The 57,671-nt window shown below is 55.8% G+C and carries 36 protein-coding genes (2 of these 36 running past the window's edge); 15 read left to right on the top strand and 21 right to left on the bottom strand.

Going from position 1 to position 57,671, the window contains the following annotated elements:
• The 10 genes from DKW72_RS10135 to rpmH form a co-directional block, all read right to left on the bottom strand.
• A protein-coding gene (locus DKW72_RS10135) for a hypothetical protein (RefSeq protein ID WP_157960456.1) crosses the window boundary here: on the bottom strand, nt 1-85 show its 5' portion. Its footprint begins 254 nt before the window's first position; only the first 85 of its 339 coding nucleotides appear in the window; its start codon is at nt 83-85; its stop codon lies off the left edge, out of view.
• A gap of 198 nt (nt 86-283) precedes the next feature.
• Nucleotides 284-1,207, bottom strand: a complete 924-nt coding sequence (locus DKW72_RS10130; protein ID WP_111642238.1) for a ParB/RepB/Spo0J family partition protein — start codon at nt 1,205-1,207, stop codon at nt 284-286.
• Nucleotides 1,208-1,254: 47 nt separating this feature from the next.
• Nucleotides 1,255-2,055, bottom strand: coding sequence for a ParA family protein (locus DKW72_RS10125; RefSeq protein ID WP_111642237.1), 801 nt, complete (start codon nt 2,053-2,055; stop codon nt 1,255-1,257).
• Between the two features lie 59 nt (nt 2,056-2,114).
• Nucleotides 2,115-2,768: a 16S rRNA (guanine(527)-N(7))-methyltransferase RsmG gene (gene rsmG, locus DKW72_RS10120; RefSeq protein WP_408631106.1), complete on the bottom strand. Its 654-nt coding sequence runs from the start codon at nt 2,766-2,768 to the stop codon at nt 2,115-2,117.
• Nucleotides 2,765-4,660: a tRNA uridine-5-carboxymethylaminomethyl(34) synthesis enzyme MnmG gene (mnmG, locus tag DKW72_RS10115; RefSeq protein ID WP_111642236.1), complete on the bottom strand. Its 1,896-nt coding sequence runs from the start codon at nt 4,658-4,660 to the stop codon at nt 2,765-2,767. The genes rsmG and mnmG overlap by 4 nt, the downstream gene beginning before the upstream one ends.
• 578 nt (nt 4,661-5,238) lie before the next feature.
• Nucleotides 5,239-6,603, bottom strand: a complete 1,365-nt coding sequence (gene mnmE, locus DKW72_RS10110; protein ID WP_111642235.1) for a tRNA uridine-5-carboxymethylaminomethyl(34) synthesis GTPase MnmE — start codon at nt 6,601-6,603, stop codon at nt 5,239-5,241.
• Between the two features lie 5 nt (nt 6,604-6,608).
• Nucleotides 6,609-8,300 carry a membrane protein insertase YidC gene (yidC, locus tag DKW72_RS10105; protein ID WP_111642234.1) on the bottom strand — a complete coding sequence of 564 codons (1,692 nt, stop codon included), beginning with the start codon at nt 8,298-8,300 and terminating at the stop codon, nt 6,609-6,611.
• Between the two features lies 1 nt (nt 8,301).
• Entirely contained in the window at nt 8,302-8,580 is a 279-nt protein-coding gene (gene yidD / locus DKW72_RS10100) for a membrane protein insertion efficiency factor YidD (protein WP_111642233.1), read from the bottom strand.
• 4 nt (nt 8,581-8,584) lie between these two features.
• On the bottom strand, nt 8,585-8,974 hold the full coding sequence (gene rnpA / locus DKW72_RS10095) for a ribonuclease P protein component (protein WP_111642232.1): 390 nt from the start codon (nt 8,972-8,974) through the stop codon (nt 8,585-8,587).
• Between the two features lie 34 nt (nt 8,975-9,008).
• Nucleotides 9,009-9,143, bottom strand: coding sequence for a 50S ribosomal protein L34 (rpmH, locus tag DKW72_RS10090; protein WP_111642231.1), 135 nt, complete (start codon nt 9,141-9,143; stop codon nt 9,009-9,011).
• A 406-nt stretch (nt 9,144-9,549) separates the two neighbouring features.
• On the opposite strand from rpmH, the gene dnaA reads away from it, so the two are divergent.
• The 4 genes from dnaA (at nt 9,550) to gyrB (ending at nt 15,829) form a co-directional block, all read left to right on the top strand.
• On the top strand, nt 9,550-11,037 hold the full coding sequence (dnaA, locus tag DKW72_RS10085) for a chromosomal replication initiator protein DnaA (protein ID WP_111642230.1): 1,488 nt from the start codon (nt 9,550-9,552) through the stop codon (nt 11,035-11,037).
• 93 nt (nt 11,038-11,130) lie between these two features.
• A complete protein-coding gene (gene dnaN, locus DKW72_RS10080; RefSeq protein WP_111642229.1) occupies nt 11,131-12,234 on the top strand; it encodes a DNA polymerase III subunit beta in 1,104 nt (367 codons plus the stop codon).
• A gap of 25 nt (nt 12,235-12,259) precedes the next feature.
• Nucleotides 12,260-13,384 (top strand): DNA replication/repair protein RecF, encoded by a 1,125-nt coding sequence (gene recF / locus DKW72_RS10075; RefSeq protein ID WP_111642228.1) that lies wholly within the window; start codon nt 12,260-12,262, stop codon nt 13,382-13,384.
• A 21-nt stretch (nt 13,385-13,405) separates the two neighbouring features.
• The gene (gene gyrB, locus DKW72_RS10070; RefSeq protein ID WP_111642227.1) at nt 13,406-15,829 is read left to right on the top strand and encodes a DNA topoisomerase (ATP-hydrolyzing) subunit B; all 2,424 of its coding nucleotides are present in this window, start codon (nt 13,406-13,408) and stop codon (nt 15,827-15,829) included.
• A 139-nt stretch (nt 15,830-15,968) separates the two neighbouring features.
• Here the strand turns inward: gyrB and DKW72_RS10065 are convergent, their stop codons facing one another.
• Nucleotides 15,969-16,988, bottom strand: a complete 1,020-nt coding sequence (locus DKW72_RS10065; RefSeq protein ID WP_111642226.1) for a GGDEF domain-containing protein — start codon at nt 16,986-16,988, stop codon at nt 15,969-15,971.
• 480 nt (nt 16,989-17,468) lie between these two features.
• Between DKW72_RS10065 and DKW72_RS10060 the strand changes: the two genes are divergently transcribed.
• The 6 genes from DKW72_RS10060 (at nt 17,469) to DKW72_RS10035 (ending at nt 26,542) form a co-directional block, all read left to right on the top strand.
• The gene (locus DKW72_RS10060; protein ID WP_111642225.1) at nt 17,469-18,776 is read left to right on the top strand and encodes an ATP-grasp domain-containing protein; all 1,308 of its coding nucleotides are present in this window, start codon (nt 17,469-17,471) and stop codon (nt 18,774-18,776) included.
• 319 nt (nt 18,777-19,095) lie between these two features.
• Nucleotides 19,096-21,231, top strand: a complete 2,136-nt coding sequence (locus DKW72_RS10055) for a TonB-dependent siderophore receptor (RefSeq protein ID WP_111642224.1) — start codon at nt 19,096-19,098, stop codon at nt 21,229-21,231.
• Between the two features lie 46 nt (nt 21,232-21,277).
• Entirely contained in the window at nt 21,278-22,723 is a 1,446-nt protein-coding gene (locus DKW72_RS10050) for an ankyrin repeat domain-containing protein (RefSeq protein WP_198411304.1), read from the top strand.
• A 211-nt stretch (nt 22,724-22,934) separates the two neighbouring features.
• Nucleotides 22,935-23,603, top strand: a complete 669-nt coding sequence (locus DKW72_RS10045; RefSeq protein ID WP_111642222.1) for a response regulator transcription factor — start codon at nt 22,935-22,937, stop codon at nt 23,601-23,603.
• Between the two features lie 3 nt (nt 23,604-23,606).
• Nucleotides 23,607-25,007 carry a sensor histidine kinase gene (locus DKW72_RS10040; RefSeq protein WP_111642221.1) on the top strand — a complete coding sequence of 467 codons (1,401 nt, stop codon included), beginning with the start codon at nt 23,607-23,609 and terminating at the stop codon, nt 25,005-25,007.
• A gap of 188 nt (nt 25,008-25,195) precedes the next feature.
• The gene (locus tag DKW72_RS10035; RefSeq protein WP_332835790.1) at nt 25,196-26,542 is read left to right on the top strand and encodes a CitMHS family transporter; all 1,347 of its coding nucleotides are present in this window, start codon (nt 25,196-25,198) and stop codon (nt 26,540-26,542) included.
• A 103-nt stretch (nt 26,543-26,645) separates the two neighbouring features.
• On the opposite strand, the gene DKW72_RS10030 is transcribed toward DKW72_RS10035, so the two are convergent.
• From DKW72_RS10030 to pelA, 5 genes are all read right to left on the bottom strand, one after another.
• Nucleotides 26,646-28,181 (bottom strand): glyceraldehyde-3-phosphate dehydrogenase, encoded by a 1,536-nt coding sequence (locus DKW72_RS10030; RefSeq protein ID WP_111642219.1) that lies wholly within the window; start codon nt 28,179-28,181, stop codon nt 26,646-26,648.
• A gap of 67 nt (nt 28,182-28,248) precedes the next feature.
• Nucleotides 28,249-29,937: a phosphoenolpyruvate carboxykinase (ATP) gene (pckA, locus tag DKW72_RS10025; RefSeq protein ID WP_111642218.1), complete on the bottom strand. Its 1,689-nt coding sequence runs from the start codon at nt 29,935-29,937 to the stop codon at nt 28,249-28,251.
• Between the two features lie 758 nt (nt 29,938-30,695).
• Nucleotides 30,696-33,227 (bottom strand): TonB-dependent receptor, encoded by a 2,532-nt coding sequence (locus tag DKW72_RS10015; RefSeq protein ID WP_111642216.1) that lies wholly within the window; start codon nt 33,225-33,227, stop codon nt 30,696-30,698.
• A 440-nt stretch (nt 33,228-33,667) separates the two neighbouring features.
• A complete protein-coding gene (locus DKW72_RS10010; protein ID WP_198411303.1) occupies nt 33,668-34,843 on the bottom strand; it encodes an ABC transporter substrate-binding protein in 1,176 nt (391 codons plus the stop codon).
• Nucleotides 34,827-36,017 carry a pectate lyase gene (gene pelA / locus DKW72_RS10005; RefSeq protein WP_111642215.1) on the bottom strand — a complete coding sequence of 397 codons (1,191 nt, stop codon included), beginning with the start codon at nt 36,015-36,017 and terminating at the stop codon, nt 34,827-34,829. Before pelA ends, DKW72_RS10010 begins: the two co-directional genes overlap by 17 nt.
• Nucleotides 36,018-36,610: 593 nt before the next feature.
• Here pelA and DKW72_RS10000 point away from each other — a divergent pair.
• The 4 genes from DKW72_RS10000 to DKW72_RS09985 all read left to right on the top strand — a co-directional run bounded on the left by DKW72_RS10000 (nt 36,611) and on the right by DKW72_RS09985 (nt 51,706).
• Nucleotides 36,611-40,030, top strand: coding sequence for a TonB-dependent receptor (locus DKW72_RS10000; RefSeq protein WP_111642214.1), 3,420 nt, complete (start codon nt 36,611-36,613; stop codon nt 40,028-40,030).
• A 120-nt stretch (nt 40,031-40,150) separates the two neighbouring features.
• Complete coding sequence (locus tag DKW72_RS09995) at nt 40,151-42,391, top strand: hypothetical protein (RefSeq protein WP_111642213.1); 2,241 nt, start codon at nt 40,151-40,153, stop codon at nt 42,389-42,391.
• 167 nt (nt 42,392-42,558) lie between these two features.
• A complete protein-coding gene (locus tag DKW72_RS09990) occupies nt 42,559-43,779 on the top strand; it encodes a pectate lyase family protein (RefSeq protein WP_111642212.1) in 1,221 nt (406 codons plus the stop codon).
• Nucleotides 43,780-44,173: 394 nt separating this feature from the next.
• On the top strand, nt 44,174-51,706 hold the full coding sequence (locus DKW72_RS09985) for a pectate lyase family protein (protein ID WP_111642211.1): 7,533 nt from the start codon (nt 44,174-44,176) through the stop codon (nt 51,704-51,706).
• 172 nt (nt 51,707-51,878) lie between these two features.
• On the opposite strand, the gene DKW72_RS09980 is transcribed toward DKW72_RS09985, so the two are convergent.
• The 5 genes from DKW72_RS09980 to glyQ all read right to left on the bottom strand — a co-directional run bounded on the left by DKW72_RS09980 (nt 51,879) and on the right by glyQ (nt 57,069).
• Complete coding sequence (locus tag DKW72_RS09980; protein WP_111642210.1) at nt 51,879-52,514, bottom strand: Npun_F0296 family exosortase-dependent surface protein; 636 nt, start codon at nt 52,512-52,514, stop codon at nt 51,879-51,881.
• A gap of 238 nt (nt 52,515-52,752) precedes the next feature.
• The gene (locus tag DKW72_RS09975) at nt 52,753-53,484 is read right to left on the bottom strand and encodes a lysophospholipid acyltransferase family protein (RefSeq protein ID WP_232522370.1); all 732 of its coding nucleotides are present in this window, start codon (nt 53,482-53,484) and stop codon (nt 52,753-52,755) included.
• Nucleotides 53,485-53,502: 18 nt separating this feature from the next.
• On the bottom strand, nt 53,503-54,039 hold the full coding sequence (locus DKW72_RS09970; RefSeq protein WP_111642209.1) for a D-glycero-alpha-D-manno-heptose-1,7-bisphosphate 7-phosphatase: 537 nt from the start codon (nt 54,037-54,039) through the stop codon (nt 53,503-53,505).
• A 7-nt stretch (nt 54,040-54,046) separates the two neighbouring features.
• Entirely contained in the window at nt 54,047-56,119 is a 2,073-nt protein-coding gene (gene glyS / locus DKW72_RS09965) for a glycine--tRNA ligase subunit beta (RefSeq protein ID WP_111642208.1), read from the bottom strand.
• A 2-nt stretch (nt 56,120-56,121) separates the two neighbouring features.
• The gene (gene glyQ / locus DKW72_RS09960) at nt 56,122-57,069 is read right to left on the bottom strand and encodes a glycine--tRNA ligase subunit alpha (RefSeq protein ID WP_111642354.1); all 948 of its coding nucleotides are present in this window, start codon (nt 57,067-57,069) and stop codon (nt 56,122-56,124) included.
• 247 nt (nt 57,070-57,316) lie between these two features.
• On the opposite strand from glyQ, the gene DKW72_RS09955 reads away from it, so the two are divergent.
• On the top strand, nt 57,317-57,671 hold the beginning of the coding sequence (locus DKW72_RS09955) for a lysophospholipid acyltransferase family protein (protein WP_111642207.1). Its footprint extends 527 nt past the window's final position; 355 of the gene's 882 nt are visible here — the first part of the coding sequence; its start codon is at nt 57,317-57,319; the stop codon falls past the right edge of the window.

Below are 57,671 nucleotides of genomic sequence, written 5' to 3'. Positions count from 1 at the left end.
CGGACAGCCAAAGCGCGTACAGGTGCTCCGGCGCAAAAAACAACATTATCAAGCCGGCGACCAAAAGCGCCAGGCTCTGAATCATCAGCAACCGCCACAAAGGCGGCTTGGGTGGGGTGCGTCTGCGCGCGGGCTGTCGAAAACCGATCACCTTGCTACGCCGCCCCCCGATCTCAATGAAACGCCTTGAGTAAAGGCCGCAGCATTATAGGGATATTGACGTCCCGCATCAACCGTGGACAGCGCGAGAGTGCCCGCTAATGCCGCGATCTTATAGCCTTTTCTACTTGATATGGGCCAAAATGCCGTCCAGTTCGTCCAGGTCGTTATAAGTGATCACTAACTTACCCTTACCTTTGGCACTGTGCTGAATAGCGACGGCGGCCCCCAATGTATCGGAGAGTTCATCCTGAAGACGACGAATATCAGCAGACGGTTGCTGTGGCGCGGCTATTTTGTCCTTGTGCTTGTTGTCCTGAAAGCTGCGCACCAGGGTTTCAGTCTGGCGCACCGACAGGCCCTTGGCGACTACCTGCCGACCAATTTCACGCTGATCACCCGCTTCCAGGGTCAGTAGGGCCCGGGCGTGTCCCATTTCCAGGTCGCCGTGCTCGAGCAGGGTTTTGACTTCTTCGGTCAGGGCGATCAGACGCAGCAGGTTGGTCACGGTGGTGCGCGACTTGCCAACCGCCTGGGCCACTTCACTGTGGGTCAGTTCAAACTCGTCCTGGAGACGCTTGAGCGCCATGGCTTCTTCAATCGGATTGAGGTCTTCGCGCTGAATGTTTTCAATCAGCGCCATGGCGATGGCGGCTTCATCGGGCACATCGCGAATAACGGCGGGGATGCTATCGAGGCCAGCCAGCTGGGTGGCCCGCCAGCGGCGCTCCCCGGCGATAATCTCATAGCGGTCGGCGCTGATCGGACGCACCACGATGGGTTGCATCACGCCTTGCGCCTTGATCGATTCGGCCAGCTCTTCCAACGCCTCCTGGTGCATGTCGCGCCGAGGCTGGTACTTTCCGCGCTGAATCAGCTCAATCGGAATTTCGGCCAATTTGCCGTCGGCCCGGCCCAAGGGAGCGTCCGCCGCGGGCGTATCCGCTGAACCCGCACCGGTATCCTGAGCGTCAGCGGGGGGTATTTGAACCCCGGCGCCCAGCAGAGCATCCAATCCCCGACCTAAACCTTTGCGTTTTCCCGCCATTGTCTGTGTAACCTGTTCCTGAATCGCTGTGGATGATGTCGGGCCCGTCAGCCTTCAGCCGACGCCGCCGGTTGCGGCGCGCCGACATCGTTGCGCCGAATGATTTCCCCGGCCAGAGCCAGGTAGGAGATCGCGCCCTTGGAGGTTCGATCGTAGACGATGACCGGCTGACCGTAACTGGGGGCTTCGGCCAGGCGCACATTGCGCGGTATGCAGGTACGGTAGAGGCGGTCGCCAAAGTGCTGACTGAGCTGAGCCGAAACATCGTTGGTCAGGCTATTGCGCGGATCGTACATGGTACGCAACAAGCCCTCGACCCGCAGACGCGGGTTGAGCCGCTCCTGAATCTGGGTGATGGTGTTGATCAGGGCCGAGAGCCCCTCAAGGGCATAGTATTCGCACTGCATGGGAATGATCACTCCGTCGCAGGCCGATAGGGCATTGACCGTGAGCATGCTCAGCGAGGGGGGGCAATCGATCAGAATGTAATCGTAATCGGCGGCGATTTCATCAAGGATGTTTTTCAGCAGCCGCTCTTTGTCGGGCAGCTGCAACATTTCGACCTCTGCCGCGGTCAAGTCACCGTTGGCAGGAAGAACCGCGTATTTACCACTTTCTGAAGTTTGTAAGCACTCACGCACTTGAGCCCGGTGGGTAAGGGCGTCATACACGGTCAGGTCCAATTCACTTTTATCCACACCGCTACCCATGGTGGCGTTGCCCTGGGGATCGAGATCCACCAGTAGCACGCGCTTGCGCGTGGCCACCAGCGACGCGGCCAGATTGACGCAGGTCGTGGTTTTGCCCACGCCCCCCTTCTGGTTGGCAACGGCGTAGATACGGGTCAAGTGATTATCCTTTTGTGCGGTACGTGTGAAACCTGGCCGACTATTGTGTGTCAGTTGGGTTATTGGGGCAAGCCCAATATCAACAGATGGCGCTCGCCTTCGGTCTCCGGCACCGCCAGCTCGACAGCGTTTTCCAGACGTGCCCGATCCCCTAATGCCCGCAGCTCTTCTGCCGGATAGACACCTTTCATCGCCATAAACCGGCCCCCCGGTGAAAGCAAGTGCTCACAAACCGACACCATGTCCGCCAGACTGGCAAAAGCGCGGCTGGTCACCAGATCGAAAGTCTCGGACGGAGCCCAGGCTTCCGCCCGGCGATTTTCCACCTGAACGTTGGCCAAGCCCAGGGTGCTTTTAACGTGAAACAAAAACCGGGTTTTCTTGCCGGCGCTGTCGAGTAACGTGAATTCCCGCTCCGGAAAAACAATCGCCAGCGGAATGCCGGGCAGGCCGCCACCGGTGCCCACGTCGATGATGCGCCGGGCATCCAGGGCAGCCAGGTGCGGGACCACACTCAGACTGTCGAGCAGATGACGTCCGATCATGGCGGCGGGGTCGCGCACCGCCGAGAGATTGTAGGCCTTGTTCCACTGGTGAAACAGCGCAAGGTAGTCCATCAACTGGTCGATCTGACGGTCTGTGAGCGACAAGGCCATGGCCTCGACGCCCCGGGTCAATGGCTGACGCAGGGCGTTGCGGTTAAAACCACTCACGACGCCTTGGCCCGGTTCTTCCGCAACAGGCCGCGTTTTTTCAGGTAAATCATCAACAGCGATACCGCTGCCGGGGTCACGCCCTGCACGCGGGCGGCCCGGCCCAGGGTATCCGGACGGGCGTCGTTGAGTTTCTGTTTGACTTCGTTGGACAGCCCTTCGACCTGAGCAAAGTCGAAGTCCACCGGCAGATCGGTGTTCTCGTACTCCCGCAGCCGGGTGATTTCATCCTGTTGGCGGTGAATATAACCGGCGTACTTGGCATCGATTTCCACTTGCTCAGCGGCGGCCTCATTGGGCTCCGGCTCGCCTTTGAGACTGGCGACGTCGGCATAGCCCAGTTCGGGGCGTTTGAGCAGATCAAACAGGCTGTATTCCCGGTTGAGCTTGGCACCGGTTTTGGCTTCGACCTGGGCCGCTTCCGGCGAGCCCGATTGCACCCAGGTGTTTTTCAGGCGCTGCTGTTCCCGGGCGATGGCTTCGCGTTTGTCGCTGAACAGGCGCCACTGCTCGTCATTCACCAGACCCAGGGTCCGGCCCTTCTCGGTCAGGCGCAGGTCGGCATTGTCTTCACGCAACAGCAACCGGTATTCGGCCCGGCTGGTGAACATGCGGTAGGGCTCCTGGGTCCCCAGGGTAATCAGGTCGTCCACCAGGACCCCGATGTAGGCCTCGTCCCGGCGCGGACACCAGGCATCGCGCTCGCTTGCGCGCAGGGCAGCGTTGACGCCGGCCAGCAGCCCCTGGGCTCCGGCCTCTTCGTAGCCGGTGGTGCCGTTGATCTGGCCGGCAAAGAACAATCCGCCGATCACCTTGGTTTCCAGGCTGTATTTCAGGTCCTGAGGATTGAAATAATCATACTCGATGGCGTAGCCCGGCCGGGTGATATGGGCATTTTCAAAGCCCTTGATGGAGCGCACCAGGTCCAGTTGCACATCGAAGGGCAGGCTGGTGGAGATGCCGTTGGGGTAGAGCTCGTGGGTGTTCAGGCCCTCCGGCTCGATAAAGATCTGATGCGAGGGCTTGTCCGCAAAGCGGTGAATTTTGTCTTCGATGGACGGGCAGTACCGGGGACCCACGCCTTCGATGACACCGGAGTACATGGGCGAGCGATCCAGACCGCCGCGAATCACCTCGTGGGTGCGCTCGTTGGTGTGAGTGATCCAGCAACTGACTTGGCGCGGGTGCAGCTCGCGACTGCCCAGTACGGACATCACCGGCGTCGGGGTGTCGCCCCACTGGGGATCAAGGCCCTCAAAATCGACACTGCGAGCATCGATGCGGGGCGGTGTCCCGGTTTTCAGGCGCCCGACCCGCAGGGGCAACTCGCGCAAACGGTGGGCGAGCGCGATTGACGGCGGATCGCCAGCGCGGCCACCGGCGTGGTTTTGCAGACCAATATGGATCTGGCCGCCGAGAAAAGTGCCCGTGGTCAGTACCACCGAGGGGGCATGAAACTTGACGCCCATCTGGGTTACGACACCGCGCACTTGATCGTTTTCCACGATCAGGTCGTCTGCGGCCTGCTGAAAGATCCACAGGTTGGGTTGATTTTCGAGGCTATCGCGCACGGCCGCCTTGTACAGCGCCCGATCCGCCTGCGCCCGGGTCGCCCGCACTGCGGGGCCTTTGCGGGAGTTGAGCACCCGGAATTGGATACCGCCTTTGTCGGTGGCGAGCGCCATGGCGCCCCCCAGGGCATCAATCTCCTTGACCAGGTGGCTTTTACCAATGCCTCCAATCGCCGGGTTGCAGGACATCTGGCCCAGCGTTTCGATGTTGTGGGTGAGCAGCAGGGTGCGGCTGCCCATGCGAGCGGCCGCCAGAGAGGCTTCGGTACCGGCGTGGCCGCCACCAATGACGATAACGTCAAAGTGCTCGGGAAAATTCATCGATGTGGGCCTCGAAACCCGGTGATCAGCAAAAATGGGGCGCCATTATAGGGCTTTACAGTGATTTGTACAAAAGTTGTTCAGTCTGTGTGCGTTTACAGAATAACGAATAATTAAGTTTAAATAATATATAGAGTTATATATTAGGTATGTATTAATGATGTTATTACTAATGGTGTGGGTTAAAACAGTGGATAACCCTATTTTTTTATTGATTTTCAATTGATTGGAGTATGGATAAGTAGCGTTGAAAGCGGCTGCTAAGCGCTGATTAAGCTGACGACACCCTGGTGACAGAACCAGCAGTTATACACGAAATCGGAAAAAGCCGAGTTATCCCCAATTTCATCTTCAGCTTTTCCTGCGTGTGGTGGACAGGGTTGTCCACATTCCAGGGTGTAAAACAGGGAAAAACAAGGGTTTAGGGGATAAACCTGTGAGCAAATGTGGATAAAGCCGCTAAGTGGAGGTGGCCTGCTGTTTCTATGTGTGGATAAGTTTGTCCACGGGTGTGTGTAACTCGGGGAATTGGGCGGGAAGGGGAGAGAAAAGGCGTAGGTAAAAAAATAGGGAGTACGCTATTTTCCGATGCAAAAGGATGAAAAAATGCGCCCGAGGAGGTCATCAGGCGTAAATTGCCCGGTGATTTCACCCAGAGCGTCCTGGGCCGCACGCAGGTCTTCCGCGAGGAGTTCGCCGGCGGCATAGCCGTGCAACTGGTCTTTACCAGTTTGCAGGGCGGCTTGGGCGCGCGCCAGTGCGTCCAGGTGTCGACGGCGGGCGGTAAAGCCGCTTTCACCCGTGTCAGAGAAGCCCATGATGCCCTTGAGGTGGGTTTTGAGGCTATCCAGACCCTGGTTGTCGATGGCGCTGAGTCCAATGACCGGAGGCGAGGTCTGCTGCAATCCAGCGACTTCCCCGGTCAAGTCGATCTTGTTGCGAATGACGGTGAGCTTGTCGGGATCCGGCAGTTGCGCCACGAAGTCGGGCCACAGGACGGCAGGTTCAGTGTCTTGAGTGGCGCTGGCATCCACCATGAGGAGCACGCGATCGGCCTGTTTGATCTCTTGCCAGGCGCGCTCGACCCCGATTTTTTCCACTTCGTCTGGGGTATCGCGCAGGCCAGCGGTATCGATGATATGCAGGGGCATGCCGTCGATGTGAATATGCTCGCGCAGGACGTCCCGGGTGGTGCCCTCGATGGCCGTGACGATGGCACTGTCGCGTCCGGAGAGGGCGTTGAGCAGGCTCGACTTGCCGGCGTTGGGGCGCCCAGCAATCACCACTCTCATGCCGTCACGCATCAGTACGCCTTGCTTGGCCTCCCGGAAGACATCGTCAAGACGCTGGATAATCCCGTCGAGATCGGTGGCGACTTTACCGTCGCTCAGGAAGTCGATTTCCTCTTCTGGAAAGTCGATGGCCGCCTCGACGTAGATACGCAGGTGTATGAGCGCTTCCACCAGTGCCTGAATACGCGCTGAGAAAGCGCCCTGTAGGGAATGTAGGGCGTTGCGGGCGGCTTGTTCAGTGGTGGCGTCGATCAGGTCGGCAATGGCTTCAGCTTGCGCCAGGTCGAGTTTGTCGTTCAGAAAGGCGCGCTCGGAAAACTCACCGGGCCGGGCCAGGCGAGCGCCCAGGGACGCCACCTCCCGCAGCAGCAAATCGAGAATGACCGGTCCGCCGTGGCCCTGCAGCTCGAGCACATCCTCGCCGGTAAACGAGTGGGGATTGGGAAAGAAGATCGCAATCCCTTCGTCGATGACGGTGCCGTCCTGTTGGCAGAAAGGCAGGTAGTGGGCCCGGCGAGGCTCAAGGGCTGTGCCGGTCACGGCACGCGCGATGGCTTCAGCCTTGGGGCCCGAAACACGGATGATGCCGACACCGCCGCGGCCGGTCGCCGTGGCGATGGCGGCGATGGTGTCGGTATGCAGGTCGGACACGGAGGTCAGGCCTTTTTCTCGTCCGCCCCTTCGATCTGCCGGGTGATCACGTATTGCTGGGCAATCGAGAGGGTGTTGTTGGTCAACCAGTAGAGGACCAGGCCAGCCGGGAACCACAGGAACAGGAAGGTGAAGATGATCGGCATCATCTGCATGACCTTGGCCTGGGTCGGGTCCGGCGGTGTCGGGTTCAGTTTGAACTGAATGAACATGGTGCCGCCCATCAGGATCGGCAGAATAAAGTAGGGATCGCGCACCGAGAGGTCAACAATCCAGGCAAAGAAGGGCGCATGGCGCAGCTCGACACTTTCCATGAGTACCCAGTAGAGGGCCAGGAACACCGGCATCTGAACCAGGATGGGGAGACAGCCACCGAGCGGATTGACCTTTTCCTTTTTGTAGAGCTTCATCAGCTCCTGGGACATTTTCTGACGGTCGCTGCCATAGCGCTCTTTGAGCTCCTGCATTTTGGGGCTCAGTTTGCGCATCTTGGCCATGGAGCGGTAGCTGGTGGCGGACAACTTGAAGAACGCAGCCTTGATCACAACGGTCAGGGCGATGATGGCCAGGCCCCAGTTACCCACAAAGCCGTGGATAAAATTGAGCAGCCAGAACAGGGGTTTGGCCAGCCACCACAACCAACCGTAGTCCACGGTCAGATCCAGATAGGGCGCAATCTCTTCAAGCCGGTGTGTGTACTTGGGACCGGCGTAGAAGCCGGCGCTGATCACGCCGGTTTCACCGGGTGCCACTTCGGTGCGGGGGCTGGTAAAGCCGAGCAGGTAAAGATCGCGGTTGCCCATGCGGCGCAGATGGATATTGTGCTCGCGTTGTTGGTCCGGCACCCAGGCGCTGACAAAGTAATGCTGCACCATGGCCACCCAGCCGCCGTCTACGGTGGAGCGGATTTCGTCACTGCGCAGATCACTAAAGTTGATCTTGTTGTAACGATCTTCATTGGTGGTCATGGCCGGGCCCAGGTAGGGCTTGAGGGTGAACATGCCGCCGCTGGTTGGGTTGTGGTCGAGCGCGTCGCGCTTGATCTGGCCGTACAGATTGGCGCGCCAGGGCTGATCGCTCTGGTTATCAATCAGGTACTCCAGCTCAATCAGGTAGTCGCCCCGGGTGAAACGGTAGCGTTTGATGATGCTGACGTCGCCGGCCTGGTAATGGAGATCCACTTCCAGGGTATCTTCACCATCGGCCAGTTCGAACTCGGTGCGGTCGCTGTGGAAGACCGGGCGACCTTCGGCGGTATCCGTGCCATTGGGACCGATCAGACCACTTTGTGAAACATAGGTTTGAAACTCGGTGTCCCGCAGTAGGGTAAAGGGCACATCAGGGGTGTCGAGTGAATCGTAATGCTGGGGCAATGACAGCCTGACGATATCGCCACCGCGGGGATCAATGGTCAGGTTCAGCGTATCGGTACGCACCTCGATCGGACGTTGCGGTGCTGTTGTGGCTGCAACCGTTGGCGTGACGTCGTCACTGGCATCTTCCGGTGCACGCGGGATACCGGCGTCGCTGGGCTCCTCGGGGAGGGCGTCGTTGTCGCCACCCTGGGTGGCCGGTGCTGTGGCGCTAGGGCGGGGAGTCTCGGCCTGTTGCGCGTCCTGGAAGTCGGCCCAGCGCAATATCAGGGTAAAGACGATGGCACCCATCGCCGCGATTAACAAAGGTTTTTGCCAGTCCATCTTAGTTGCTGCCATTAGGTTTGGGTGAATGTGTGTGCGTGTCTGACGTCCGGTGGTGCTTGCACGTGGGTTCAGGAACCAGGTCGATGCCGCCTTCGTGCCAAGGGTGGCATTTTAATAGACGACGCAGGGTTAAATAACCCCCTTTTATACAACCGTGGGTTTTTATTGCTTCTTCTGCGTAGTGCGAGCAGGTCGGATAGAAGCGGCATTGGTTGCCGACCCAGGGACTGAGCAGATAGCGGTATACATGGATGAGCTTGATCAATAGCCAGCGCATAAACTCAATTCCCGTTGTCCGGGGCCTCATCGGCCAGTTTTTGGGCGCGCTTGCGTAACCGCTGCCACTGGTGATTGAGGTGCTTGTCGATGGTTTTGTTATCGAGCTCGCCCAAGCCGGGACGGGATAACACAATGATATCGAGTCCGCTCAAGGCTGCCTGTCGATGGCGAAAGCTCTCGCGAATCAGACGTTTGATGCGGTTGCGCTGGACGGCGAGACGGATACCGCGTTTGGCGATGACCAAACCCAGGCGTGCGTGGCTGCGCTGATTGAAGCGAGCGAGGATGAGAAGGTGTTGGTGCGATGCCCGAACAGGGGCGTCATCGAAGACGGATTTAAAGTCGTCAGAGTTAAGTAGTCTCAGTGTTTTGCCAAATGCGTGGCTGGACACTCTTAACTCTGGCGACTTATCCGCGGGCGAAGACTCAAGCAGAGAGACGCTTGCGGCCTTTGGCACGACGACGGGCCAGAACGGCACGGCCGCTTTTGGTAGCCATACGGGCACGGAAACCGTGGTTGCGAGCGCGCTTGAGGACGCTGGGCTGGAATGTTCTTTTCATAGCTAACCTACAAGGATAAGTTGTTGCACCGGGTAAAAGGAGGCGGGATTCTAATGAAATTGGCGCACGAAATCAATGCCTTTGCGCGGATATTACAGGGTTTTGGGGACTTTGTGGTACCTGATGAGTGGGGAATTGTTAAGACATTCGGGGTTTTCCCGGGTTAGTCGGAGATTGCCAACATTTTATACACAGAGTTATCCACAAAACTGTTGTTAGTAACTTGTTTTGCGCTTGACAGTGGGCTTTGTGGTCCAGGTTGTACAACTTTATAAGCTATTGAATTTAAATAATTATTTATAATGATAAGACAATAAAAAAAGTGCCTTGAGCTGTGGATAAGTGATGGCAGTATCGGTACACTAAGCGCTTCATTTTTGTGGTCAATAATAACGTTCGAAGGGGAATGGTCTTGCCTGCGTCTGTCTGGAAATCGTGTGTCTCGAATCTTCAGGAGGAACTGCCCTCACAGCAGTTCAATACCTGGATACGCCCGTTGCGTATCGATGACTCGGCGGAATCCGGCGTACTGCGGTTGCTGGCGCCTAACCGCTTTGTGTGTGATTGGGTGGCTGAAAAGTTTTTGCACCGGATTCAGGAGATGGCGCTCCAGCTCCAGCCGCAAGGCGGGCTCGAAGTTCAGGTGGGGATCAGTCACGGGCCCCAGCGGGCAGCGCCGGCGTTCAAGCGACCGGCTGCCCAGCCCAGGGCCGCAGCACCAGCGCCTGTTCCGGTGCCAGAAAAGCCTCGTGAGGCGCCTCCGATCAGTGGTTACGGTCAGACCGCCGCCGTGGCGGAAGAGCTGAACGGGCAGCTCGGTTTTGATCAGGGCGGGCAGGGGTCAGCGATAGAGGTCGAAGGCGGACTCAAGCACAAAGATCACCTGAACAGATCCTTTACCTTCGCGAGCTTTGTTGAGGGTAAAGCGAACCAGTTGGGGCTGGCGGCAGCGCGTCAGGTGGCCGAAAATCCCGGTGGGGCGTATAACCCTCTTTTTATCTATGGCGGTGTGGGTTTAGGTAAAACGCACTTGATGCAAGCCGTCGGGAATGCGCTACTGGAGAAAAACCCCAACGCCAAGGTGATATATCTGCATTCAGAGCGTTTCGTGGCCGATATGGTCAAGGCTCTGCAGCTCAACGCGATCAATGATTTCAAGCGCTATTACCGCTCGGTGGATGCGCTGTTGATTGACGATATTCAGTTCTTTGCCGGCAAGGAGCGCTCCCAGGAAGAGTTCTTCCACACCTTTAATGCGCTGCTCGAGGGCGGCCAGCAGATTATTCTTACTTGTGATAGATATCCTAAGGAAATCAAAGGGTTAGAGGAAAGGCTCAAGTCCCGATTTGGCTGGGGGCTGACGGTGGCGGTGGAACCGCCAGAGCTAGAAACCCGCGTGGCGATTCTGATGAAAAAGGCTGCCCAGGCGCATATCGATTTGCCGCCTGATGCCGCATTCTTTATTGCCCAACGTATCCGCTCCAATGTTCGTGAGTTGGAAGGAGCGCTCAAACGGGTGGTGGCCAACGCCCAGTTTACCGCACGCAAAATTGATGTAGAGTTGGTGCGCGAAGCACTTAAGGATCTCCTGGCGCTGCAGGACAAGCAGGTTGGGATCGACAATATCCAGCGGGTCGTGGCGGAGTACTACAAAATTAAAATCAATGATCTGCTATCCAAGCGTCGGAGTCGATCGGTGGCCCGGCCGCGCCAGGTCGCGATGGCGTTGGCGAAGGAGCTGACCAATCACAGCTTGCCGGAAATTGGCGAAGCTTTCGGTGGTCGCGATCACACGACTGTGCTGCATGCGTGTCGAAAGATTAAAGAGCTGCAAGAGGAGAGTGCGGATATCCGAGAAGATATGAAAAATCTGCTGCGGTCACTCACTACCTGATGCCTTGCCGGGCCATAGGGCTTATACTCGACTGTTAATAGGTTTACCCGCATTTATATCATTTGGAACTGATAACCCAGAAGAGATGAACTCATGAAATTTGTCGCATCCCGAGAGGCATTACTCAAACCCCTGCAGCTGGTTGCCGGGGTTGTTGAGCGCCGCCAGACCTTGCCTGTGCTATCTAATGTGTTAATTCAGTTGGATGGCGATCAACTGTCGTTGACAGGTACCGATCTCGAGGTAGAGATCGTGGGTCGCCTGCAACTGGAAGCAGCGGGGGACTCGGGAGAGATCACGGTGCCGGCCAAGAAGCTGGTGGATATTTGTCGCTCTCTGCCAGAGGGCAGTGACATTGAGTTTTCTCTGGACGAGCAGCGGGCGTTGATCCGCAGTGGTCGCAGCCGCTTTACACTCTCAACGCTCCCGGCGAGCGACTTCCCGAGTGTTGAAGATAGCCCTGGCGACCTGAGAATCGAGTGCGCGCAACAGGAAATTAAACGTCTGATCGATCGCACGGCCTTTGCTATGGCCCAGCAGGACGTGCGTTACTATTTGAACGGGATGTTGTGGGAAGTACGGCAGGGTCAGGTGCGGTCGGTAGCGACTGATGGCCACCGTATGGCCATGTGCACCCGGGACGTGAATGTTGATTGCGCTGAGAAAGTTCAGGCGATTCTGCCCCGCAAGGGCGTGTTGGAATTGTCCCGCCTGATGTCTGAAGGTGAAGATCAGGTCGTTATTGTGCTCAGTCCCAACCATATTCGCGTGACCACCGACGATTATACCTTCACCTCCAAACTGGTTGATGGCAAGTTCCCTGACTATGAGCGGGTGCTGCCGCGTGGGGGCGATAAAGTCATTATGGGTCCCAGGACCGAGCTGAAACAGGCGTTTTCACGTACCTCGATCCTGTCCAACGAGAAGTATCGAGGCGTTCGTTTGCTGCTGGCGGATGGCCAGTTGACCATCGTGGCGAATAACCCGGAGCAGGAAGAAGCGCAGGAAGAGGTCACCGTTGATTACACCGGTCCCGAACTCGAGGTGGGCTTTAATGTGAGTTATCTCCTGGATGTGACCAATGTGATTGCCCACGAGAACATCAAGATTACCCTGTCTGACGCCAACAGTAGTGCACTATTGGAAGAACCTGAGTCCAGTGACTCTCTGTATGTCGTCATGCCGATGAGGTTGTAAAGGCGGCATTGACCCGCTTTCACCTATGTCGCTCAAACGCCTCGCTATCCACCAGCTCCGCAATATTGAATCGGCGGAGCTGGTGCCCTCTCCCCAAGTGAATCTTATCTACGGAAAAAACGGTTCGGGTAAAACCAGTATTCTCGAAGCCATTAATATCCTGTCATTGGGCCGCTCGTTCCGCAGCCACCGCCATAAGGCGCTGATCCGTCAGGGCCAGCCCGGTGTTACCCTGTTTGGGCGGGTGAGCGGGGAGGGCACCGACCTCTCGATAGGCGTTTCCCGCTCTCTTTCAGGTGAGGCGATACTGAAGGCCAACGGAAGCCCGGTGGGTTCGGTAGCCGAACTCGCGAGTTATCTACCGGTTCAGGCCATCAACTCGGACACCTTCTCGCTTTTGGAAGGGAGCCCAAAGGTTCGGCGACAGTATATCGATTGGTTGGTGTTTCACGTGGAACCTCAGTTTTTTAACACTTGGAAAACCGCCCAGAAGAGCCTCAAACAACGGAATAGTCTGTTGCGGCATGATAGAATACGACCGGAACAGCTAACCCCTTGGGATCGCCCTCTGATCGAAGCGACAGAGGCCATAGATACTTTTCGGGCTGGGTGTATCGAACAACTTAAGACGGTGTTCAACGGCCTGGTACACGACTTCGTGGCCGTTGATGACCTGGTATTGAATTACTACCGCGGCTGGGACAGGCAGCAACGTTATGCCGATGTCCTGGCGGCGGGGTTTGATCAGGATCGTAAACAGGGCTTTACCCGACAGGGGGCTCATCGGGCGGATTTGAGGATTACCGTCGGTGGACTACCGGCGGCGGACGTCCTCTCCAGAGGCCAACAGAAGTGCCTGGTTTGTGCGCTCAAGATCGCTCAGGGCTATCTGTTCAGCCAGTTGACTGGCCGCCGGTGTGTGTATCTGGTGGATGATCTGCCTTCAGAGCTGGACGGTGATCACCGCGCGATGCTGGTTGAATGGTTGGAACGTATGCAAACCCAGGTGTTTATTACGGGTGTTGAAAAGGAAGCCTTGGAGGCGGACTGGTTAAACAAGCCGGAAACCGAGGTGAAGGTGTTCCACGTGGAACAGGGCAAGGTTGTGCCGTTTGAACAAGGCCAGCCCCATCAGCAAGTGACTGAATAAATAAAGACGCGGAGTTACACTATGTCAGATGACCAACAAAACTATGACTCGTCCAGTATCAAGGTACTCAAAGGCCTGGATGCAGTACGTAAGCGGCCGGGCATGTACATCGGGGATACCGATGATGGTTCCGGTCTCCATCACATGGTGTTTGAAATTGTCGACAACTCCATCGATGAGTCTCTGGCGGGCCACTGCTCAGAGATCCGCGTCGTTATCCACCCGGATGAGACCATATCAGTATCCGATAACGGCCGGGGGATACCCACGGAAATGCACGAAGAAGGTGTTTCGGCCGCCGAAGTCATTATGACGGTTCTCCACGCTGGCGGTAAATTCGACGACAACACTTACAAGGTGTCCGGTGGTCTGCATGGCGTGGGGATCTCGGTGGTGAATGCCCTCTCGGAGGAGTTGAAACTGACGATTCGGCGTGGCGGTCAGGTTTTCGAGCAGATCTATCACCACGGTGTGCCCCAAGCGCCTTTGGCGGTGGTCGGCGATACCAGTAGCTCGGGCACCGATATCCACTTTAAACCGTCGGCCGAGACCTTCACTAATATCGAATTTCACTTCGAATTACTTGCCAAGCGGCTACGGGAGCTGTCGTTCCTTAACTCAGGGGTGCGTATTGTCCTCAAGGACGAACGTTCGGGTAAGGAAGAGATCTACCAGTACGAAGGCGGCCTTATGGCCTTTGTCGAGCATTTGAACCGTAACAAAACCCCGCTTAACAAAACCATCCATATTCTCTCCCTGGCGCGCGAAGACGGTATTGGGGTTGAAGTGGCCTTACAGTGGAACGACTCCTTCCAGGAGAACCTGTTTTGTTATACCAATAATATCCCCCAGCGAGATGGGGGCACCCATTTAGCCGGTTTCCGGGGTGCGCTGACACGTACGCTCAACACTTACATTGAGCGTGAAGGCCTCGGCAAAAATGCCAAAGTGAACACCACCGGTGATGATGCCCGTGAAGGCCTCACCGCGGTGATCTCGGTGAAAGTTCCAGACCCGAAGTTCTCCTCTCAGACCAAGGACAAGCTGGTGTCCTCCGAGGTGAAGACCGCCGTAGAGCAGGAAATGAGCCAACACTTTAGCGACTATTTGCTCGAGAATCCGGGCGAAGCCAAAGCCATCGTGGGCAAAATGATTGACGCTGCGCGCGCGCGCGAGGCCGCCCGTAAAGCGCGGGATATGACCCGTCGCAAAGGTGCACTGGATATCGCTGGCCTGCCGGGCAAACTGGCCGATTGCCAGGAAAAAGACCCAGCATTGTCTGAACTCTACCTGGTGGAGGGTGACTCCGCTGGTGGTTCTGCGAAACAGGGCCGCTACCGCAAAACGCAGGCGATTCTACCGCTTAAAGGTAAGATCCTGAATGTTGAGAAAGCCCGTTTTGACAAAATGCTCTCCAGCGCCGAAGTGGGTACTCTGATTACCGCCCTGGGCTGTGGCATAGGTAAAGAAGAGTTCAACCCGGAAAAGCTGCGTTATCACAGCATCATCATCATGACGGATGCTGATGTTGATGGTTCGCACATCCGTACCTTGCTGTTGACCTTCTTCTTCCGCCAAATGCCGGAGTTGATCGAGCGTGGCCACGTGTTTATTGCCCAGCCTCCGCTGTACAAGATCACCAAGGGCAAGCAGGAGCAGTACCTGAAAGACGAAGCGGCGTTAACCAGCTTCCTGACCCAGGCTGCCCTCGACGGCGCCAGCTTGCACGTCAACGCCGATGCCCCGGGGATCAGTGGAGAGGCGCTGGAGGCACTGGTGACCGAGTACCGCAAGGTGATGGAGACCATTGACCGACTGTCGCGCCTTTACCCTGAAAACGTTCTGGAGCAAATGCTGTACTTGCCTTCCTTGAATATGGACCTGCTGAAAGATGAAGCCCATATGACCCAGTGGTGCGCTAATCTGGTGGAAAAAATGGGCGAAGACAGCCGTGACGGTAAAGAACGTTATCTGGTCACCGTGCGCGAAGACAGCGAACGTCATCTGTTCTTGCCAATGGTTGAAATTGTAGCTCACGGACTGTCGACCCATTATCCTTTCAGCCACGAATTCTTCCTGTCTGGCGAGTATGCCGCGATCACCAAATTGGGTGAAAAGATGGAAACCCTGTTGGAAGAGGGGGCCTTTATCCAGCGCGGTGAGCGCAAGCAACCGGTCAGTCACTTTGCGGAAGCGCTCGAATGGTTGATGAAAGAGTCACGTAAAGGCTACAACGTGCAGCGCTACAAAGGTCTGGGCGAAATGAACCCCGAGCAACTGTGGGATACCACCATGAACCCGGAGAGTCGGCGTATGCTGCGCGTGACTATCCAGGATGCGATTGGTGCGGATCAGATATTCACCACGCTGATGGGCGACAACGTTGAACCCCGCCGTGAGTTTATTGAGACCAACGCCCTGGCGGTTGCCAATTTGGATGTATAAGGTTTCATCATCGTTGTACATGTGTCCGTAGTGCTGCTCACAGGGCCCTCTCCAAAGGCGCTACAGGTCAGCTCTACGGACTCGCTCTCTCCTTGGATGTCGACGCTGAACGCTTTCCGTTGGCATCAAGGAAGCTGTATCAATTATCCTTGGAAGCCAGCCGCTGCGATTTCGCTCGTTTTATGCAGTACATAGCTTCATCGGCCCGTCTTATCAGCGCATCACAGTCCCTCTCGCCGGGGGCGGACGTCACAACACCAACGCTCGCACCGGCGTAGGCTAACCGCGTCGCGCCGATGTTGAATTCGCCTTTAGTGATAACCTCAAGTCGTTCCCTGATCGCCTGCCGGCTGATCTCCTGATCCCCTGTTGATGTGGAGCCAAATACAACGAATTCATCACCGCCGTACCGGGCGACGAAATCGCAATCGCGAAGTTCGGACTTTAATTTCTTGGCGATTTGGATAAGAAAACGATCACCGGCATCGTGTCCATACTGGTCATTTATGCGTTTAAACCCATCCAAATCAATAAATGCCAAATGAACCTCCGCTTGGTTACGCTCAGCATGCGCCAGTGCACGTTGTAATTCGTTCTGAAATGCACGCCGGTTTGGAATGCCTGTCAGTGGATCAGTCAACGCGTATTCACTGTAGACCTTATTCTCCTGTCTAAGGGTCTCCAGCAATTGATCCCTCTCAATCTGGCGCGCTATAAGGCTAGCGAACATTGATAATATCCGCTGCGCTTCGGGTTGAACGTGAACCTTGTCCCTACTGGCTCCGCACAGCGTGCCGTAAAGTTTGTTCTCACCGATGTTGATCGGCTCACTGAGGTAGGTCGTTAAGCCGAGTTCTCGCGCCGCATTCGAGTCGCCCCAGCAACCGCTGACGTCATCGGTTAGTCGTTGATTCGTTTCGAGCGCTCGCTTGCATAGCGTATCCTCCCAGGGAACACTCAATCCCTCCGGGATCGTCAGCGCTTTGGTATTTCGAGCAAAAACAATATTCTGAACAGATGTATCAAAATCAATTGACGTGAGGTAGGTGGATTCCAAACCCGTGACTGCCTGCAACAGCTCTAGTAGTGGTCTTACAAGTGTTTCCAGGTCATCGCTTTCCGTTATGGCTATGGCCAACTGGTCAACAAAATCATGCATGGTAAATTAAGTGCCTATAAACTTTGTTAATGGAATAGATAAAGATCATCAGCCATACCTATCAAACTAGCGAAACAATGACCGGCTTCTAAAACGAGCGCGGATTTCCTCAGCATCAACCTTCTATCCGCTACTGCTTAGAAGGGTAACATAGCGCACTGTAACCGTGCATCCCTTCAATTTCGCCGGTTATAGCGGCAAAGGTTGATTGGACAACCTTATATCTCGTTTGCCCCCGCTTTCTTATCATCAGGTGTTATTGGTCGTTTCCCCCGGCTCAAAAAACACCCATTTGATGATTTTTTAATCAAAAAACAGGCAAACTCATGACTTTACGACTATCTTTATAAGTACGTGGTGAATCCACGGCTCTTCACTTATCTACCCACTGACCTTGGCTCTCGGCACCACGTTCAGGTTTACCTGACGTGCTTCTGTGCGGTGGAGGTTTTGTTGTCAAAATCATTAGGAGAATGGTCAATGTCGATCACGCCTGAATCCAAATTATCTCAAGAAGTTCTGGCTTGGCGCGATCCTACCCTGGATTCGGTTCTCGGAACCGAGACCCCGAAGGATCCGAACAAAGGCTACATCGCACTGCTTGGATGGAGCGTCAATGCCATCAAGGCCGCCCAAAAGTTTGATCGCCGCTATATAGTGGTTGCACCGGACTGGGCGGCAGATTTCTGCGCCGCGAACAATATCCCCTTTATTCCTTGGGATTTTGTCCGTTTGAATGATCGGTCCTTACAGATTGCCGAGATGCTTAAAGCGAAGGGCGTGGATGTCGCCATACCGCTGTTCGAGGAAACGGTTGAATGGTCTGGGGCCATCAACTCTGTCCTCCTGGGAAACCCGCGTATGTACGGCCAGTCCATTCTGTTTCGGGATAAAGCGTTGATGAAGCGCCGGGCCCAGCTTGGCGGCATACGCGTCGGAATCTTCGAGGAGGCCCACGAAAAAGAAGACATCGTCCGCTTCATGAAGCGCGTCAACCAGACGCTGCTCAAACTTGATGGCGACCCGGATGATCCGATACACGTGAAAGCATTCGACAAAGCCGGTTGCCTCGGCCATCGAATGATCCGTACCGTGGATGAAATCGACAACATTCCGGCGGAAGAGTACCCCCTGTTGATGGAAAGTCATCTTGATGGCTGGGAGTTCGCCGTTGAGGCCTGGATCCACGATGGCAAAATCAAGTTTCTCAATATCTCCGAATATGTCACGTTGGGCTACTCGGTTTTCGTCCCTGCAACCGAGCAGCTTGAGAGCTGGCGCAACGCAATTACCAAGCAGATTGAGTTGCTGATCAAGACGTTCGACATTCAGTTTGGCTTGATACATCCCGAGTACTTCGTCACGGCAGACGGCGAGATGTACTTTGGTGAGGTTGCCTATCGTCCGCCCGGGTTCAAGGCCTTTGAACTTATCGAGAGAGCCTACGGATTCAATGCGTACCAGGCTTCCATGTTGGTGTTTGATCCCAAAAGCACCCAGGAAGAAGTGGACAGTTTCTTCCCCCGCGAAGTGATTGACGCGAAGGGCTACGCCGGGTGCTTCGGGGTATACCCACGGCGTCGCGTGGTGAGCAAGTTGGAGATGCCCAAGGAAACCATTGAGCATCCCTATTTCGAGTCGCACGAGCTGGTCCCTCCGGCAGAAGAGACGGTACCCGATCGGTCGGCCTTCGGCACCCATTGGGGCCTGGTCTTCTTCTTTGGCGATGACCCGATCAAGATGCGGGATCTGCTGAAAGCCCAGGAGGATCTGGATTTTTACGTCTAGAGATCACACATTGCCAGCTACTGAAGGGTCATCTTATTCGCAGGGATGCGAATAAAATGCATATAAATCAGTCGTTTAAATAGATACTCAACCTCTCCTTACGTCGTTCTCTCCCGTTTTCTCCGTTATCCACGACCTCTATCGCCAGCCAAAAATAATGGAAACAAAACTGGCCGTGACAGCTCGGTGACAGAACAATGTTGTTAGAGTGATCAATAGTCAGGCTACAAAAGGGTGGCTCCAACACTTGCCTGAGGCGTGTAAGCCCTTGCCACATGGCGCCTGCACCGATTTAGTATAACAATATACGGGGTGAAAAATGAGCAAGCACAACTTCAAGCTGAGCGTAATGTCCTCCATGGTGGCCGCAATGGCTATCCAGAGCGCGCCACTACAAGCACAGGAACAGGCCGAATTCATCGAGGAAGTTCTTATCACCGGCCGGGCAGCCAAGCTCTACCGCGTTCAAAGCAGTAACGTGGGCAAGCTGCCTACAGAGCCGCTCGAATCCAGCCAAACAGTCAGTGCTCTGACGGTCGAGTTGATCGAAGACCAGGGCGCTCGTGATGCCGGCGATCTGTACCGAAACATTTCCGGCGTTTCCTTCTACAGCTTCGCGGGTGTATCGGCCCGAGGCTTCAGGCAAGAAGAAATTTACTACGATGGCCTGCGCGGTGATCCGAATGCGGGCTTTGCGGTTCCCCAACTGTTCAATATTCAGCGCGTTGAGTTTTTGAAAGGCCCGGCTGGGATGCTTTACGGTCCAGGCGCTCCCGGCGGCCTGTTCAACTATGTTACCAAGAAACCGACGGATACACTCCAGGGCACCTTGCGAGCTGTTGTCGGGGATGAAGATCGCCGCGGCGCGATGGCGGAAGTATCCGGTCCACTGAGCGACAGTTTCTCTGGCCGGGCCGGGGTTTTCTATGAAGACAAAGGGTTGCTTCGGCACCATGCTTCCCAGGAAACCGAGGTTGTGGATCTTGGTCTGTCCTATTCCCTCAATCACCACACCACCGCGACCCTTCAGTACACCCACTATGACATGATTCGCCACGGCGCTCGACTGCGCGGGGTGCCCGTGGATGACGAAGGCAACTTTATCACCAGTGTCCGTTGGAACCATAACGAGCCAACAGATTTTCTGAAAATGCGCTCTGAAGTGGCACAGTTCAGCATTGACTCGCGGCCCATCGAGGGCCTAACCCTGGATGCGACGCTGCGCTATAACGATGCCGATGAAGCCCAAAATTACCATGAGATGAACAGACTCTTTGACTCCACCGGGGATGGTCAGGTTGACAGTGTCAGGCGTCAGTGGCGAGAGCAGGAGCGAAACCAGGAAAACGTGTCGTTCGGCGCAAATGCGGTTTGGGATATGGATCTTGATTCCAACATAAGAAACCGCGTGCTGGTTGGCATGGACTACTTTACCGGAGACGAAAACCGCTTCGCCAGTCGGCTGACCGGTGAGAACTCCCCGACGGAAGGCCTTCCGCCCCCCTTGAGCCTTTTCAACCCGGTTTATGGACAGGTCCCCACGAGCACCTACGATTCAGCGCCGGTTGTACCCAATGAGTTCTCTATGGAAAGACAAGGCTTCTACGTCCTGGATGAGGTGACTGTTGGGCCAGTGGTTATGGTCGGTGGTCTGCGCTACGACAGTTTTGAAGATGATGTTAACGGCGAAAAGTATTCGGATAGCCAGGTCAGCTATCGGCTTGGCGGTGTCTACCGTGCGCGGGACGATGTGAGTCTGTATGCGCAGTACGCGACCAGCTTTGAACCCCAGGACCCGGGCTCCCAAATTCCTCAACGGGGTGGCCCGTTCGATCCCAGTCAAGGCGATATGGTTGAAATGGGGCTGAAAACCGCCTTGATGGGCGGCCGCATTCAATCTTCCGCCGCTATCTACCAGATCAGACGCGACAACGTCCTTCAGGACGATCCGCGCGGCGATGTACTGGATGATGGCTTTGACAATTTACTGCCGGCGGGTGAAGTCACCAGCCGAGGTCTGGAACTGGATCTTGCTGTCGATATCACGCCGGACTGGGTAGCCACCGTCAACTATGCCTACAACCGAATTCGCATCACCGAAGGGTTCACAGAAGATGCCCGATCGCTGGGCGACAACATCGGCGATCGTTTTGCCAACGCACCGGAACATACCCTGGGTTTCTGGACACGCTACCAGTTTGGTCAGTCTGGTTGGGCCGTTGCGCTTGGCGGTGACTTTGTCGACGAACGAATCAGTGTCGATGACCAGGTCGTGCAGTCCTACACAATCTTCGACGCTTCTGTCATCTACGAAACGGGCCCCTGGCGTGCGATGCTGAGAATGGACAATCTCCTCGACGAAGAGTACGCCACAGCCGGCTTCCGTGAGCGCACGGGGCACTACGTCGGTAAGCCACGAACGGCATTTCTGGAGTTGCGTTACACCATTCAATAAAGCACCGCAGATTTTCTAATCAGCTATTGAGACGATGGAGTCAATGATGAAAATAGAACATAACGTTTCTTCGCGAAACAAGAAAAGTGTATTGTCGATGTGCTTTCCGACACGCCGAAAAATCAGCGCGTTAATTGTCGCGGCCGCAGCCGCCGTGTCGGCTTCCGCTTTTGGTTCATCAACAGATAACGATCTGATCAAGCAGGATCATTGGTTTGAACCGGTGACCATTGAGATGATTCAGGAACAGCTTGATGCAGGCTTCGACATCAACGAAACCAACCGCTCGGGCTCATCAATCATCGTAAGGGCAGGGAATGCCATGGCCGGTGAAGATGTCTGGGAGTTCCTGATTGAGAAGGGCGCCAAGATGAATGTCCCTCAGCTTGAAGACCGCCCGGCGATATTTTGGGTGTCCAAGGGAGGCACGGCCGAGGCCGTTCGTCAGGTTCTCGCCCAGCCGGGTGTGGATGTGAACCATCTGGATATTGTCAAGCGCAACTCGTTTGCCCATGCGGTTCGTCTACAGCCAGACCTTGAGGTTTTCAGAGAGCTGATCAAGGCGGGCGTCGATATTAACCTTAAAGACAGAAACGGCCGTACCGCGATGCATGAAGCCGCGATGCGCTCGCGCTATGTTCACGTGTTCGAGTTTTTTCACTCGCTCGGGCTCGCCTATGACGATATTGATAATCAGGGGTGGGATGCATTTTTGAATGCGGCCTGGCGCAATCCCTCATTCGACGTTGTTACGCACCTGGCGAAACACAGCGATATCAACAAGGTCGGCAGGGACGGGCAGAATGCCGCCATGCTGGCTGCGGTCAACAATCCGAATGTGAAGGTTCTGGACTGGCTTCTGGAGCAGGGGCTCAGCGTTGACGGTACAGACAACAATGGTGCCACGGCGCTTATCCGCTCAGGACGAAATAGCGCCGAAGTGGCCGCCAGACTTTTGGAAATGGACCAGGATGTCAACGCCACTGACAACAATGGCACTACCGCTTTCATTCAGGCCGGTCTCGCCCAGCTCCACGGCCCGGCGATCATCCGGCTGCTTGCCGATGCGGGTGCTGACGTGCACGCGGTCAACGACAATGGTGTCAATGCCTTGATGAATGCCCTGGGCAATGGGCATGTCTACAAAGGCGGCCCCAAAATGATCAAGCTGTTGATGAATGAGTACGGTCTTAAGCCTACCGAGGGTCTTTCGGACGGTTCCACAGCACTGACAATTGCAGCGGGCGCCGACCAGTCGGTCGAGATTCTGCGGCTTCTTGTAGAAGCGGGCGCTGACGTCAACGCGACCAATGCTGACGGCATGACGCCGCTGATGATCTATGCGGCCAGGACCTATAACTCGGGCGCTATGGAGTTTCTGATCGAGTCGGGTGCGGACACGTCTGTTAGAAATCCTGATGGAAAAACCGCCAGTGATCTCCTGAAGACCAATGAGCACTTTATGAAGAATCGGTTACTGGGCCTGATGTAAATACGGGTCGCCGTCTATCGCCGTAACTCAGTGTCCCACCTGGCTTCCTCTGTTGCCAGGTGGGGCGCGCATGATTGCAGAGGGCTTGGTAGTCGGGTCAACCTCATCGATAAATTCGTTACCAAGCCATTGTTTTTATTACCATTAGTGACTTCATTGACCTTTCAAAGCAAACGTCTTAGTCTAGTCATGTATTGAAAAGGCATGCTATATGGCTCGGGTGCTTTTGATTGAAGACGACGTTTCACTCTCCCGGGGGATAGTTGCATCCCTCTCCGGACACGGGTTTGCCATTGATCCGGCCTTCGACGGAAAAATGGGTCTCACGATGGCCAGTGACCAGCCCTACGCCATCATCATCATCGACATCGGCCTTCCTGATATCTCTGGCTTCAAGGTACTTGACCGGTTGCGGGCCAGCGGAAATGCGACACCAATACTGATTTTAACGGCCAGGGACGCGATAGAAGACCGGATTCAGGGGTTGGATAGAGGTGCCGACGATTATCTGTTGAAGCCATTTGAAACAGGAGAGCTCGCCGCTCGCCTGCGCGCGCTTCTCAGGCGTCCACAAGGAGACCCGACACCCTCCCTTAAAATCGGAAACCTTGTGTTCGATCGCTCCCATGGGACTGTCCACGTAAACGACCGGTTGATCGAGCTCCGTCACCGCGAATGGCTGGTGCTGGAGCGTCTGATTGTGAACGCCGGTAAAGTGGTATCCAATGACAGGCTGACAGCCGAGGTTTTCAATTTCAACGACAGTGTCAGCCCTAACGCTATTCAACTGTATATCGCCAGGCTCAGGAAAAAACTGGCGCCGGATGGGCCCCGTATTCGTACCCTGCGCGGTCTGGGTTATCTATTGGAAGAAGAGTAAAAGGTGTATCACAGTTACCTGGGTCTCACACGCCGTCTACTGCTTGTACTGATTGTACCGACCGCTGCCTTGGCGCTCATTCTGGGCGCGGGCGGTATCCTGGTGATTGACCGAATAGTCGAAGGGGTGAATGACAGGGTACTCGGCGCGTCTGCAAGAATTATTGCTGAAACCGTCGCCATCGAAGACGAACAGATTACCTTTGATCTCCCTCCCTGGGCGCTCGGTATGCTCGAGACCGATCTGCGCAACAATGTTTATTACAGTGTCAGAGAAGGCCAGGAGCTGGTTTCAGGTTACGATTTACCAAAAGCTGAATCGTTGTCCGATAGGGATGGCGAGGTAACTTTCAAGTATGCCAATTTTCGTGGCTTTCCTGTTCGCATTGCATCGACCCGGGAAAGAGTCTCTCTTATCCAACCCCCCGTGGTCATCCAGGTAGCGGAAACCCTGGACACTCGCGAAGCACTCAGGCAGCGCATGATTGTGGGGCTTGTATTTCTGGAAGTACTTCTTATCGGACTTATTGTGCTGTTGCTTCCCCTCGCTGTCAGATGGGGCCTCCAACCCCTGAACATTCTCAGGCAGAATATCGAGCGCCGGTCGTCCAGAGACTTGACGCCTATAGCCCTGGATCAGGTTCCCAGTGAACTTCACGAACTGATCACCGGGTTTAACAGTCTATTGAGCCGTGTTGAGCGGGCTATCGAGACGATGCGTCGCTTTACGGCTGACGCCGCTCACCAGATGCGAACGCCCCTGTCCATTCTGAAAACACACTTGTCACTGATAAAACCGGAATACATTAACGACCAACCGGCGAAACAGTCACTTGAGGATATACAGGCGGCTACCGCACACCTCCAGCGTCTGCTGACCCAGTTGCTCGCCTTGGCGCGAGCGGACGAAGCAAGCAAAGGCACCGCTATTCGCATGGAGCACACCAATATTGTCCAGTTGGCGCGGCTTGTCGCTGAAGAGATTGCGCCGGTCGCGGTGCGCGCCGACATCGATTTACATTTTGAAGCGCCTGACGCCAGCCTGACCGTTGTCACTGAGCAGACCCTGGCTTCCGAACTTCTGACCAACATTATCGACAATGCCATTCGGTATAACCAGCGCGGTGGCCACGTCAGTATCAAGCTCACGTCGGCTGATTCGGGCGTTATCGTGGTCATTGAAGACGACGGCCCCGGGATCGATCCGGCCTACCGGCAAGCCGTATTCAGCCGATTCTACCGCCTGGATCGGGACCACCCTCGCCAGGGCAGCGGCCTTGGCCTCGCTATCGTGAAAGAAACCGCAGAAAGGCTGGGTGTCAAGGTCCGATTGCTCGACCCCCGTGCGAGCAGTCATGGACTTAGAGTCGAAGTCATCTTTCCCACTTCGCAGCCATTGGCGTAGTTTCGCGACAATATCACCCCACTATCATCTGTCTTCCAGAAGCCCCGCGTGGCGACAGCGTTCTGACAGGTTCATTGAATACAATGAATCAAGCTGTCTCGGCTTTAATAAATACTTAATTTCCGTGATTATCCAACCAAGGACCATAAGATTCAGGCTCTAAGCAGCCATTCCGAGACGAAAAAGCGATAAATCCGGAAATAGTCGTTTCAGGGGTGGTTTCAATGTTGACGCTTATAGGCCTGCTGACAGTACTGACGATAGTACTTCTGTTGGTCCTCAGAAAAGTAACGCCTATTGTGGGCCTCACGCTGATTCCTTTCTGCGGGGCGGTGCTTGCCGGCTTCGGGTTCGATGAGATCGGCGCATTCTTCACGACCGGTCTCGGGTCGGTGGTGCAAGTCGCCACCATGTTCATTTTCGCGATTATCTTTTTTGGTGTATTGCAAGACGCCGGATTGTTTAATCCCCTGGTTCGCTTCCTGGTCAAGATATCGGGCGGCAATGTCATTTCAGTCGCGATTGGCACCGCCATCGTGGGCATGCTTGCACATCTGGACGGCGCGGGAGCGACGACTTTCTTGCTCACTATTCCGGCGTTGCTTCCGCTCTACAAACGCTTGGGAATGAATCCCTATCTAATGATGATGCTCCTCGCTACCGGGGCGGGTATCCTCAACCTGATGCCGTGGGCGGGCCCTGTCGGCAGAGCCGCGGCGGTGTTCGAGATGGACCCCATTGACGTTTGGCAACCGCTCATTCCCGTGCAGGCCGTGGGGGCTGTTTTGCTGGTCGTTTTCGCCGGGCTGTTTGGCATTCGTGAAAAACGTCGGATTGCCAAGGGTGGCGGTATGCCTGTAGAGGACGACAGTCCCTATGAGCCCGCTGTTGATACCGCACCAGAAGACGCTGAGCTTGTCAGGCCCAAACTACTGTGGCTCAATTTCGTTGTGTTTTTGGCGGTGCTGACCAGTCTGGTCACCGGCATCTTGCCGTCAGCCTACATTTTCATGCTCGGTCTTGGGGTGGTCCTGCTCCTCAATTACCCGTCGGTCACCATGCAGATGGAGCGGATCAAAGCCCACGCGCCCAACGCGCTCCTGATGGGCGCCATCATCCTGTCTGCCGGCAGCCTTCTGGGGATACTCAACGGTACCGGCATGTTGCGTTCAATTGCCGAGGATATGGTGTTAATACTGCCCGATTCCGTTATCCCTCATCTTCATTTGATCATCGGCGTATTCGGCTTGCCCCTGGATCTTCTCCTGAGTACGGATGCCTATTACTTCGCGCTGCTGCCCATTGTTGAGCAGATCGTCGCCACTCACGATGTGCCCACAACCAGCACCATTTATGCGCTGATCATCGGCAACGTTATCGGTACATTCTTGAGCCCATTCTCACCGGCGCTTTGGCTCGGTCTGGGGCTCGCCGGCCTTGAGATAGGCAAACACCTGAGGTACTCATTCATCTGGATGTGGATCTTCTCGTTGATACTCATGGCGTTCGCCATACCCATTGGTCTTATTCCATAGGTGGATCTCTAGGCCAACCGCAGAGCGCCTCCCTGAGCAGGCACAAAAAAAGCCCCGAATCTCAATGATCCGGGGCTTTCTCAATGTTACGAAAAGATCTTCCTTAGGAGGTGATCTCGGAAGGCTGTTGCGGCGCATCGACGGCATCATTCCTTGAGCCGGTCGAAGATCCCTTCGGGCCCAGGGCGGGGAGTGTGGGATAATGAATACCGGCCATTTCATTCATGACCCGAACCACCTGCGTACTGTAGCCAAACTCGTTGTCATACCAGATGTAGATTACGCAGCGGTCACCCTCGACGATGGTTGCCTGTGAATCGACGACCCCCGCGCAGCGCGAGCCAACCAGGTCGCTTGAAACGACTTCGGTTGAGCTGGTGTAGTCAATCTGATCCTGCAGGTCTGAAAACAGCGCAGCCCATTGCAAATGACTGTTCAGGCGCTCGCGGTCTACTGACTTGTTCAGGTTCAAAGAGAGCAGGGCCATGGACACGTTGGGTGTGGGCACACGGATCGCATTGCCCGTCAGCTTGCCTTTCAGCTCGGGTAACGCCTTGGCGACGGCGCTGGCGGCGCCTGTGGACGTGAGCACCATATTCAAGGGCGCCGCGCGGCCGCGGCGATCGGCAGAGTGGTAGTTGTCGATCAAGTGTTGGTCGTTGGTGTAGGCGTGTACAGTCTCCACGTGGCCATTCAGAATACCGAACTCATCGTTGATCGCTTTAAGTACCGGCGTGATGGCATTGGTGGTACAGCTGGCGGCGGAGACAAACTTGTCTTCGGCATGGATCATCTGCTGATTGACGCCAAAGACGATGTTTTTCACCTCGCCTTTGGCGGGTGCGGTCAGCAATACCTTGGCGGTGCCAGGGGCGCGGAAGTGAATACTCAAGGCTTTGTCATCTTTCCAGATACCGGTGTTGTCGATGATCAGTGCATCGTGGATTCCGTGCGCTGTGTAATCGACGTCTTCCGGTGATTGGGCATAGATGACTTTGATGAAAGTCCCGTTGGCCTTGATGCCGTGGTTCTCATGATCAATGGTAATGTTGCCATTGAACGGTCCGTGAATAGAGTCGCGACGAAGTAAGCTCGCGCGTTTCTCCAGATCACCGGCTTTGCCCCCGCGCACCACGATGGCACGCAGGCGCAACTTGCTGCGCGGACCGGAGCTTTCCAGCATCAAGCGCGCCACCAGGCGGCCAATACGACCAAACCCGTACAGCACCACATCCGTAGCCGGAATTTCGTCTGCTTGATCCAGAATCGCTCGCAACTCACGTTCAATGTAATCTTGTAGGGAGCGCTGAGGCGCCGCGTTTTTGTACAGAAACGCATAGGCCAGTTTGCCAATGTCGACCCGGCCGGGTGCCAGATTCAAACGGCTCACAATTTCCAGTACGGGAAAACTTTCCCGCAACCGCAGTTTTTGCTGTTCATAGCGTTCAACCGTTTTATGGGCTTTCACGATATCGATGGTTGTGGCATTGACGAGGGAGCGGCCGTAAACAAGAATTTCCACACCCTTGTTGCGGTAGAGGCGGCCGACCAGCGGCTGCATACTTTCGGCGTACTCCACTCGCTCCTGCCAACTTTTCTGATACTGCTCTGCATGGTGGCCCGCGTAAGGCGAAGACATGTTGGGGTTCCTTAAATTGGACAATCATCAGTCGTCGAAGCTGAGCCGCAGCAGACGCTACGGCCACTCATATCCGGTAGCACTTGCGGGCCAGATAACTGGCAGACATATCGGAGTAGCCGTGCCCGGCAATGTTGCTATCTTCAAGCTGTGGGCCGGCGTCTACCAGGCTTTGTCCGTGCGGCGTATCCGTAAATTTGGCAAAGTTGGTAATGAACCGCTGGGCCAGATCCTGTGCTTTTCGGTCCCACGCGCTGGGATCACTGTAGGTGTCACGGGGATCAAGGATACCGTCATTGACGCCACCAAGCGCCGTGGGAATGGACAGGTTAAAGTAGGGCAGGTTAGTCGCCTCAATATCGTCGAGGCTACCATCCAGGATGGCATCAATAATCGCCCGTGTATCCGCAATGGAAATTCGCTTACCCGTGCCGTTCCAGCCGGTATTGACCAGATACGCCTTGGCGCCGGCGGCATCCATGCGCTTGACCAACTGCTCGGCGTACTGGGTCGGGTGCAGGCTTAAAAAGGCGGCACCAAAGCAGGACGAAAACGTCGGTGTCGGCTCCGTGACGCCGCGCTCGGTGCCGGCGATTTTGGCGGTGAAGCCAGATAAAAAATGGTACTGCGCCTGCGCGTTGGTCAACTTGGCCACCGGAGGCAATACACCAAAGGCATCGGCGGTCAGGAAAATAATCCGTTGCGCGTGACCTGCCCTTGAGATTGGCTTGACGATATTGTCAATATGCTCGATCGGGTAAGACACCCGAGTGTTCTGGGTCTTGCTGCCATCGGCGAAATCGACGCTGCCGTCCTCGCGCACAACCACGTTTTCCAACAGCGCGTCAGCTTTGATTGCCCGGTAGATATCGGGCTCTTTCTCCGGGTCCAGATCAATGGTCTTGGCGTAGCAACCGCCTTCCAGATTAAACACGCCCTCATCGTCCCAGCCGTGCTCGTCATCGCCGATCAGGGCGCGCTTGGGGTCGGCTGAAAGCGTGGTTTTTCCGGTCCCGGAGAGACCAAAAAAGACCGCAACATCGCCCTGTTCGCCGACATTGGCGGAGCTGTGCATGGAGGCAATACCTTGCAGGGGCAGCAGGTAGTTCATCATGGAGAACATCCCCTTTTTCATCTCGCCGCCGTACCAGGTACCTCCGATCAGCTGCATTTTTTCGGTCAGGTTAAAGGCAACGTAGGTCTCTGAATTCATGCCGTGGGTCTGCCAGTGCGGGTTGCTGGCCTTGGCGGCGTTCAGCACCACGAAGTCCGGCTCGAAATTTTCAAGCTCCTGATCCGTCGGGCGAATGAACATGTTTTTGACAAAGTGCGCCTGCCAAGCGACTTCCATGACGAAGCGCACGCTCAGGCGACTGTTTTTGCTGGCGCCACAGAAGGCATCGACGACGTACAGTTCTTTGTCCGACAGCTGGTCGGTACTCAGTGTTTTGAGTTCCTTCCAGACATTCGGATCAAGCGGTTTGTTGTCGTTGGGCGAGCTGGGCGAATTCCACCACACCGTATCGCGACTGGTGTCATCCATAACAATATACTTGTCTTTGGGCGAACGGCCGGTATAGATACCGGTATCAACATTGACGGCGCCAAGACGGGTGAGGACGCCTTTCTCGTACCCTTCGAGCGCGGGGTCGAGTTCTGCTTCGCGCAACAGCTTGTAGGAGGGGTTGTAATGGATCTTCCCGCTCTTGGTGATTCCTAAGGCCTCAAGGTCGTGCTTTATTCTGTCGGTATTCATGGACTTTGGTTCCTGGGTCGTGGTCTATAAATGACAAAGCCCGGCGAGCTGCCAGGCAGCCTGAGTGAAAATCTGCGGCAATAGATCTACATCTATTTCCGGGTATCTTTGGATGAATGTAAATCGCCCTGATGTCGTCCCTCGAGATACCTTTGCCACTTTTTCAGAAGGTAGGCCTCCTCCATCATTTTCACATTCTCGTTCTTGAGTTTGTGCTTTTTCGATAACTCTCGATCTCTCACCGCTCTTATGTTCTTTATGAAACTAACTTGCATCTGACGGTCCTCTTATTTTTCTCTTCCCGGTATTTCTTATTGTACTGGGGCGACACAGGCGCCACGTAGCAAGGGCGGACACGCCCCATGCGATTGCCCGCGACTGACTGGTTGCCTGATAACTATCACTCTAACAAGATCCCTCTGTCATCAAGCTGTCACGGCTCGACGCTATCGCCGATAATTTTTGACCCGCAAAGGTAGGGCGTGCAGGCCTGAACCCGTCGGCATAAGGGAAGGGGAATGATTATGCACAACGCCAATCGCCAAGAATAATTGATACTTTCCATTGAAGGCATCTACAAAAACAATACAAAGGTCACCATTAGGTAGGAAGTTGCAGCTGGTATTGATGGAGCTGCAAGTACAGTAAGTCGAGGCGCTACGTAAAAAGGATTCCTAGTTGCAATACGGCCGAAGTCTTATGGTCACAAGGAACCTATTCGCGGCGGCGGATGAAAACCCACCGCCGCGGTTCATGAGCTAAAAGCGTACCGTTGCACGCACACCATAGGTTCTCGGCGGTTGGTACGCCGATGAAGTGACATTGCCCGCACCGAGTTGATAGGTCACAGGCACGGCTTCATCCGTCAGGTTTCTGACATAAGCGGTGACCGACCAGGCCCTATCGCCCGGCGACAAAGTCAGGGACGCGTCGGCGGTGAGGTCGCTTCCACTGTTGCCACCGGGGAGATAATTAAAGCCAATGACTCGATCGCCCCGATATCGTCCGTCCAGTGTGGCTGCCAGCTCGTAATCGCCAAGTTCAATAATCTGCTGAACACCCAAGTTCACTGTCCAGGTTGGCGAATACAAAGCCTCGCGCCCCGAGCAATCAACGATAAATTCCCGAACTGGCTCCATAACCTGTGTCGTATTACAACCTGTAACCGGCGTCAGAAAATTTGGCGGATCTGAAGCATCGGACAGGTCGATCTGATTGAATTGGAACTTATCGTAAGTCGCATCCAAATATTGGATTGCTCCTCGAAATAACGTGTACTCCCCAGCGGCGAACTGGAAGTCAACGTCGACACCCTGAATCGTTGATTCGCCCACATTTCTGCTGAAGAAAGCGTTGTTGCCCTCCGCATCAAGTCCGAGGGCCGCCAATTGCTGGCCGTTATATTCCCAATGGAACAACTCGACATTCACCTCAAGCCTGTTATCAAGGAACCGGTTTTTAGACCCGATCGTAAAGGCATCGATAAATTCAGGCTCGTACTCTTCGCGGCCGAACGTAACATTGAAGCCACCAGACCGAAAGCCCGTTTCATAACTTGCGTAAAGCAGGTTATCCGGCGTAGCGTCAAATTCAAGTGCTGCACGCCAAGTCACTTCTTCGTCGCCTCCGGATGCGTTGATCGTGAACGGCCTTACCGCAAGAATGGCTCCTGGCCCAGACTGCTCCGGCTCGAAATAACCGATAGGACCATACGGGTAGGCGCCGGTAATCGGGTTGCCGTCAAATGGCGATCTCGCCGGGAACAACGCCGGATCAAGGGCCGCAATCATCTCTTCAAGCGTGAGAGCAGCAGGCAGGGTAGGCACGTGAGCACAGCTCGGCGGTCTTCCCTCTGGATCCTCCAGACACACACCCGCTGTCGCAGTCGCGGCCGCATCGATGGAACGGCTTTCGTCTGTATAGCGCACACCGCCGACTACTCTTAGCTGATCAGAAAGGTGCCATGTTGCCCGACCAAAAATCGCGGTCGATTCCGTGTTTGAGTCGAAAGAGTTATGCGTAACTGTGGAAAACTGGTTGTAGGCATTTACGCCCTTCACATTCTCGTCGAAATAGTAACCACCTAAAAGCCAGTCCACTTGACCTATTGTTCCTGAGAGGCGAGCTTCTATACTTGCCTGCTTGGCGGTATCCTGATTAATAGCAGCCTTGAAGGGCGGGCCGTTGAACTGATTGTCCAACTCGGATTCCCTGTAGGCGGGAATCACTACCAGATCGGCAAAGCCGAGAGCGAAATTCAGTTCAGCATTGACTCCCCAATAGGTATCGTTCCGGAAGGGGTAGGCATAGCCTTCGAGCGGCGAGAACAGCGGCGCTGCAGTGGCGTTATTTCTGATAAACTCCAAGGTTTGCGGGGAATGCAAGCCGGTGTAGTCTGCAGTCACATTGTCCGGCGCAGCAATAAATGTGTAATTTGGAACAGGATTGTTGGGTGAAAAAGGGGTAAGCCTATAGGTGCCATGGACATTGAGACCCGCTCCTGTGCCTTTTTGCGTCGAATAGTCTGCCGACACGCGCACATTGATATTTTCGTCCACCTCGACGTAAACCTGACCACGCAGCGCGAGGTCCTCTTCCGACGAGGTGCCATCATCAAAGTAGCCGTCATGCTGCGTATGAGAACCCGCGAAACGGAAAGCAGCACTTTCTCCGAGCGGCAGGTTGACGAAGCCTGACGCGTCGACAGCGTCATAGCTGCCATATCCGGCAGTCAATTCACCACCAGTCTCTCCCAGCTTGGGCTTGGCGGGTATGACGTTGATGGCGCCACCGGTAGCATTTCGACCATAGAGCGTACCCTGCGGGCCCTTCAGAACTTCGACTCGCTCAATATCGAGAAATGATGCAACTGTTGAAGACGGGCGCCCAATGTAAACGCCGTCGATGTTAAATGCGATTGCAGGGCTGGTATATCCGTTGTTGGTAAAGTTGCCGACACCGCGCACGAAGTACCCGGTATTGGCACCACCACCTGCAGTCACGTACAAGGCCGGTGCGATGCGGTTGAGGGTAGTGGCGTTAACGACGCCAACGCGGTTCAGTTCCTCGCCAGTCGCAGCATTGATGGGTATGGCTGCATCCTGCAGAGTCTCCTCGGTTCGCTGCGCTGTCACCAGTACTTCTTCGATGACTCTTCGACTTGCTGCCATTCCCTGCGTCGCTTGCTGGGCCTTTTCCTGTGCTACGTCCTGCGCTACCACCGGCATCGCGAGGGCCGCCCCAGAGGCCAGTACAACAGCGAGCCTGTTTTTCTTCATTGATTTACTCATGGTGCACCTATTATGTATGTGAATTGTGTGCCAATGATTTAATGGATCTATAATCTTTTTTTGACTCTCGGCAGGATAAAAAACCTAGAAACTACAACTTCCGTCAGTTCTCATGCCCAAGAAAGGAGGACCACCCAATACCCCCTCGGGATTACGATAGGAGTACAGTTCCCTGATGAACAACAGATTTTTTCCATATCTGGTATTCAGATATTTGATAGCAGGCTTAATCGGTTGTGGTGGTTGCGACCATTTCAGCAATGGCGCGCACGGTATGTAGTCACCCACTTCAGAGCAACATGCCATCTAGCCAACACTATTCTAGGACTGTTGAGTTACAGATTGGACTTAGTAAACGATCGCAAAAGGGCGCCATCTGGGATGGATGGACTAAAGGACAGGCGTAACCTTGTCGTCGGTGGAGGGAGGTTCGGATCTTATTATTCTGCGCCAGTTGCCTCTGACCCAAGCGCAGCTTCTTCAAGCGCATCATGCCAGGATTTCAGTATGCTTCGGCGTTTGACTTGGTCGAGGTTGGCAATAAGCGCAGGGCCGACTCGAATGGCTCGTGCAGCATTGTTGTTTTCGGCTGCGGGTGATGCAGAGAGAACATCCGATCGTATTGATCCGAGAAAATTCCTGGACAGTAAATCCTGACCTTGTTTCGACAGCATAAGGTCGAGAAACAATTTTGCAGCGTTTGGGTGAGGGGCGTCTTTGGGAATAACAGCAATTCTCGACATGATCAGCGTGTAGTCGCCAGGGGCGATCACGCCCAATGCCGGGTTGGTGGTTTGTTTTTCAAGCGCGTATGACCCGATGACGTTATAGCCAATCAGTTTCCTCCCCGCTATGACGTCCTCGATCATCCGGACTGATGACGTATACAACGTTGGCTTGGTCGACCCGAGCGCTTCGACCAGGCTCCAGGTGTCTCGGTTGTTCTCGAGATCTTGTGTCAGGTACAGAAATCCAGCGCTGGATCTGGCCGGATCATAGGCGGCAATTCTGCCACTGTAGTAGTCAGGCTTGTTCTTGAGCAGTTCGGTGAAATCGCCGTGTGTTTTCGGGATATCGTCTTCGGGCACAAGGTCTTTGTTGTATACAAAGACAATGGGTTCCGCCGTTATCCCCCAGGCTTCATTCTTCCAGACGGCCCAAGGTGGAAGATTTCCCTTCTCGGGCGAAACATACGCTTGGGCATAGCCGTCATTGACGAGCTTTATCTGCAAATCCATGGCCGAGCTCCATAGAAAGTCAGCGGTGGACTCTCCCGCATGGACTTCACCGAGAAATCGGCTGTGGAGATTGGCGGATTCCAGGTTGTTATACTCAATGGCGATTTCCGGATACAACTCGCGGAACTTACTAAGCAAGCCGGCAGCCCATTCTTTATCCGTCGTGGAGTATATCGTCAGCTTCCCCTCCGCAACGGCTTCTCGTATCGTGCGTTGGTAAGGGCGGGGATAGTAGGTTGCAGGGCTTGGATAGGGCGTCAAAACGGAGGCGCCGGGTATGACCAGGGTAAGACTGGAGGAGCCCGGCATGAGAAGTGTTGCGCTAAGGAGTATCAGTGCTAAAAGGCCGAAGAGCTTTAGCTTAGTAGCGCTCAACATGGCCGGCGCCTCCTTGCGGACTGTACACGCGCTCCTGCCACTGAGGATAATCCTCGTTCACCAATTTTTCAGGCCACCGCCCGTACCAGTCGTAACCTGTACGTCGTTCCAGGTGAACGTCCGCCAGTTTGGGAACGCGGAACCCATCACGATTGGCAAAGACTGCTTTGTTGGTATCCAGATCGTAAAAGCGGGCCCACACCGGGCCGGCGTCCGGGCTCTCCGCAAGCACGCGATCGTGGGTTGCTACGTGAAACCGGTATTCAACCGGCGCCCTCAAGGGCTCCTCCACCAGCGCCATGCCGTCAAACCTGACTCGCTCAAACCAGTCGACGGCACTTTCGATGGCGCCAATCACAGGGCCGGGCGGGTCTTCGATACCCATAAGATACTCGACCACGGCCACACTCTCCCAGCTGGCGAGCGCGGGCACCTCGTAGGGTCGACCCGTGGTCGGCTCCAGGGTGTCCTTGTGATACTGCCCGGCCCAGACCGTAGGGCGGTCGCCTTGGCGAACTTGTAACTCAAGTATCAGGGCATTACCTTTGGCAACCGCCTCAGCGGCCTGCTCGCGCAGCGCCATCGGAACATAGCCATAGGGGTGCATGCCGAGGGCAACCGCCCGCAAAAAGCCCAACACGCCGGGCATGATATCGTCGGCGAAGGTGATGTGCTGGTAATAACTCTGCTCGGTACGGTAGGGGGAATGTGCGAAACCGCCGTTGTCGTACTGAGCCTCGAGCGTGAAGCGCAGACCGTCCAGCGCGCCCTGCCGATAACGGATATCCCCGGTTTGTAAATAGACCCAGCTCAGATACTCCACCTGCGGGTAGGTATTACGGTTGTCAAAGCTGCCGTCAAGAAACGGCTTTTCGGCCAAAATCTGGGCCCGCTCGGCCTCGTTGATCTTACGTGTGGGGTGGCGATTGACGGGCCAGCCGCCATTGGCGCGCTGATAAAGCAGGATATTGTCGGCAATCTCTATGATCTGGTTGGCATCGTAGTGGCCGGCCTCGTCATCTCTCTGCTGATCTTCCCAATGTTTGATGGCATCCCCAAAATCGTCCAGCGCGATTTCCGAATAGATGGGCTGACTCATCGTGCAGCCGCTCAGGAGGGCAACACCGAAAAAACCTGCCGCAGTTGCGCGAAAGGCTGGAAAGTCTCTCAACATGATGAATCCTGGCAGTCACTGCGGATTGATTGTCGTCATTTTGGCGATAACTCTAGGCTAACTCCCAAGAGCGGTCAATTAAGACCCGGTCTATTGCACGATGTTCAGTACATAACCTGCTTTGCCAAGCGTAAATTTACGCAATTTTTTTAGAACATATAAGTCTATGGTAGGGACTTTCAATGAACGGAAAAACTTTCGTGGCCGGTCACTCCGGCAGGTCGAAATTGCCCCTTTTTGACCAAAAATCGCCAAAAAGGGCAAAATAGTCGACGTTTATTGCAAATCCTCGTCTATATAAGGGGGAAAAATGCTTTTCCATCTTATGACTGAAACCGGAGAGCTTGTCTGAAAATCCTGGGGTCCGGGTTATATTGTGCACCAATGTGGTGCTGGCGCCGGTCAGCTTAATGCCCTTCCCAGTGATTGCGTACAACAAAATCCCTTGAATTGTCCCGCCACCTGTGCAACTATTTTACTGATACTAGTAATTAACTAACGGTCTTCCCCGGCCATCAACCAGCCAACATAAGAGCACACAGACGCCGGGCGACGGATCGATAACAAGATAACAACCTGAGGGAGATGCCTAAATGTTCCAAAAACGCGCACTGCCGTTGACGATCGCAATCATTGCGGCGTCAGGCGCGATGTCCACTGCCACCCACGCTCAGGACGATGCTCTGCTTGAAGAGATTGTGGTCCAGGGTGTCCGTGCCGCCGAAATGAACGCTCGTGAAATGGAGCGTGAGAAAAACATCTTCAGCTCTGTTATTTCCCAGGATGACGCGGGTAACTTTGCCGATCAGAACGTCGCGGAAGCGCTCCAGCGCCTGCCGGGCGTGACGCTGCAAAAATCCGATGGCCAAGGGGAGTTTGTCAATATCCGCGGCATGGGTGCCGGGTTTGTCGGCGTGAGTCTGAACAACTCGGAAATGGCATCAGCCAGTGGCGACGGTCGCGCCGTGGGCCTGAACACCATCCCCGCCGATTTGATGGGCTCCATTGAAGTGTTCAAGTCACTGACCCCCGATATGGACCTCAACTCCATTGCGGGTCGGGTCAACGTCAACTCGGTCACAGCCTTCACCCGTGGTGAGGACAGCCTGCGACTGTCGATTCAGGGTGCCATGCATGATCAGCGCGGTGAGTTTTCTCCAAAGGCGACCTTGATTGGAACCAAACTGTTTGCGGATGAGACCATCGGCCTGGCGGTATCGGTGTCTCATGAAGAGCGCGCCACCGAGGTGAACCAGATTTCCAACGAAAGTGGTCTGCAGTGGATTCGTCCGGCGCGTCCCGGCATTGGTACCCGCGCTGAGTACCAAGGCAATGAATTCAGCTCGCGCGACTACGCGGATAATTACTTCGACAACTTACAGGGTGAAAGTGAGTTGGGCGCGGACCCCTGGCTGACTGTGCCCCGGATGCTGACCCCCAACAATTTCCAGATCCGTCAGGACGAAAGCGTTCGCACCACAAGCGCAGCAACACTGGATTTGGGTTGGCGCCCGACACTCAACAGTGAATACTATTTCCGGCTGTCGCGCACCGAGCACAATGATGAAGAGCTTACCTCGCGTGAAACCTACAATTTTGGTGCCAGTGATGCCCGCTATGTGGCCTATACCAACACCGAATTTGAGCCGACCCAAAGCTGGATTGACACCTATGGGTTCGACCGCAACAACCTGTTTGCGGTGGGTTACGCCGACTTGCACCACGAGGTTTTCGTAGAAGAACACAAAGACACCAATATGACGTTCACCATTGGTGGTGAACAGGTCTTTGATGACCGATGGACACTTGATTTTGAATTCCACCATTCCAACAGTGAGCGTGTGACTCCGGACGACCGGCGCGTACGTTTCCGTAATCGTCGCCTGGCCATGGCTGGCCAGTTGGGAATGGAAGATATTAATGCCGCGGTGATTCCCGCTCAGGGTCTGGCGTTCCTCGCGGACCAGGCGGGTACCCCCCGGCCCGATGGTGGTATCCCTGGTACCGGCGGCATGTCGGGCAGTGTGCCCTACATCGGCGGCTCGCGGGTACAACCTCACATGACCTATGACAACCTGTACCTTAACAGCGGGTCACGGGAAGATGAGTTGAGCCAGATGGAGTTGAATCTGCAGCGCGACTTTTTCGAAGGGCCACTTAGCTACATCAAAGCCGGTGTGCTGTTCAAAGAGCGCGAGCGTGACCGTGACCGGGTAACGGTAAGTATCAACCCGTCTGACTTTGGTGGTCGTTATTGCACAGGCGAAGGCATCAGTGAGCAGGACGCACTGCTGTGCCGTTTGTGGAACCGCTCCACCCAACAGGGTGCCGTTCCCGATCCCCAATATGAGCAGCAATTACGCGATCAGTATGGTGATGACTGGGATTCGTCCATTTTGCAGTTCACCACTTATACACCGCGCAACCCGCGCTTTGATCACGACTTTATCACCGTGGACGATGCCGAGCGTCTGATCGCCCGGACCCGCGTTATTCCGACCAACTTGGGGCTCGACCGTCTCGGTGCTGCGAGCCGCGCCGATGACTATTCGTTGTTCGAAGACAGTCAAGAAGCTTACCTGATGGCCGAGTTCCAGATTGGCGACAACGCCAGCCTGATTACCGGTGCCCGGTACGTCAACACAGATGTGGGTTCAACGGGTTATCTGACTTTACAGCACAACCGCTTCCAGAACGAAGAGGGCTTCCCGCGGGATATCATTATGCCGCTGACCGACCCCGACGGCGATCGTTTCGTTACCAACTCATACAGCGGCGTCTACCCCGGGGCTCATTTGCGCTGGGATTTCACGGATCAGATATTGATTCGTGGTGCCATCTGGCAGAGCTATACCCGGCCGAGCTTTGGCCAGGCAGCGCCGCGCGCCAATTTCTCAAGCCAGGTCCAGCTGTGTCGTGACGAGCCTCTCAATGTGGGTACGGATAACGAGCGCGATCGTTGTAGTAACAACCTTGTGGGTGATTTGGGCATCACTGAAAACGCAAACCCCGAAACGGACAATGCTTTCTACTATCAAATAGCGCAGGATCTTTCGTTGGCTCCTGGCGGCAATAGCCTGCGTTTGGGCAACACGGATTTGACCGCGATGGAGGCGACCAACTTCGATGCCTCGATCAGCTTCTACGGTGACGGCGGACGATTCCTGGAAGCCGCAGTATTCTACAAGGATATCTCTGACTACGTTGTGGATATTCGCGGTGCCAGTATTGAGCGTGGCGACTTGCCCGCGAACGTGCAGCAGGCGTTGGACCGGATTGACTCGACGGGCGTATCCCTGGAAGACTTGCGCGAGCAAGAATTACAGCGCCGCGAGCAGGGTAGCACTGACTTTTCGCGCAACGTATTTCAGATTGATGAAAACTTCGTCTTCCACGATGTGAGCACATCAATCAATGGCGACAAAGCCTATGTTTACGGTGCCGAATTGAGCTATTCGGAATTCTTCGACAACGGTCTGTTCCTGAACACCAACCTGACCTTGCTCAACAGTAGTGCCGATGCTGGTGAAGCGGTGCGAGCTGATCGGACGCGTATGCCCTACCAGTCTGATGTGACCGTCAACCTGACCCTAGGCTGGGAAAATGACTTTATGTCAACCCGACTCATTGGTAACTATCGCAGTAAGATTCTTACCCAAATCGGTACCTGCTCGCAGGCCGATATCGATCGGGATGAGACTTGGGCACGCATCAATGACGCCGGCTATGACGGTGAAGATGCAATCGAGGGACGCGCTGGCGATGGCACTGTCTATCAAGAGTACTGCCAACGCTGGGCGGATGTTTTCCACGATGACATCTTTAGCCTGGATTTCAAAGCAACCTATAACCTGACATCGAACATTCGCTTCTATTTGGATGTGATGAACATTACAGAGGACGTTGATGTCTTCTATTACCGCGGAACTGAGCAGTCCACTGGGCCTGTCCTTCAGTTCTCCGAAAGCTTGGGCCGTACCTATCAGGCGGGCGTGAATATTCGCTTCTGGTAAGTAGGGCGCTTGAAGATTGTTGAGAGCTGGCGACGCATCAACGTCCTCTGGGCACTGAGCGTCGACATCTCAATAATCCTTATGAAAGATCCTTTAATAAAAACGTAGGAGATCGACACCATGAACAGTAAATTGAAACTGTTAGCTGTCCTGCTTTTGGGCGGCACTTTGGCCGCTTGCGGCAGCAGTAGCAGCAGTGACCCAGACCCGGTTAACGGCAACGGCAACGGCGGTGGCACCAACGGTAACGGCGGCGGCACCAACGGCAACGGCGGTGGCACCAACGGCAACGGCAACGGCAACGGTGGCGATTGCGGTCCGTTCGGCTGTATTGAGGAAGATCCGGAAACTGAGCTGAACACCCAGTCTCCCACATTCCCCTTCCATGAAACCTTTGACGTTCCGGCGGATGCGGGCAACCAGGTTGGGTTGTTCTTCTCCACAGATTATCGGGCATTGTTTTCTGCCGAGCTGGAACAGACGGCTACTTTCCCGGACGGCTCAGCGTATGACGATCCCTACCCGTCGTTCTATTTCCCCACCTGCTGCATGTGGGAAACTGACGAGGAAACCGGCGAGCGCATGTGGGATACCCTGATTGAGGATATCGATGAGCGCCAGTACGTCGGTAAAGATTCCGGCGGTAATGGTTTTATGGCCATTTCTAGCGCGCGTTTCACCATCGGTCAGATGCGCCCGGATATCATTGACTTTGGTTATGTGGTCGACGACCTCAACTTTGCCAAGAGCAATACCACAGATGCTCCCGTGAACAGCAGCTGGGGCGAACTGGATCTGAGCTCGCCGTACCGCGTCTCCTTCTGTCTGCGCGACAGCGGTCCTGCCGGCGCTGGCACAGGCGGTAACCTCGAACTGTATGTGGATAACAACTCTGGTGGTAACCAGGACCGTTCCATTCACGGTGTGAACTCGCTTCTGCTGCGTACTCCGGCTGAAAGTCTTGAGCCGGGTAACCGTATGGTGGTGAACATTCCGGGTGACACCTACCTCGTTGATAATAATGGCGAGCAGGTTGGCGACATTCTGGAAAGTACCGCTGCCGTTGTCGGCACAGAGCAGTCTTTCTTCCAGATGCGTGTGAGCTCAGGCGGTTATGCGGTCTTCAGTGACCTCATCATTGAATATCAGGATGACCTCACTTCTAGCTATCCTGTGTGTGAGGCCAATGGCGATCTCTTCTCACCCGAACTGCTCCGTGGTCAGCCTTTCCTTGGCCTGCCGCTGGACGTCAATCTTGATCAATCGAAAGATGATTTCTTTGGCGACGAAGGCACCAACTTCCTGGCCTTCCCGGATGAGACGACTCGCGCATTCTACTCAGGCACCATGGGTAAAAGCCGTTTCATTCTTCAAGATGGCGTCGCCCGCTTTGGTAACAGCAACTGGACCATGGGTAACCGTCACGGTGCCGATACCTCTGACAGCGATACGCTTGAAGACCTGAGCGGTGGTATGGATCTGAGCGAGCCTTACCGTATCGTGATGGAGATTGCCTCCTTGACCGATCTCAGCACCAATCCGGATGCGCAGTTCAACATAGCCGTGGATAACAACACCAGCAACACTGGTAATTCTATCCATGCGCCCAACGACATCCTGTTGAACGAAAACCATGCTGATCTGGAAACCGGCGAGTTGATTATCAATGTCCCGGGTGAGATCACCATGAACGGTAATCTGATTGGTACTATCGACGAACATGTCGGTACCGAGAAGTCCTTCCTGCGCTTCCGCTGCCCCGGTAACTGTGGCAATGCCGAAGAAGGCAATACCCTGGGTATTGGCCTCAGCAAAATTCTGATCGAGTATCAGGAAGAGCAAGAAACCGAAGAGCTGCTGACAAGCTGGGAAATGGATCTGGCAACAACCGCCGATGGTAGTGATCCCCTGGTTGACTGGCTGGGTGGTAGCGGTGTCGTCGAAAACGGTGCCCTGGTCCTGAACGATGCCCGTTTCGCTGTAGGCATGACCACGACCTTCGCTGAATCCGAAGCTCAAACAACGAACGGCTTGGACGTTGGCGGTCGACTGGATGTTTCAGCAGAGTACCGGATCACCATCGAGTACTCCTCTGCGTCCGGCGGTACCTTTATGGTCTTGAGTGACAACAATTCCACCAGCCAGGCTAACTCCTATCACGACCACGACTCCAGAACCATTCGTGCGTCAGTGGGCGGAAACGATGATCCGAGCGGTGGTTTCTTCGACCTGAACCCTGAAGGCGGCACGATTGTGTTCAATAGCTATCGCGCCTACAAAGAGAACGGCGGTTTCTTCCAGTTCCGTTCTGAGTCAGGTGCTACCCTCCATATCACCAGCATCAAGTGGGAAAAGCTGTGATATAGGTAGTTGTTAGAGAAGTTGCAGGGCTGGCGAACGTCCGCCCTGCTGATTTAACGAAAGCCCTCATCTATGGTGAGGGCTTTTTTATTGCACGATAACATGGCGACTAATACCAACCTCGCCGTCAAGACGGTAGGTTCTACGCCTAAATAAGGTAAGAAAAGATGTTTGATAAAGCCAAACTCGCACTAACGCTGACAAGCTTTGCTTTACTCTCTGCTTGTGGCGGTTCTTCGAGCGACGACGATAATTCCCCGGGCTCTGACTCTGCACACGAGGATCAACAACATACGGAGGCGCTCCGGGTCGCCTACTGCGAAAAGATCAACACCGTCTACGGTTTCGCCACTGCCGACGGTGGTGTTACCGGCGGTGGTGATACCGGCCAGGGGCACTACGTTATCAGTGTCAGCGACGGTGAGACGCTGCGGGCGGCTGTTCATCCTACCCAGTCCCCCTACAGCGATAAACCGCTGACCATCTACATTGATGGCTTGATCACGGTTGAAAATAATGGCGGGGTTCGGGATGTCAGGATTCAGCGTTCCGACTTGTCGTTGATTGGTCGTGGAGAAAATCCCGGATTTGAAAGTGTCGCGGTGGAAATCCGTGCACTGTCGGGATCGTCTGTAGAGAATATCGAAATACGTAACCTGTCAATGCGTCTCGTTCCCCAGAGTCACGGGCCGGGGGACATCATCAGTCTCGATGGTCGCAGTGGACCGGTCAGAAATATCTGGATTGATCACAACGAGTTCTACAACAGCATGGTGGCACCGGAATCCGCTAACTGCGGTGATAATGAGGATTGCCACAAAGATTATTATGATGAACTTGTCAGTGGGCGGGCTGATGTCAGCAACGTTACCCTGTCTTACAACTACCTGCACAATAGTTGGAAAACCAGTCTCTGGGGCTCTTCCGATTCAGACGACAACCACCGGAAAGTTACCTTCCATCACAATTTCTGGGAAACCGCGAATTCAAGGACGCCGCTTTTCAGGTCTGGTGAACTTCATGTCTTTAACAATTATTTCAAGGATATTTTCAGTAGTGGCGTGAACGTTCGTCAGCATGCCGTGGCGCGGATCGAAGGGTCAGTATTTCAGAACGCCGTTCTGCCGATCGCGTCCCTTTACAGCGAGCGGTTAGGGCACTGGGATGTGAACGACAATGTCTTTATCAATAGCGACGCTCCGGTTAACTGTCCCGGCGATTTCCCGCCTTGTGAAGGACGACATGAAGAGTCCCTGATCGACTATACGCCGGACTATGATTACGCCGACATTCTGATGTCTGCCGAGGAGGTTACAGAATACGTGGTAGAAAACGCCGGTCCGGGAAACATTGATGATTGTATGGATTGGCAGGCACTCACTGATTAGCCAGGCGCTTTCGCTTTGCGCTACTGAAAAAATAAATAGGGGCCTGCGGGCTCCTTTTTACAGTAAGGGGCAATCAACGGTGATCGATATATGGCACCCGAATCCCCGCTAAATTTCCAAACGCTATATTTTTCAGAGCCAAGCATTTAAATAAAATCTATACATTTTCTGTGATAAACGTGCGTCATTTTCATCGTCTTTGTGGTTTTTCCGTTGTACTTTGTGACGGGCTTAACGGAAATATAGGAAGCAATAACTTTTTATGAAAATTTGAAATAAATGGCTCAGGACACCTATTAAGAAACAGTCTAGTGACTGTGTTGTGAACCGATTACAGACCTTGAATAATCCCTGGCGCAGTACAAAAAATATAAACGAGACCAGGAAATCAACCATGCAATCTATAAGACGTTTTGGAGGCATCGCCCTCCTGGGTCTTCTATTGTCTGCCTGTGGTGGTAGTGGCAGTACAACGGAAGTTAATCCCCAACAACCCTCAGTCGCGCACAGCGACCCGTCACAAGTAACTTCTCGTGACCTCTCTGACGATAATACCGACGCTTCAATTTCCGACCCGGGCGGGTTCTTTACCTTGTCGAGCTTTGACGATGGCCCCCGTTGTGTGTGGTGGGGTGTGACCTTTCCTGTCTGTGAAACCACGAACACAGGCTGGGCCTGGGAGAATGGCCAGGGCTGCGTAGGCGCGACCACCTGCGTGGAAGATCAGCCTGATGAATACGGCTGGTTGGAGGGGGTCGACCCCGATCCGGCGCCCGGTGGCGACAACCAGGGCTGGACAGTCTACAACGGCACTCATCACCCCATGGCGAACGGGTCGGTGACATTGGCCGACGGTGAAACCCTGGCGCAATTTTACGCCGACAACGACCAGCCTGAGGGCGCTGATTTTTTTGTGGTCAACGGTGACGGCACCGTCCGCTTTGATTCGACCGCCAATGGCGGCGATCGACTCTACGCCCGTCTGGACGGCGTGGTCGATCAGGGCTACCCGAAGGTCTTCACGCTGGTGACGGGTGTTACCGGCAATAGCGACGGTGTAAGGGTCGTTGAGATTGAGATGGCGTTCGCCGACGAGGGCGAACAGGGCAGTCGTTTGAAGACAATCCTGCGAGCTGATGGCAGCAATCAGGGCGTTCAGCTTGAGCAGGCCGACAGTGGCAGTTCCGTCAATGCCTATGGCCTGGACATGAGCGGCTTCCGCGTCTATCAGGTCGCGGTCACAATGCATTCGGCAGATCGCGGTGATGTGACGGTCTACATCGACGGCCATGACCAGCCGTTGATTTCCCTGAATAACGTCAACCTGCGCAGCACAGTAGCCAGCGGGGACAACTATGTCCGCATCGGCGATGGCGGCAGTCACCCCTACAAAGCCGATATCGATTGGGTCGTCTGGTCCAATGAGGGCGCTTTCACACCGAGTGAACTGGCGGGTAATCTGCCCGCGGGACTCGGTTGCGTCATTGGTTACGGCGAGTCGGATGACTACGCGACCTGTGCGAATCCTCCCGAAGGTGACAGCTCGTCCTCAGACAGCAGTGAAAGCTCGTCCTCCAGCAGCGAGCCGGGAACCGGGGCACAGCCAGACCCGAGCATGCGTGGCTTTGCCACGTTGAATGGCGGCACCACCGGTGGCGCCGGTGGTGAGGTTGTCACGGTCGACAACTACCAGGATTTGGCCGCTTACCTGCAAGACGGAGATCACGCCCCACGGGTGATTCAGATTGCCGGTAGCATTACCGCCCCCAGCGGCGCTCCGCACATGTTGCGGGTGCCGTCCAACAAAACCCTTATTGGCCTGGGTACTGACGCGGTCATCGACGGCTTTGGTTTTGATCTCAATGGCTGGGATTCCCAAACTATCGCTCAGTACGGCAATCGCTGCGAGCCTCAGCACGAAGGGCTGTTTACGCCCACCACCAATGTGATCGTGCGCAACCTGCGCTTCATCAATGCCGGTGACGATTCCATCAATCTCCAGTGCTACACCACCAATGTCTGGATCGATCACAATACCTTCGAGCATGCCGCGGATGGCTCGGTGGATATCAAGCGGGGCTCCGATCTGGTGACAGTCTCCTGGAACCACTTTATTGGCACCTACAAGACGTCTCTCGTAGGTCATGCCGATAACCGTGCCGCACAGGATACCGGCCGCCTGCGAGTGACCTATCACCACAACTGGTTTGAGAATACCGACTCGCGCAATCCGCGCGTGCGTTTTGGTGAGGTTCACATCTACAACAACTTTGCCGACACCATCACCGACTACTTTATCGGCATGGGCCATGAATCCAGCATTCATGCGGAAGGCAACTATGTGAACTGGGCCAACCGGACCACGAAAAATTACAACGGTACCAAGATCACCTGGGCCGACAGTAATATCGTGATCGACGAGGCGCACGATCTGTTTCTGGGTGACGGACCCGGCTTCGACGCGGCAAGCTATTACGCCTACGACCTGGATGCCGCCGCCGACGTGCCCGCGCTGGTGATGCAGTACGCCGGTGTTGGCAAGCTGGACCTGATTGACGACGATGACAGTAGCTCATCGTCCTCGGAGAGTAGCGACAGCTCCTCGTCAGAATCCAGTGCCAGCAGCGACAGCTCGTCTTCTGACTCGAGCGACAGCAGCAGTAGCTCCGATTCTTCCAGCAGCGACTCCAGTGCTTCGTCCAGCGACAGTAGCGCGAGTTCCTCTGAGCCGGGCGGCAGCGGCCCGGACTTTGGTCTTACCGGTTATGCGACCGGCACGGGCTCGCCTGCGCGTGATCGGCGTACCGACAACTCTCCCACGACCGGTGTTACCGGCGGGTGGGGTGAAAACCCGACCGTGGTGGACTATCGCTCGGCCAACAATCAACTCCGGGACGCCTTGCGCAGTGGCCATTACACCGGCGGCATGGTGTTTTACGTGGACGATACGGATCACCTTGGGGAAATTCTCCTTGAGAACGATCGCCATCACCGCGACAGTAATTTTGCGCCGCCCTACGCACCGATCACCATCTACGTGACCGGTAAATTGACGCCTACCGGCTCGAACAACCAGTTACGGATTGAGCGTCAGACCAATGTGTCCATCATTGGTGATGGCGACCGGGGTGAGCTACACGACCTCGGCATCCGGATTATCGATGCCAGCAATATCATCATCCGCAACCTCCAGATTCACCATGTGCAGTCGGGTGCGGCCACCGGTATTGAAGTGGCCTACAGCAACAATATCTGGATCGACCGCAACGAGTTCTTCAGTGCGGGTTTGTTCTACCATCCGGACGGGTCTCTGGATGACAGCAGTAAAGACGACTACGACGGTCTGGTGGATATGAAGCACGGCACCAACCATGTGACGGTCTCCTGGAACGTGTTCCGGGACCACTACAAAGGGCTGTTGTTGGGTCACTCCGACAGCGCCAGCGCGGCGCCGGACTATGTGACGTACCATCACAACTACTTTGCGCGCCTGAACAGCCGGGTTCCGCTGATTCGCTATGCGACGACCCATATATTCAACAATGTCTTTGAGGACATTGCCAGCTCGGCGATCAATTCCCGGGAAGGCGCGGTGGTGCGCGTTGAGCGAAACTACTTTGACAATGTGGGCAGTGGCAACACCGACAGTCAAGGTGGCCTGGTTCAGGGTCCTGTGGGTTGGTGGTACGGCAGCAATACCGGTTACTGGGATGTAATCGACAACGTCGTGATCGACAGCCCGACCGATCACATGACCTCGACGGTGACTACACCCGAACCAGCCTATGGCTATCAGCATTTGATGCAGGATGCACACTCGGCGCGGGATCTCGTGCTTCAGTATGCCGGACGCTCCTTCCTGCCGGCGCCAACGCCGGAAATGATTGCCGACGGCGACTATGGCGATGAAGGCGGCGTTGGTCCTGGCCAAGGCTCGTCCAGCTCCAGCTCAAGTGACAGTAGCAGCTCCGAGTCATCAAGCAGCGAATCCAGCCAGAGCAGCTCCAGTGACCCCGGCGGATCGGATGTCACCTGGTCCTACAGCGCGGGCAGTATCTACTCAGACCCGATGGTCTACTTCCTCGCGGGTGAAAGCAATACCGGCCTGGTGGGTGACGACCTGGTGCTGACCAATGCCCGCTTTACCGTGGGGATGGCCCCGGGGACGCCAGCAACAACAGACGGTGTCGACGTGGGCGGTCTTCTGGACCTGTCCGGCCCCTACCGAATCGTGATGGAGTACAGCTATGCCAGCGGTAGCGAGTTCCTTATCTATCTGGACAACAACACGACCGGGCAGGCGAACTCGGTGCATGAGTTTGACTCCCGTGCCGTACGCGCGGGTGTCGGCGCCAGCCATAATCCGGCCGAAGGGCAGTTCAACCTTGACCCTAATGGTGGCACGCTGGTGTTTGACAGCTACCGGGGCTACAAGGAGACCGGTGGCTTCCTGCAGATTCGCGCCGAATCCGGTGCGGAGATTCATATCTCCGCGCTGCGGATTGAAGGCGCCGGCGTAACCGATGGTTCGTCAAGCTCTTCGAGCTCGTCGAGTAGCAGCCCCTCGGGTGCTGTGATTCCCCCGTCGCCGGCACCGACGCCGTTGGGTATACCGTCGGGCGACCGCACGTTGTACATTGCCACCAGCGGCAGCAACAGCAACCAGGGCAGCGAAAACCAGCCCTACGCCACGCTGAACTATGCGGTCAGTCAGGCCCAGCCGGGTGATGTCATCGTTGTCCGCGGTGGTACCTACTACCACGACACCCGCATCGATGTGAACAGCAGCGGTACCGCGGACAAGCCGATAACGGTTGTTGCTTATCCGGGTGAGACACCGGTGTTCAACTTTGACGCGCAGGAAGAGCAAGCCGGGCGGGACGGCATTCGCATCAATGGTAACTACTGGCACCTGATCGGCCTGCACCTGACCCGTGCCGGTGGCAACGGCTTCCGTATTCACGGCAGTCACAACATCATTGAGCGCTGTGTGGCGTTTGAAAACCGCCTGACCGGTTTCCATCTGGAGGATGGGGCTCACAACCTGTTCCTGAATAACGACAGCTACCGCAACTTCAATATGCGCGGCCGGGTCGGGAATATGGCCGATGGCTTCGCTGCGAAATATGAGGCGCTCGGGCCGGGCAACATGTTTTATGGCAACCGGGCCTGGGAGAACTCGGACGATGGTTTCGACTTCTGGATGGCCACCAACCGGATCTACCTGGTGAACAACTGGGCTTTCGGGAATGGCAATGGCGATGTCTTTGGCAACCCCAGCGGTTTTGACGGCGGTGGTAACGGCTTCAAACTCGGCGGTAACCATCTGCCCGGCAATCATCTGGTCGCGCGCAACCTGGCCTTCAACAACTTTGGTGTGAGTGGCAATGCCAAGGGCTTCGACCACAATAACAACACCGGCGCTTTGACCCTGGTGCACAACACGGCCTTCAACAATGGCCGGAACTTCACTTTCCCCAACAGTCCCCAGAGCGGTGGCAGTCACTACTTCTATAACAATCTGAGTATTGATGGCGCCGTGCAGTTGCCCTCGTCGGGTATTGATCAGGGTGGCAACAGCTGGCAGGCCTCATTCACACCCAGCGCAAGCATGTTGCAGAGTGTTGACACTCATCTCGCCATCGCCCCGCGCAGTGCGGATGGGAGCTTGCCGACCATCGATCTGTTGCGTCCCCGCTCAGACAGCCCGTTGATCAATGCCGGTGTCGGTATCGATGAGCACTATGTCGGTAGCGCGCCGGATATGGGAGCCTATGAATACGGCGCGGATGATTCCAGTAGCAGCTCGTCGTCTGACAGCAGCACCAGTTCATCGTCCAGCAGCTCCTCCGAGCACAGCTCATCCTCTGAGTCGAGTGACAGCAGTTCGTCCGAGAGCAGCAGCTCGGAGTCATCCAGCAGTGAGTCCAGCGAATCGTCAAGCGAGAGCAGCAGTTCGAGTTCCAGCGAGGTCGCCACGGGCGAAGGCTGGAGCTACTTCGACGGCAACTACCATCCCATGGCCAGCGGCTCGGTGGTGCTGGACGATACGGTGACCTTGAGTCAGTTTTATGCCAACAACGATCAGCCCAGTGGTGCGGATTTCTTTGTGGTCAATGGTGACGGAACCGTATCCTTCGATTCAACCGCCAATGGGGGCGATAGACTCTATGCCCGTATGGATGATGTGGTTGCGCCGGGTTATCCAAAACATCTGACGGTTCTGGCCGGGGTTACAGGCAACAGTGACGGCGCCAGAGTCATTGAGTTTGAGATGGCTTTTGCGGATCCGGGCCAAAGCGGCAGTCGCCTGAAAGCTATTCTGCGTGCGGATGGCAGCAACCAGGGTGTGCAGTTGGAGCAGGCGGATAGCGGCAGCTCCATTAACGCCTACGGCCTGGCGATGAATGAGTTCCGTGTCTACCAGATCAGCGTCACCTTGCACTCGGCGAGTGTGGGCGATGTGCGGGTGTACATCGATGGCGACGACACGCCGTTGATCGAGCGGACCCAGATCACGCTGCGCGAAACCGTCTCCGATGGCGACAACTACCTGCGTATCGGTGATGGCGGCAGTCACGCCTATAAAGCCGAGCTGGATTGGGTGACCTGGAGCAACCAGGGTGCCTTTACCCCCAGCGATGTGGCCGGTCATTTGCCGCCCTACCTGGGCTGTGTGGTGGGCTACGGTGCATCGGATGATTACACCGACTGCGCGAACCCGCCAACGGGTGACTCCTCAAGCTCGAGTTCCAGCTCCAGTTCGAGTGAAGAGCAGAGCAGCAGTTCGAGCGAGAGTTCGTCTTCGTCGAGCAGCAGTGCGCCGGTCGCGCCGGGTGATGTTGACTACAGTCTGATCGGCTACGCCACCCTGAACGGTGGTGTCACGGGGGGCGAGGGCAGTAACCCCACGGTGCTCACCTACAGCCGCAGCGCGATGCGCGATGCCCTGTTTGATGACGCTTACAACGGCGGCATCATCCTCTATCTGGACAACGGTGCCGACCTGGAAGAGGCCTTGTCCGAGCAGGAGCGCCACCAGCGCCATCGCCCGGACGATCCGCCCAAGCCCCTGACCATCTACATCACCGGCAAGATTACGCCGTCCAACTCCGGCACCAGTAAAATCGACATGAAGCGTCAATCGAGTGTGTCAATTATTGGTGTCGGCGATCAGGGCGAGTTTGATGGAATTGGTATGACCCTCAATGGCGTACACAATGTGATCGTTCGCAACCTGATGATTCACCATGTCGCTATCGGTTCGGGTACAGCTATCGAGATCACTGAGGGCAGTCGCAACGTCTGGATCGATCGCAACGAGTTCTTTGCGGCAGGGATTTTTTATGATTCCAACGGCAACATCGATGACAGCTACAAAGACGATTACGACGGTCTGGTAGATATCAAGCGCAATTCCCACAATATCACTGTGTCCTGGAATATCTTCCGCGATCACTACAAGGGGATGCTCCTGAGCCACGACGATAACGCCAGCCTGGCGGCGGACAATGTGACCTATCACCACAACTACTTTTACAACATCAAGTCGCGTCTTCCGCTGATACGCTTTGCCAATGTGCACATGCTCAACAATTACTTCCACGATGCTCATGACACCGCGATCAATGCCCGTATGGGCGCGCGCGTGCTGGTGGAGGGTAATTACTTCGAGAACGTTGGTACCGGGACAGCCGATGGCAACACCGGCTACATCAAGGGGCCCGTTGGGCACTTTTACGGCAGCCCGGATCCCGGCTATTGGCGCGTAGTGGATAACGTTCTGGTCAACAGCCCGGACGACCATATGCACGATACCGATTCGAGCATATCAGTCCCCTACAGCTACCAGCATGTCGTCCATGATGCGAGTGCCGTTCCGGGTATCGTGCCCCAGCACGCCGGCCGGAGCTTCGAAGCACCGTAACGTCAACTCAAAGGCAATTCAACGGGGCCAGAGCCAATTGATTTATCAATTGACTCTGGCCCCGTTTTACTGTGCAAGACCAATAAAAAACCCGCCGAAGCGGGTTTAGATATTATCCGTAAAATGTTGTCCTTAACTTGGGCTCATCCTGGCGCCCAAAATTGCGAAGCTCTTACGCTTTGCGTGCACGGCGACGAGAAAGCCCGAGTCCGAGTATGCCCAGCCCAAAGAGAACAACTACACCCGGCTCCGGCACGGAAACCAGAGCAAAAGCATGGTTGTCACTTTCAAATGCATAGCTGGTGCTGGAAAGCATGACTTGGTCGAAGCTCATGGCGCCAAAGTCAAAGTTCACATAGCGGTTGGTATCAGTGCTGCCTTGACCGCCGTCAGCGGGTGATACGATATCGCTACCGGTGAAGCTGTCGACCATACTGCCACCTGACCAAAAGCTGATGGAGTTGTAGGCGTCGATAGAGCCCCAGTAAAGGCCGAAGTAGTTGGCGCTAAAGCCCAGGTCAAATGTTGCGGAACCTGATGATTGGTCGAGCGGTACAGTTAGGTAGGGAGCATCTGTACCGAGAGGCTCAGCATAGACGCCGCCCAAATTGCCAGACACGATGGCGTAGTCGCCGCTGGAGGCGGTATAGGCGCCAATGGTGCCGTCGTTAAAGTCTACAACGGTAGCGCCGGCTACGGATGTCGTCGTAACGCCGGGCCCAGACAACGTGATGATTGCCGCCTGTGCACCGGCCGCAAGGCTGAGGGCAAACATGGCGCTAGTGATTTTTAAAAGTACCTTTTTCATGCCGAACTCCTTGAGACTAAACTGGCTGAGTGGAGCATGAACTAAGGCAAAATACGCGCCATCGCGGGTTTTACCATAAAAAACAAAACACTATGCTTTTTCGTCCAAAAGCATTCGGACGGAATGTAAATTATATCGACGGCTCAATTTCCCCGATGTCGATTGCCCTTTGTTTAGAGCTGTCATCGGTTCATTCAGTATCTAATTCCGGGCTTGAGGGCCTGTCTGCCCTCACTTTCTAGCCGTCGTTGATCTCAAGCATGTGGGCTTCGATCCAGGCCTTGGCTTCTTCAGTGACCTGCTTGTTATCTTTGCCTTCACAGCTGATGGGTTCGCCGACAATCACGGTGATGGTTCCGGGCTGGAGGATAAAATTTCTTGCCGGCCAGTGGCGACCGGCATTGTGGGCCACGGGCAGTACTGGCCGGCCGGCGCTGATGGCGATATCGGCGCCGCTGCGGGCATAGTTGCCCACTTCCCCCGGGCGCATGCGGGTGCCTTCCGGAAAGATCATCACATTGATGCCTTCCTCCAATCGGCTGACGCCTTTCTTGCGCACATCGCGCAGGGCCTGGCGTGGGTTGCTGCGGTCGATGGCGATCGGTTTGAGGGCTGACAAGCCCCAGCCAAAGAAAGGAATACGCAGGAGCTCTTTCTTCAGAATGGTGCTCACGGGCCCAAAATGGCACTGTAAAAACAGCGTCTCAAAGGTACTCTGGTGTTTGCACATGATCACGAACGGCTGTGCGTCCTTGTGATAGTCGCCCCGGATCTCCACGCGCACGCCGCAGATTGCCCGGAGGAAAAACATCACCAGGTGGGTCCACGGGTTGATCAGTCGCCAGCGGACGCTGTAGGGCAGGTGTAGCCCCCAGACGATCACGCTGAATGTGCCGTAGATGACGCCGCTACCGTAATAGGCCAGGTAAAACAGCACCGATCGGATAAATAGCCAACTGCGATACAACACGGTGAAGGCTCCCTCTAGTCAGTCTCTCTCTTGTAATAAGGTGTCCACAGCGTCAGCCAGGGTCGCAAAAAATTCCGGTTGTTGTTCAGCGGGCAGGCTTTGACGGGTGTGGGTTCCGCGACCGGTACCCACCAGTAGGGGGCGGGCACCTTTGGCGCGGGCGGCCAGAATATCCTCTGGCCCGTCGCCAATCACCGGCAGGTCGGTGACGGACAGGTTGAATTCGGCTTCGATGGCTTCGAGCATGCCGGGCATGGGCTTGCGGCACTTGCACTGGTCGGTGTCGGTATGCGGGCAGTAAAAAATGGCCGCCACCTCGCCCCCCGCCGCTTCCACGGCCTCGGTCAGTTGCGCGTGCTCGTGCTCGAGTTGATCCAGCGACAGACTGCCGTCCCCCAGGCCGCTCTGATTGGTGGCGATCACCAGGGTGTAGCCCGCCCGGTGGAGTCGGGTCAGGGCATCGACACTGCCCGGCAGGGGTGTCCAGCTACCGGCCTGCTCGGCGGTGGGGCGGCGATTGATGACGCCGTCGCGCTCCAGAATGACCAGGTTCATGAGCGGATCACTTGGCCGGTGCCAGTTGGGAAATGTCGGCAACCTGCAGGAACAGATCGCGCAACTGTTGCAGCAAGGCCAGGCGGTTGGCCTGTAGCGCCGGGTCGTCGGCCATCACCATGACGTTATCGAAGAAACTGTCGACGGGCTCTTGCAGGTCCGCGAGACTCGCCAGCACCTGGGTATATTCGCGGGCACTGAAAAGCGGGGCGACGCTCTCGGCTTTCTCCGCCAGTGCCCGAGCCAGGGTCTGTTCCGCCGGCTCTTTCAGCAACCCGCTGTCCAGCGCGGCTTTAGGTTCGCCGGATTTGCTCAGAATGTTCGACACCCGTTTGTTCGCCGCCGCCAGCGCCTGAGCCTGGGGCAATTGACTGAACTGGAACACGGCTCTCACCCGCTGATCGATATCCAGAGGCACACTCAGGTTCTTGGCGGCGACCGCGCGGAAGACTTCGGTGGGAATCTCGGCGTCTTCGTACCAGGCCCGGAAGCGCTCGAGCATATAGGTGAGTACCTGTTCGACCCGTTCGTCACCGGCGCTGATGCCGGTGTGCTGGTCCATCGCCTGGTTCAGCAACTCCCGCAGGTCCAGATCCAGTTGCTTCTCCACCAACAGGCGCAATACACCCACGCTCGCCCGGCGCAGGGCAAAGGGGTCCTTGGAGCCGGTGGGTTGCTGGCCGATGCCGAAGATGCCGCTGATGGTATCCAGCCGGTCGGCGAGCGCGATGATCGTACCGGTGGGGGTCTCGGGCAGTGCATCGCCCGCAAAGCGCGGCAGGTACTGTTCGCTCATCGCCCGGGCAACCTCGTCACGCTCGCCATCGTTGTGGGCGTAGTAGTAACCGGCGATGCCCTGCATCTTGTCGAACTCGCCCACCATCAGGGTCACCAGGTCGGATTTGCACAGCTCACCGGCGCGTTGCGCCAGTTCGGTGTCGGCCTCCAGCTGCTTGGCCATATGCACGGCGAGTGCGGCGATACGCTCGGTTTTGTCGTAAATGCTGCCGAGCTGCGCCTGGAACACGATCGGTTTCAGCTTGTCGCGCAAGCTGGCGAGTGAGTGTTTTTTATCGGCCTCGAAAAAGAAGGCCGCGTCCGACAGGCGCGGGCGAATGACCCGCTCGTTGCCGTCGATCACTTGGGTGGGGTCGGTGCTGATGATATTGGCAACGGTAATAAAGTGGGGCAGTAGCCCGCCGCCGGCATCCACCACGTGGAAGTATTTCTGGTGCTCTTTCATGGAGGCAATCAGCGCCTCGGCGGGCACGGCCAGGAAGCGCTTCTCGAAGTTACCCAGCAGCGCCTGCGGCCACTCCACCAGTGCGGTGACCTCGTCGAGCAGGTCGGGGTCGATCACAGCGATGCCCTTGACCTTCTCGGCCTCGGCCTCTACCTGCTGCTGGATGATGCCTCGGCGCTCTGCCAGATCGGCCATCACGCAGCCGCTGTCTTTCAGGGTGCGGGCGTAGTCGGCGGGGGTGTCGATGACAATCTCGTGTTGACACTGGAAGCGGTGGCCGCGACTGACGCGGTTGGCTTTCAGGCCGAGCACCTCGGCATCGACGATCTCATCGCCCAGGAGCATCACCAGCCAATGGGCCGGGCGGACAAATTCCGTGCGTTTGGCACCCCAGCGCATGCGCTTGGGGATAGGCAGTTTTGCCAGGGCGTCGGCGACGATGGGGCCGAGCAGTTCGCAGGTGGGTTGGCCACCGGTGGTTTGCTGGGCCACCAATTTGTCGGCTTTACCGTCGTTGGCGGTTTCCAGTTGATCCACGCTAAGGCCATTTTTGGCGGCAAAGGCGGTGGCCGCTTTGGTGGGCTTGCCCTCGGCATCAAACGCAATCTTGGCCGGTGGCCCCCACACTTGCTGTTCGGTCACCGGGGTCTGTTCATCCAGATCGGACACCAGCAGGGCGAGCCGACGGGGCGTGGCATAGGGGCGGACCTCACCAAACTCCAGTCCCTGTTGTTGCAGGCCGGCGATAACGCCTTCCTGAAATGCCCCAATCAGGGTCTTGAGCGCGGTCGGGGGCAGTTCTTCGGTGCCCAGCTCTACCAGAAAATCTGCACTCATGATCAGGCCTCTTTTTTGATCTTGGCCGCTTCGGCGGCGAGAATTTCAGTGCGCAGGGCTTCCGGCGCGAGCGGGAAACCGAGGCTGTGGCGGGCGTCGAAGTAGGCCTGGGCCACGGCCCGGGCCAGGGTGCGTACCCGCAGAATAAAACGCTGGCGCTCGGTCACGGAGATAGCGTGCCGGGCGTCGAGCAGGTTAAAGGCGTGGGAGGCCTTCATCACCATTTCGTAGGCGGGCAGGGGCAGGCCCTTTTCAATCAGGCGCTGGCTCTCGCGCTCGCACACGTCGAAGCTGTGGAACAGGTACTCGACATCCGCTTCTTCAAAGTTGAAGCGCGACATCTCCACTTCGTTCTGATGGAAGACGTCGCCGTAGGTGACTTTTTCGCCGTCGGGGCTGATGGTCCACACCAGGTCAAAAATCGAATCCACGCCCTGCAGGTACATGGCGATGCGTTCGAGGCCGTAGGTGATCTCGCCGGTGACCGGGTAGCACTCCAGGCCACCCACCTGCTGGAAGTAGGTAAACTGGGTTACTTCCATGCCGTTGAGCCAGACCTCCCAGCCCAGGCCCCAGGCGCCCAGGGTGGGAGATTCCCAGTTGTCTTCCACAAAGCGGATATCGTGTACGCGCGGGTCGATGCCCAGCTCCCGCAGTGAGTCGAGATACAGCTCCTGGATATTGTCCGGTGAGGGCTTCAGGGCGACTTGAAACTGATAGTAGTGCTGGAGGCGGTTGGGGTTCTCGCCGTAGCGGCCATCGGTCGGGCGGCGGCAGGGTTGGACATAGGCGCTGTACCAGGTTTCCGGGCCGATAGCGCGCAGAAAGGTGGCCGGGTGAAAGGTGCCGGCGCCCACTTCCATGTCCAGTGGCTGAAGAATCACGCACCCCTGACGGGCCCAGTAGCTTTGCAGGGCAAGGATCAGACCCTGAAAGGTGGACACGTCCACGTGGGCGGTGGTGGCGGGGTTAGCGCCTTGGGATGGCTGACTGTTACTCACGGTACCTGCCTCCGGCATGGGAAATCTCTAAAAGAGCGGGATTATACTGGTACGGGGGCACTATTGGTACGGCCAAGGCCCCGATATCGGGGCAAAAGCGGGTGCGAACGTGTCGCCAAGCGCCCTTTTCCGGTAAGCTACGCGCTGAAAAAACGGCATTTCGATGCCGTGCGATCGTACGTACTGAGGCAATGGTATGAAAAATTGGCTCGCGCCAAAACTGATCCGGGCGATGGGGTATTTACCCCTGCCGGTCAGCCGCGCCCTGGGCAATCTGGTGGGGTGGCTGGCCTGGTGTGCCGGGGGGCGATCTGCTCGGGTAACCCAGGTCAATTTGGCCCTGTGTTTTCCCGAGTTGGATGAAGAGCAGCGCCGGGCGCTGGCCCGGGCGAGCTTGAGGGAAACCGCCAAAACGGCCGCTGAGGCCGCCGTGGTCTGGCAGCGCTCGCCCGAGTGGTTGGTGCGTCACACCCTCGCCATTGACGGACTCGAGCAGGTGGAGGCGGCGCAGGCAGAAGGTCGGGGGGTGTTGATTATCGCGCCTCATCTGG

Source organism: Marinimicrobium alkaliphilum (genome assembly GCF_003259155.1).
GTDB classification, from domain to species: Bacteria; Pseudomonadota; Gammaproteobacteria; order Pseudomonadales; family Cellvibrionaceae; genus Marinimicrobium_A; species Marinimicrobium_A alkaliphilum.
The sequence above is the reverse complement of the archived record's forward strand: the minus strand, read 5'-3'. Positions and strand labels throughout refer to the sequence as shown.

What these genes read in the sequence shown, in the direction of transcription:
- DKW72_RS10130 (WP_111642238.1), bottom strand. Translation starts at nt 1,207, where the DNA reads ATGGCGGGAAAACGCAAAGGTTTAGGTCGGGGATTGGATGCTCTGCTG.
- mnmG (WP_111642236.1), bottom strand. Translation starts at nt 4,660, where the DNA reads ATGAATTTTCCCGAGCACTTTGACGTTATCGTCATTGGTGGCGGCCAC.
- yidC (WP_111642234.1), bottom strand. Translation starts at nt 8,300, where the DNA reads ATGGACTGGCAAAAACCTTTGTTAATCGCGGCGATGGGTGCCATCGTC.
- yidD (WP_111642233.1), bottom strand. Translation starts at nt 8,580, where the DNA reads ATGCGCTGGCTATTGATCAAGCTCATCCATGTATACCGCTATCTGCTC.
- rpmH (WP_111642231.1), bottom strand. Translation starts at nt 9,143, where the DNA reads ATGAAAAGAACATTCCAGCCCAGCGTCCTCAAGCGCGCTCGCAACCAC.
- dnaA (WP_111642230.1), top strand. Translation starts at nt 9,550, where the DNA reads ATGGTCTTGCCTGCGTCTGTCTGGAAATCGTGTGTCTCGAATCTTCAG.
- dnaN (WP_111642229.1), top strand. Translation starts at nt 11,131, where the DNA reads ATGAAATTTGTCGCATCCCGAGAGGCATTACTCAAACCCCTGCAGCTG.
- recF (WP_111642228.1), top strand. Translation starts at nt 12,260, where the DNA reads ATGTCGCTCAAACGCCTCGCTATCCACCAGCTCCGCAATATTGAATCG.
- gyrB (WP_111642227.1), top strand. Translation starts at nt 13,406, where the DNA reads ATGTCAGATGACCAACAAAACTATGACTCGTCCAGTATCAAGGTACTC.
- DKW72_RS10065 (WP_111642226.1), bottom strand. Translation starts at nt 16,988, where the DNA reads ATGCATGATTTTGTTGACCAGTTGGCCATAGCCATAACGGAAAGCGAT.
- DKW72_RS10060 (WP_111642225.1), top strand. Translation starts at nt 17,469, where the DNA reads ATGTCGATCACGCCTGAATCCAAATTATCTCAAGAAGTTCTGGCTTGG.
- DKW72_RS10055 (WP_111642224.1), top strand. Translation starts at nt 19,096, where the DNA reads ATGAGCAAGCACAACTTCAAGCTGAGCGTAATGTCCTCCATGGTGGCC.
- DKW72_RS10050 (WP_198411304.1), top strand. Translation starts at nt 21,278, where the DNA reads ATGAAAATAGAACATAACGTTTCTTCGCGAAACAAGAAAAGTGTATTG.
- DKW72_RS10045 (WP_111642222.1), top strand. Translation starts at nt 22,935, where the DNA reads ATGGCTCGGGTGCTTTTGATTGAAGACGACGTTTCACTCTCCCGGGGG.
- DKW72_RS10030 (WP_111642219.1), bottom strand. Translation starts at nt 28,181, where the DNA reads ATGTCTTCGCCTTACGCGGGCCACCATGCAGAGCAGTATCAGAAAAGT.
- pckA (WP_111642218.1), bottom strand. Translation starts at nt 29,937, where the DNA reads ATGAATACCGACAGAATAAAGCACGACCTTGAGGCCTTAGGAATCACC.
- DKW72_RS10015 (WP_111642216.1), bottom strand. Translation starts at nt 33,227, where the DNA reads ATGAGTAAATCAATGAAGAAAAACAGGCTCGCTGTTGTACTGGCCTCT.
- DKW72_RS10010 (WP_198411303.1), bottom strand. Translation starts at nt 34,843, where the DNA reads ATGTTGAGCGCTACTAAGCTAAAGCTCTTCGGCCTTTTAGCACTGATA.
- pelA (WP_111642215.1), bottom strand. Translation starts at nt 36,017, where the DNA reads ATGTTGAGAGACTTTCCAGCCTTTCGCGCAACTGCGGCAGGTTTTTTC.
- DKW72_RS10000 (WP_111642214.1), top strand. Translation starts at nt 36,611, where the DNA reads ATGTTCCAAAAACGCGCACTGCCGTTGACGATCGCAATCATTGCGGCG.
- DKW72_RS09995 (WP_111642213.1), top strand. Translation starts at nt 40,151, where the DNA reads ATGAACAGTAAATTGAAACTGTTAGCTGTCCTGCTTTTGGGCGGCACT.
- DKW72_RS09990 (WP_111642212.1), top strand. Translation starts at nt 42,559, where the DNA reads ATGTTTGATAAAGCCAAACTCGCACTAACGCTGACAAGCTTTGCTTTA.
- DKW72_RS09985 (WP_111642211.1), top strand. Translation starts at nt 44,174, where the DNA reads ATGCAATCTATAAGACGTTTTGGAGGCATCGCCCTCCTGGGTCTTCTA.
- DKW72_RS09980 (WP_111642210.1), bottom strand. Translation starts at nt 52,514, where the DNA reads ATGAAAAAGGTACTTTTAAAAATCACTAGCGCCATGTTTGCCCTCAGC.
- DKW72_RS09970 (WP_111642209.1), bottom strand. Translation starts at nt 54,039, where the DNA reads ATGAACCTGGTCATTCTGGAGCGCGACGGCGTCATCAATCGCCGCCCC.
- glyS (WP_111642208.1), bottom strand. Translation starts at nt 56,119, where the DNA reads ATGAGTGCAGATTTTCTGGTAGAGCTGGGCACCGAAGAACTGCCCCCG.